Annotated in this window: 68 protein-coding genes; 49 read left to right on the forward strand and 19 right to left on the reverse strand. The window is 65.3% G+C overall.

Annotation, left to right across the window (positions count from 1 at the left end; genetic code table 11):
* From AC1DVA_RS19460 to rplQ, 29 genes are all read left to right on the forward strand, one after another.
* A partial coding sequence (locus tag AC1DVA_RS19460) for an EF-Tu C-terminal domain-related protein (RefSeq protein ID WP_476806958.1) occupies positions 1-286 on the forward strand: 286 nt, incomplete at its 5' end.
* 67 nt (positions 287-353) lie between these two features.
* A complete protein-coding gene (rpsJ, locus tag AC1DVA_RS19465) occupies positions 354-662 on the forward strand; it encodes a 30S ribosomal protein S10 (protein WP_043237115.1) in 309 nt (102 codons plus the stop codon).
* Between the two features lie 70 nt (positions 663-732).
* The gene (gene rplC / locus AC1DVA_RS19470; RefSeq protein WP_265053784.1) at positions 733-1461 is read left to right on the forward strand and encodes a 50S ribosomal protein L3; all 729 of its coding nucleotides are present in this window, start codon (positions 733-735) and stop codon (positions 1459-1461) included.
* Positions 1461-2081 (forward strand): 50S ribosomal protein L4, encoded by a 621-nt coding sequence (rplD, locus tag AC1DVA_RS19475; RefSeq protein WP_265053783.1) that lies wholly within the window; start codon positions 1461-1463, stop codon positions 2079-2081. Before rplC ends, rplD begins: the two co-directional genes overlap by 1 nt.
* Entirely contained in the window at positions 2078-2386 is a 309-nt protein-coding gene (locus tag AC1DVA_RS19480; protein WP_265053782.1) for a 50S ribosomal protein L23, read from the forward strand. Before rplD ends, AC1DVA_RS19480 begins: the two co-directional genes overlap by 4 nt.
* A gap of 16 nt (positions 2387-2402) precedes the next feature.
* Positions 2403-3245 carry a 50S ribosomal protein L2 gene (gene rplB / locus AC1DVA_RS19485; protein WP_265053781.1) on the forward strand — a complete coding sequence of 281 codons (843 nt, stop codon included), beginning with the start codon at positions 2403-2405 and terminating at the stop codon, positions 3243-3245.
* An 8-nt stretch (positions 3246-3253) separates the two neighbouring features.
* Positions 3254-3532: a 30S ribosomal protein S19 gene (gene rpsS / locus AC1DVA_RS19490; protein ID WP_055730182.1), complete on the forward strand. Its 279-nt coding sequence runs from the start codon at positions 3254-3256 to the stop codon at positions 3530-3532.
* 3 nt (positions 3533-3535) lie between these two features.
* The gene (rplV, locus tag AC1DVA_RS19495) at positions 3536-3916 is read left to right on the forward strand and encodes a 50S ribosomal protein L22 (RefSeq protein ID WP_265053780.1); all 381 of its coding nucleotides are present in this window, start codon (positions 3536-3538) and stop codon (positions 3914-3916) included.
* Between the two features lie 10 nt (positions 3917-3926).
* On the forward strand, positions 3927-4658 hold the full coding sequence (gene rpsC / locus AC1DVA_RS19500; protein ID WP_265053779.1) for a 30S ribosomal protein S3: 732 nt from the start codon (positions 3927-3929) through the stop codon (positions 4656-4658).
* 18 nt (positions 4659-4676) lie between these two features.
* The gene (gene rplP / locus AC1DVA_RS19505) at positions 4677-5090 is read left to right on the forward strand and encodes a 50S ribosomal protein L16 (protein ID WP_089175048.1); all 414 of its coding nucleotides are present in this window, start codon (positions 4677-4679) and stop codon (positions 5088-5090) included.
* Positions 5091-5101: 11 nt separating this feature from the next.
* Complete coding sequence (rpmC, locus tag AC1DVA_RS19510) at positions 5102-5314, forward strand: 50S ribosomal protein L29 (protein ID WP_265053778.1); 213 nt, start codon at positions 5102-5104, stop codon at positions 5312-5314.
* 10 nt (positions 5315-5324) lie between these two features.
* Entirely contained in the window at positions 5325-5567 is a 243-nt protein-coding gene (gene rpsQ / locus AC1DVA_RS19515) for a 30S ribosomal protein S17 (RefSeq protein ID WP_265053777.1), read from the forward strand.
* A 210-nt stretch (positions 5568-5777) separates the two neighbouring features.
* The gene (rplN, locus tag AC1DVA_RS19520) at positions 5778-6146 is read left to right on the forward strand and encodes a 50S ribosomal protein L14 (RefSeq protein ID WP_055730187.1); all 369 of its coding nucleotides are present in this window, start codon (positions 5778-5780) and stop codon (positions 6144-6146) included.
* Positions 6146-6463 carry a 50S ribosomal protein L24 gene (gene rplX / locus AC1DVA_RS19525; protein WP_149128657.1) on the forward strand — a complete coding sequence of 106 codons (318 nt, stop codon included), beginning with the start codon at positions 6146-6148 and terminating at the stop codon, positions 6461-6463. Before rplN ends, rplX begins: the two co-directional genes overlap by 1 nt.
* Entirely contained in the window at positions 6456-7022 is a 567-nt protein-coding gene (gene rplE / locus AC1DVA_RS19530) for a 50S ribosomal protein L5 (protein ID WP_476806959.1), read from the forward strand. The genes rplX and rplE overlap by 8 nt, the downstream gene beginning before the upstream one ends.
* Before the next feature lie 36 nt (positions 7023-7058).
* Positions 7059-7364 carry a 30S ribosomal protein S14 gene (gene rpsN / locus AC1DVA_RS19535; protein WP_199085556.1) on the forward strand — a complete coding sequence of 102 codons (306 nt, stop codon included), beginning with the start codon at positions 7059-7061 and terminating at the stop codon, positions 7362-7364.
* Positions 7365-7377: 13 nt separating this feature from the next.
* A complete protein-coding gene (gene rpsH, locus AC1DVA_RS19540) occupies positions 7378-7776 on the forward strand; it encodes a 30S ribosomal protein S8 (RefSeq protein ID WP_047582049.1) in 399 nt (132 codons plus the stop codon).
* Between the two features lie 37 nt (positions 7777-7813).
* A complete protein-coding gene (gene rplF, locus AC1DVA_RS19545) occupies positions 7814-8347 on the forward strand; it encodes a 50S ribosomal protein L6 (RefSeq protein WP_265053775.1) in 534 nt (177 codons plus the stop codon).
* Positions 8348-8358: 11 nt separating this feature from the next.
* Complete coding sequence (gene rplR / locus AC1DVA_RS19550) at positions 8359-8721, forward strand: 50S ribosomal protein L18 (protein WP_265053774.1); 363 nt, start codon at positions 8359-8361, stop codon at positions 8719-8721.
* A gap of 147 nt (positions 8722-8868) precedes the next feature.
* A complete protein-coding gene (gene rpsE / locus AC1DVA_RS19555) occupies positions 8869-9426 on the forward strand; it encodes a 30S ribosomal protein S5 (protein ID WP_038365418.1) in 558 nt (185 codons plus the stop codon).
* 10 nt (positions 9427-9436) lie between these two features.
* On the forward strand, positions 9437-9631 hold the full coding sequence (gene rpmD / locus AC1DVA_RS19560; protein ID WP_265053773.1) for a 50S ribosomal protein L30: 195 nt from the start codon (positions 9437-9439) through the stop codon (positions 9629-9631).
* A gap of 12 nt (positions 9632-9643) precedes the next feature.
* A complete protein-coding gene (rplO, locus tag AC1DVA_RS19565) occupies positions 9644-10120 on the forward strand; it encodes a 50S ribosomal protein L15 (RefSeq protein ID WP_265053772.1) in 477 nt (158 codons plus the stop codon).
* Between the two features lie 154 nt (positions 10121-10274).
* Positions 10275-11612, forward strand: a complete 1338-nt coding sequence (gene secY / locus AC1DVA_RS19570; RefSeq protein ID WP_265053771.1) for a preprotein translocase subunit SecY — start codon at positions 10275-10277, stop codon at positions 11610-11612.
* Positions 11613-12206 (forward strand): adenylate kinase, encoded by a 594-nt coding sequence (locus tag AC1DVA_RS19575; RefSeq protein WP_265053770.1) that lies wholly within the window; start codon positions 11613-11615, stop codon positions 12204-12206.
* Positions 12207-12450: 244 nt separating this feature from the next.
* Complete coding sequence (locus AC1DVA_RS19580) at positions 12451-13653, forward strand: ABC transporter substrate-binding protein (protein WP_265053769.1); 1203 nt, start codon at positions 12451-12453, stop codon at positions 13651-13653.
* Positions 13654-14067: 414 nt separating this feature from the next.
* Positions 14068-14436, forward strand: coding sequence for a 30S ribosomal protein S13 (rpsM, locus tag AC1DVA_RS19585; protein WP_265053768.1), 369 nt, complete (start codon positions 14068-14070; stop codon positions 14434-14436).
* A gap of 115 nt (positions 14437-14551) precedes the next feature.
* Entirely contained in the window at positions 14552-14941 is a 390-nt protein-coding gene (gene rpsK / locus AC1DVA_RS19590) for a 30S ribosomal protein S11 (RefSeq protein WP_043237079.1), read from the forward strand.
* Positions 14942-15032: 91 nt separating this feature from the next.
* Positions 15033-16049, forward strand: a complete 1017-nt coding sequence (locus AC1DVA_RS19595) for a DNA-directed RNA polymerase subunit alpha (RefSeq protein WP_265053767.1) — start codon at positions 15033-15035, stop codon at positions 16047-16049.
* A 114-nt stretch (positions 16050-16163) separates the two neighbouring features.
* Positions 16164-16580, forward strand: a complete 417-nt coding sequence (rplQ, locus tag AC1DVA_RS19600) for a 50S ribosomal protein L17 (protein ID WP_265053766.1) — start codon at positions 16164-16166, stop codon at positions 16578-16580.
* 87 nt (positions 16581-16667) lie between these two features.
* Here rplQ and AC1DVA_RS19605 read toward each other — a convergent pair whose 3' ends face one another.
* Positions 16668-17087 carry a BLUF domain-containing protein gene (locus tag AC1DVA_RS19605; RefSeq protein ID WP_265053765.1) on the reverse strand — a complete coding sequence of 140 codons (420 nt, stop codon included), beginning with the start codon at positions 17085-17087 and terminating at the stop codon, positions 16668-16670.
* Positions 17088-17239: 152 nt separating this feature from the next.
* Here AC1DVA_RS19605 and AC1DVA_RS19610 point away from each other — a divergent pair, with 152 nt between their 5' ends.
* Together AC1DVA_RS19610 and AC1DVA_RS19615 are read left to right on the forward strand one after the other, a co-directional pair.
* On the forward strand, positions 17240-18676 hold the full coding sequence (locus AC1DVA_RS19610; protein WP_265053764.1) for a DegQ family serine endoprotease: 1437 nt from the start codon (positions 17240-17242) through the stop codon (positions 18674-18676).
* A gap of 183 nt (positions 18677-18859) precedes the next feature.
* Positions 18860-20170: a replication-associated recombination protein A gene (locus AC1DVA_RS19615; RefSeq protein WP_476806960.1), complete on the forward strand. Its 1311-nt coding sequence runs from the start codon at positions 18860-18862 to the stop codon at positions 20168-20170.
* 102 nt (positions 20171-20272) lie between these two features.
* Here AC1DVA_RS19615 and AC1DVA_RS19620 read toward each other — a convergent pair whose 3' ends face one another.
* Entirely contained in the window at positions 20273-20587 is a 315-nt protein-coding gene (locus AC1DVA_RS19620) for a hypothetical protein (protein WP_265053762.1), read from the reverse strand.
* Positions 20588-20751: 164 nt separating this feature from the next.
* Between AC1DVA_RS19620 and crcB the strand changes: the two genes are divergently transcribed.
* From crcB to AC1DVA_RS19665, 9 genes are all read left to right on the forward strand, one after another.
* On the forward strand, positions 20752-21135 hold the full coding sequence (crcB, locus tag AC1DVA_RS19625; RefSeq protein WP_265053761.1) for a fluoride efflux transporter CrcB: 384 nt from the start codon (positions 20752-20754) through the stop codon (positions 21133-21135).
* A complete protein-coding gene (locus AC1DVA_RS19630) occupies positions 21132-22400 on the forward strand; it encodes an RluA family pseudouridine synthase (protein WP_265053760.1) in 1269 nt (422 codons plus the stop codon). The genes crcB and AC1DVA_RS19630 overlap by 4 nt, the downstream gene beginning before the upstream one ends.
* Positions 22401-22493: 93 nt before the next feature.
* Entirely contained in the window at positions 22494-22994 is a 501-nt protein-coding gene (locus AC1DVA_RS19635) for a hypothetical protein (RefSeq protein WP_476806961.1), read from the forward strand.
* A gap of 91 nt (positions 22995-23085) precedes the next feature.
* Entirely contained in the window at positions 23086-23763 is a 678-nt protein-coding gene (locus tag AC1DVA_RS19640; RefSeq protein WP_265053758.1) for an HAD-IA family hydrolase, read from the forward strand.
* Positions 23764-24291: 528 nt separating this feature from the next.
* Entirely contained in the window at positions 24292-24741 is a 450-nt protein-coding gene (locus AC1DVA_RS19645; protein WP_476806962.1) for a hypothetical protein, read from the forward strand.
* A 256-nt stretch (positions 24742-24997) separates the two neighbouring features.
* Complete coding sequence (locus AC1DVA_RS19650) at positions 24998-26998, forward strand: acetyl-CoA carboxylase biotin carboxylase subunit (RefSeq protein ID WP_265053756.1); 2001 nt, start codon at positions 24998-25000, stop codon at positions 26996-26998.
* A 19-nt stretch (positions 26999-27017) separates the two neighbouring features.
* Positions 27018-27638 carry a glutathione S-transferase family protein gene (locus AC1DVA_RS19655; protein WP_476806963.1) on the forward strand — a complete coding sequence of 207 codons (621 nt, stop codon included), beginning with the start codon at positions 27018-27020 and terminating at the stop codon, positions 27636-27638.
* A 50-nt stretch (positions 27639-27688) separates the two neighbouring features.
* On the forward strand, positions 27689-28192 hold the full coding sequence (locus AC1DVA_RS19660) for a lysozyme inhibitor LprI family protein (RefSeq protein ID WP_476806964.1): 504 nt from the start codon (positions 27689-27691) through the stop codon (positions 28190-28192).
* A 289-nt stretch (positions 28193-28481) separates the two neighbouring features.
* Positions 28482-29270, forward strand: coding sequence for a YdcF family protein (locus AC1DVA_RS19665; protein ID WP_476806965.1), 789 nt, complete (start codon positions 28482-28484; stop codon positions 29268-29270).
* Positions 29271-29272: 2 nt separating this feature from the next.
* On the opposite strand, the gene AC1DVA_RS19670 is transcribed toward AC1DVA_RS19665, so the two are convergent.
* Positions 29273-29542, reverse strand: a complete 270-nt coding sequence (locus AC1DVA_RS19670; RefSeq protein WP_265053752.1) for a DUF3253 domain-containing protein — start codon at positions 29540-29542, stop codon at positions 29273-29275.
* Positions 29539-30231 (reverse strand): DUF599 domain-containing protein, encoded by a 693-nt coding sequence (locus AC1DVA_RS19675; protein WP_265053751.1) that lies wholly within the window; start codon positions 30229-30231, stop codon positions 29539-29541. The genes AC1DVA_RS19670 and AC1DVA_RS19675 overlap by 4 nt, the downstream gene beginning before the upstream one ends.
* A gap of 131 nt (positions 30232-30362) precedes the next feature.
* Between AC1DVA_RS19675 and AC1DVA_RS19680 the strand changes: the two genes are divergently transcribed.
* From AC1DVA_RS19680 to AC1DVA_RS19690, 3 genes are all read left to right on the forward strand, one after another.
* Positions 30363-30776, forward strand: coding sequence for a rhodanese-like domain-containing protein (locus AC1DVA_RS19680; protein WP_476806966.1), 414 nt, complete (start codon positions 30363-30365; stop codon positions 30774-30776).
* A 9-nt stretch (positions 30777-30785) separates the two neighbouring features.
* Positions 30786-30959 carry a hypothetical protein gene (locus AC1DVA_RS19685; RefSeq protein WP_265053749.1) on the forward strand — a complete coding sequence of 58 codons (174 nt, stop codon included), beginning with the start codon at positions 30786-30788 and terminating at the stop codon, positions 30957-30959.
* Positions 30960-31279: 320 nt separating this feature from the next.
* Positions 31280-33073: an ABC transporter ATP-binding protein gene (locus AC1DVA_RS19690; protein WP_476806967.1), complete on the forward strand. Its 1794-nt coding sequence runs from the start codon at positions 31280-31282 to the stop codon at positions 33071-33073.
* A gap of 525 nt (positions 33074-33598) precedes the next feature.
* On the opposite strand, the gene AC1DVA_RS19695 is transcribed toward AC1DVA_RS19690, so the two are convergent.
* The 3 genes from AC1DVA_RS19695 to AC1DVA_RS19705 all read right to left on the reverse strand — a co-directional run bounded on the left by AC1DVA_RS19695 (position 33599) and on the right by AC1DVA_RS19705 (position 36419).
* Positions 33599-33778, reverse strand: coding sequence for a Myb-like DNA-binding domain-containing protein (locus AC1DVA_RS19695; protein ID WP_038362276.1), 180 nt, complete (start codon positions 33776-33778; stop codon positions 33599-33601).
* A gap of 227 nt (positions 33779-34005) precedes the next feature.
* Positions 34006-34767, reverse strand: coding sequence for a class I SAM-dependent methyltransferase (locus AC1DVA_RS19700; protein ID WP_476806968.1), 762 nt, complete (start codon positions 34765-34767; stop codon positions 34006-34008).
* 161 nt (positions 34768-34928) lie between these two features.
* Complete coding sequence (locus tag AC1DVA_RS19705) at positions 34929-36419, reverse strand: ABC transporter substrate-binding protein (RefSeq protein ID WP_476806969.1); 1491 nt, start codon at positions 36417-36419, stop codon at positions 34929-34931.
* A gap of 1222 nt (positions 36420-37641) precedes the next feature.
* Here AC1DVA_RS19705 and AC1DVA_RS19710 point away from each other — a divergent pair.
* From AC1DVA_RS19710 to AC1DVA_RS19735, 6 genes are all read left to right on the forward strand, one after another.
* Positions 37642-38742: an ABC transporter ATP-binding protein gene (locus tag AC1DVA_RS19710; protein WP_476806970.1), complete on the forward strand. Its 1101-nt coding sequence runs from the start codon at positions 37642-37644 to the stop codon at positions 38740-38742.
* An 11-nt stretch (positions 38743-38753) separates the two neighbouring features.
* Positions 38754-39833 carry an ABC transporter ATP-binding protein gene (locus tag AC1DVA_RS19715; protein ID WP_476806971.1) on the forward strand — a complete coding sequence of 360 codons (1080 nt, stop codon included), beginning with the start codon at positions 38754-38756 and terminating at the stop codon, positions 39831-39833.
* Positions 39833-40747: a carbohydrate ABC transporter permease gene (locus AC1DVA_RS19720; protein WP_476806972.1), complete on the forward strand. Its 915-nt coding sequence runs from the start codon at positions 39833-39835 to the stop codon at positions 40745-40747. Before AC1DVA_RS19715 ends, AC1DVA_RS19720 begins: the two co-directional genes overlap by 1 nt.
* The gene (locus AC1DVA_RS19725) at positions 40744-41619 is read left to right on the forward strand and encodes a carbohydrate ABC transporter permease (protein WP_265053743.1); all 876 of its coding nucleotides are present in this window, start codon (positions 40744-40746) and stop codon (positions 41617-41619) included. The genes AC1DVA_RS19720 and AC1DVA_RS19725 overlap by 4 nt, the downstream gene beginning before the upstream one ends.
* Positions 41619-41900 carry a DUF2160 domain-containing protein gene (locus AC1DVA_RS19730; protein ID WP_265053742.1) on the forward strand — a complete coding sequence of 94 codons (282 nt, stop codon included), beginning with the start codon at positions 41619-41621 and terminating at the stop codon, positions 41898-41900. Before AC1DVA_RS19725 ends, AC1DVA_RS19730 begins: the two co-directional genes overlap by 1 nt.
* Positions 41901-42003: 103 nt before the next feature.
* On the forward strand, positions 42004-43731 hold the full coding sequence (locus tag AC1DVA_RS19735) for an ABC transporter substrate-binding protein (protein ID WP_476806973.1): 1728 nt from the start codon (positions 42004-42006) through the stop codon (positions 43729-43731).
* A gap of 218 nt (positions 43732-43949) precedes the next feature.
* Here the strand turns inward: AC1DVA_RS19735 and dhaK are convergent, their stop codons facing one another.
* The 12 genes from dhaK to AC1DVA_RS19795 form a co-directional block, all read right to left on the reverse strand.
* Positions 43950-44936 carry a dihydroxyacetone kinase subunit DhaK gene (gene dhaK, locus AC1DVA_RS19740; RefSeq protein ID WP_476806974.1) on the reverse strand — a complete coding sequence of 329 codons (987 nt, stop codon included), beginning with the start codon at positions 44934-44936 and terminating at the stop codon, positions 43950-43952.
* Entirely contained in the window at positions 44933-45388 is a 456-nt protein-coding gene (locus AC1DVA_RS19745; RefSeq protein WP_265053739.1) for a hypothetical protein, read from the reverse strand. The genes dhaK and AC1DVA_RS19745 overlap by 4 nt, the downstream gene beginning before the upstream one ends.
* Positions 45385-46989, reverse strand: a complete 1605-nt coding sequence (locus AC1DVA_RS19750; RefSeq protein WP_476806975.1) for a phosphoenolpyruvate--protein phosphotransferase — start codon at positions 46987-46989, stop codon at positions 45385-45387. Before AC1DVA_RS19750 ends, AC1DVA_RS19745 begins: the two co-directional genes overlap by 4 nt.
* A gap of 6 nt (positions 46990-46995) precedes the next feature.
* Positions 46996-47274 carry an HPr family phosphocarrier protein gene (locus AC1DVA_RS19755; protein WP_265053737.1) on the reverse strand — a complete coding sequence of 93 codons (279 nt, stop codon included), beginning with the start codon at positions 47272-47274 and terminating at the stop codon, positions 46996-46998.
* 38 nt (positions 47275-47312) lie between these two features.
* Positions 47313-47711 (reverse strand): dihydroxyacetone kinase phosphoryl donor subunit DhaM, encoded by a 399-nt coding sequence (gene dhaM / locus AC1DVA_RS19760; RefSeq protein WP_476806976.1) that lies wholly within the window; start codon positions 47709-47711, stop codon positions 47313-47315.
* 4 nt (positions 47712-47715) lie between these two features.
* Positions 47716-48318 carry a dihydroxyacetone kinase subunit DhaL gene (gene dhaL, locus AC1DVA_RS19765; protein WP_476806977.1) on the reverse strand — a complete coding sequence of 201 codons (603 nt, stop codon included), beginning with the start codon at positions 48316-48318 and terminating at the stop codon, positions 47716-47718.
* 3 nt (positions 48319-48321) lie between these two features.
* Positions 48322-49335, reverse strand: coding sequence for an ABC transporter ATP-binding protein (locus AC1DVA_RS19770; RefSeq protein WP_476806978.1), 1014 nt, complete (start codon positions 49333-49335; stop codon positions 48322-48324).
* Positions 49328-50449 carry an ABC transporter ATP-binding protein gene (locus tag AC1DVA_RS19775; protein ID WP_476806979.1) on the reverse strand — a complete coding sequence of 374 codons (1122 nt, stop codon included), beginning with the start codon at positions 50447-50449 and terminating at the stop codon, positions 49328-49330. Before AC1DVA_RS19775 ends, AC1DVA_RS19770 begins: the two co-directional genes overlap by 8 nt.
* Before the next feature lie 3 nt (positions 50450-50452).
* Positions 50453-50677 (reverse strand): hypothetical protein, encoded by a 225-nt coding sequence (locus tag AC1DVA_RS19780; protein ID WP_476806980.1) that lies wholly within the window; start codon positions 50675-50677, stop codon positions 50453-50455.
* Complete coding sequence (locus tag AC1DVA_RS19785) at positions 50674-51642, reverse strand: carbohydrate ABC transporter permease (protein ID WP_113511717.1); 969 nt, start codon at positions 51640-51642, stop codon at positions 50674-50676. Before AC1DVA_RS19785 ends, AC1DVA_RS19780 begins: the two co-directional genes overlap by 4 nt.
* A complete protein-coding gene (locus tag AC1DVA_RS19790) occupies positions 51639-52559 on the reverse strand; it encodes a carbohydrate ABC transporter permease (protein WP_476806982.1) in 921 nt (306 codons plus the stop codon). Before AC1DVA_RS19790 ends, AC1DVA_RS19785 begins: the two co-directional genes overlap by 4 nt.
* Before the next feature lie 136 nt (positions 52560-52695).
* A partial coding sequence (locus AC1DVA_RS19795; RefSeq protein WP_476806981.1) for an extracellular solute-binding protein occupies positions 52696-53602 on the reverse strand: 907 nt, incomplete at its 5' end.

Raw genomic sequence — 53602 nt, forward strand, 5'->3', positions numbered from 1 at the left:
GCCGCACACGAAGTTCAAGGCCGAGGCCTACATCCTGACGAAGGAAGAGGGTGGCCGTCACACGCCGTTCTTCACCAACTACCGCCCGCAGTTCTACTTCCGCACGACGGACGTGACCGGCGTGGTGACGCTGCCCGAGGGCACGGAGATGGTGATGCCGGGCGACAACATCTCGATGGAGGTGACCCTGATCGCCCCGATCGCGATGGAAGAGAAGCTGCGCTTCGCCATCCGCGAAGGCGGACGTACCGTCGGCGCCGGCGTCGTCGCCAGCATCATCGCGTAACGCGTTTGCGTGAGGGCGAAGGCCCTGCAGGGGCTTTCGCCTTTTCACGTCACGGAGAAACAAGACCATGAACGGTCAGAACATTCGGATCCGCCTCAAGGCGTTCGACCACCGCATCCTCGACGCGTCCACGCGCGAGATCGTGTCGACCGCGAAGCGGACGGGCGCTCAGGTCCGCGGGCCCATTCCGCTGCCCACGCTCATCGAGAAGTTCACCGTCAACCGCTCGCCGCACATCGACAAGAAGTCGCGCGAGCAGTTTGAGATGCGGACCCATAAGCGGGTTCTCGACATCGTCGACCCGACCCCTCAGACGGTCGACGCCCTCATGAAGCTCGATCTCGCCGCCGGCGTCGACGTCGAAATCAAGCTCTGATCCGATTTGAACGGGTCCTCTGTTTCCGGTTCCGCCGGATGGACATGACCCCAAGGGAAGGTATGCACCGATGCGTTCCGGTGTGATTGCACAGAAAGTCGGGATGACCCGCATCTTCACCGATGCCGGCGAACATATCCCGGTCACCGTGCTGAAGCTCGACAGCTGCCAGGTTGTCGCGCATCGCACGAAAGAGAAGAACGGCTACGTGGCCGTGCAGCTGGGCTCCGGCACGGCGAAGGTGAAGAATGTCTCGAAGGCGGAGCGCGGTCATTTCGCGGTCGCCACGGTCGAGCCGAAGCGCAAGGTGGTCGAGTTCCGCGTCAGCGATGACGCGCTGATCCCCGTCGGCGCCGAGCTGACCGCGGACCACTTCGTCGTCGGCCAGTTCGTCGACGTCTCCGGCACCACCACCGGCAAGGGCTTCGCCGGCGGTATGAAGCGCTGGAACTTCGGCGGTCTGCGCGCCACGCACGGCGTCTCGGTCTCGCACCGTTCGATCGGTTCGACCGGTGGCCGCCAGGATCCGGGCAAGACCTTCAAGAACAAGAAGATGCCGGGCCATCTCGGCGCCGAGCGCGTCACCACGCAGAACCTGCGCGTCGTCCAGACGGATGCCGAGCGTGGCCTGATCCTCGTCGAGGGCGCCGTTCCCGGCGTCGCCGGCGGCTGGATCCATGTCCGCGACGCCATCAAGCGCGCCCTGCCGAAGGATGCGCCGCTGCCGGGCAAGTTCAAGGTTTCCGGCGAGGCCAAGGCGGACGAGGCTCCTGCGGCCCAGGCTGAGGAGAACGCGTGATGAAGTTCGATATCACCACTCTCGAGGGCAAGTCGGCCGGTTCGGTCGAGCTGTCGGATGAGGTGTTCGGCCTCGAGCCGCGCGCCGATCTGCTCGCCCGCATGGTCCGCTATCAGCTCGCCAAGCGTCGCGCCGGGACTCACAAGTCCAAGGGCCGCTCGGAAGTCGATCGCACCCGCAAGAAGATCTACAAGCAGAAGGGCACCGGCGGCGCTCGCCACGGCGCGGCTTCGGCTCCGCAGTTCCGCGGCGGCGGCAAGGCCTTCGGCCCCGTGCTGCGCGACCACACTCACGATCTTCCCAAGAAGGTCCGTGCGCTCGCCCTGCGCCATGCGCTCTCGGCCAAGGCCAAGGACGCCGGCATCATCGTTATCGACGACGTGAAGCTCGACGAGCCGAAGACCAAGGTGCTACTCGGCCATTTCGGCAAGCTTGACCTGTCGAGCGCGCTGATCGTCGGCGGCGCAGAGATCGATACCAACTTCGGCCTGGCTGCCCGCTCGATCCCGAATGTCGACGTGCTGCCGGTCCAGGGCATCAACGTCTATGACATCCTGCGTCGCGACAAGCTCGTCCTGACGCGCGCGGCTGTCGATGCGCTGGAGGCGCGCTTCAAATGAGCCAGTCCAAGAATCTGGACCCGCGCCACTACGATGTGATCGTGGCGCCGGTCATCACCGAGAAGGCGACGATGCTCTCCGAGCACAACAAGGTCGTCTTCAAGGTTGCGCGCACCGCGACCAAGCCGCAGATCAAGGCGGCGATCGAGAAGCTCTTCGACGTCAAGGTCAAGAGCGTCAACACGATCGTCACCGAAGGCAAGGTCAAGGTCTTCCGTGGCCGCCTCGGCCAGCGCTCGGACGTCAAGAAGGCCGTTGTGACCCTCGAAGAGGGCCACTCGATCGACGTGACCACGGGCCTCTGAGGGAAGGATCGCCATCATGGCTTTGAAACACTTCAAGCCGATCACGCCGAGCCTTCGCCAGCTCGTGATCGTCGACCGCAGCGAGCTCTACAAGGGCAAGCCGGTCAAGGTGCTGACCGAGGGCAAGAGCTCCTCGGGCGGCCGTAACAACCTCGGCCGCATCACCGTCCGCTTCCGCGGCGGTGGCCACAAGCGCACGCTTCGCCTCGTCGACTTCAAGCGTCGCGGCAAGGACGGCATCCCGGCGACCGTCGAGCGGCTCGAATACGACCCGAACCGCACGGCCTTCATCGCCCTGATCAAGTATCAGGACGGCGAGCAGGCCTACATCCTGGCGCCGCAGCGCCTGGCTGTCGGCGACACGGTCATCTCGGGTGAGTCGGTCGACGTGAAGCCCGGCAACGCGGCCCCGATGGGTTCGCTGCCGATCGGCACGATCGTCCACAACGTCGAGCTTAAGATCGGCAAGGGTGGCGCTCTGGCCCGTTCGGCCGGCAACTACGCCCAGATCGTCGGTCGCGACCAGGGCTACGTCATCGTTCGCCTGAACTCCGGCGAGCAGCGCCTGATCTCGGGCCAGTGCTACGCCACGGTCGGCGCCGTCTCGAACCCGGATCACATGAACCGGAACGACGGCAAGGCCGGTCGCTCTCGCTGGCTCGGCCGCCGTCCGCATAACCGCGGCGTCTCGATGAACCCGGTCGACCATCCGCACGGTGGTGGTGAAGGCCGGACCTCGGGCGGCCGTCACCCGGTTACGCCCTGGGGTCTGCCGACCAAGGGCAAGAAGACCCGCTCGAACAAGCGGACCGATACGTTCATCGTGTCGAGCCGTCACGCCCGCAAGAAGAAGAACTGAGGTCCGTCATGGCGCGTTCGCTTTGGAAAGGTCCGTTCGTCGACGGATACCTCCTGAAGAAGGCCGAGGTCGCCAGGACCTCGGGCCGCAATGAAGTTATCAAGATCTGGAGCCGACGCTCCACGATCCTGCCGCAGTTCGTCGGTTTGACGTTCGGCGTTTACAACGGCCAGAAGCATGTGCCGGTGTCCGTGTCCGAGGAGATGGTGGGCCACAAGTTCGGCGAGTTCTCGCCGACGCGCACCTTCCACGGCCACGCTGCCGACAAGAAGGCGAAGAGGAAGTAAGCCATGGGTAAAGCATCAGCCCCCCGTGCGCTGCCGGACAACGAAGCGATTGCGATTGCCCGCAACCTTCGCGTCTCGCCGCAGAAGCTGAACCTCGTCGCTCAGCTGATCCGTGGCAAGAAGGTCGCGACGGCTCTCGCCGATCTCGAGTTCTCGCGCAAGCGCATCGCGAACGACGTTCGCAAGTGCCTGCAGAGCGCGATCGCCAACGCCGAGAACAATCATGATCTCGACGTCGACGATCTCGTCGTTGCCCAGGCCTTCGTCGGCAAGGCGCTCGTGATGAAGCGCTTCCACGCCCGCGCCCGCGGCCGTGGCGCCCGTATCATGAAGCCGTTCTCGAACATCACGATCGTGGTGCGCGAGCAGGCTGCGCAGGCCTGAGGAGAGAACGATGGGTCAGAAAATCAATCCGATCGGCCTTCGCCTCGGCATCAATCGCACCTGGGATTCGCGCTGGTTCGCGAGCAAGGGCGAGTACGGCAAGCTGCTGCATGAGGACATGGCCATCCGCGCCGCCCTCATGAAGCTGCTGAAGCAGGCCGCCGTCTCGAAGATCATCATCGAGCGTCCGCACAAGAAGTGCCGCGTCACCATCCACTCGGCGCGTCCGGGCGTGGTGATCGGCAAGAAGGGTGCAGACATCGAGAAGCTCCGCAAGGAAGTCTCGAAGCTCACCAAGGCCGATGTCACGATCAACATCGTCGAGGTGCGCAAGCCCGAGATCGACGCCACGCTGGTTGCCGACTCGATCGCGCAGCAGCTCGAGCGCCGCGTCGCCTTCCGTCGCGCCATGAAGCGCGCCGTGCAGTCGGCGATGCGTCTGGGCGCCGAGGGCATCCGCATCAACTGCTCGGGCCGTCTCGGCGGCGCCGAGATCGCCCGCCTCGAATGGTACCGTGAGGGCCGCGTGCCGCTGCATACGCTGCGCGCCGACGTCGACTACGGCGTCGCCACCGCTTTCACGACCTACGGGACGTGCGGCATCAAGGTCTGGATCTTCAAGGGCGAGATCCTGGAACACGACCCGATGGCCCAGGACAAGCGCCTCTCCGACGAGGGCGGCCGTTCCGGCGGCCGTGACCGCGATCACCGCGATCGCGATCGTCGCGAGCAGGCTGCGTAAGGCTGATCGAGAAGAGCCATGCTGCAACCAAAACGCACCAAGTTCCGCAAGCAGTTCAAGGGACGCATCCACGGCGTCGCCAAGGGCGGCACGGACCTCAACTTCGGCCAGTTCGGCCTGAAGGCCCAGGAGCCCGAGCGCGTCACCGCCCGGCAGATCGAGGCGGCCCGCCGCGCGATCACCCGTGCCATGAAGCGCGTCGGCCGTGTCTGGATCCGCGTCTTCCCGGACGTGCCGGTTTCCAAGAAGCCGACCGAAGTCCGCATGGGTAAGGGCAAGGGTTCGCCCGAGTTCTGGGCGGCCAAGGTCAAGCCGGGCCGGATCATGTTCGAGCTCGACGGCGTGTCCGAGGAGATCGCCCGCGAGGCGCTCCGTCTCGGCGCCGCCAAGCTGCCGATCAAGACCCGCTTCATCCAGCGCATCGCCGAGTAAGGGAGGGCGACATGAAAAGCACACAGCGTCTTTCCGACCTGAAGTCGATGAGCACGGATCAGCTCCATGACGAGCTGCTCAAGCTGAAGAAGGAGCAGTTCAACCTGCGCTTCCAGAAGGCTACGGGCCAGCTCGAGAACTCCGCGCGCGTCACCGAGCTGCGCAAGGACATCGCCCGCATCAAGACGCTGCAACGGTCGAAGGCCGTTGCGGCCAGCGCGTGAGGAGAGAATAATGCCTAAGCGCGTACTGCAGGGCGTCGTCGTCAGCGACAAGCAGAACAAAACTGTTGTCGTGAAGGTCGAGCGGCGTTATACGCACCCGCTCCTCAAGAAGACGGTTCGCCGCACGAAGAACTATCACGCCCACAACGAGGCGGGTTCGTTCAAGATCGGCGACACGGTGTGGATCGAGGAGTCCAAGCCGATTTCCAAGCTGAAAAGCTGGGTTGTGCTCGACAGCGCCCCCAAGGCGTGAGGCGAGACCGCTTTGCCCGGCCCCGAATCAGGGGCGGGCAGGGCGCCCGTAGGAAGCCGGACATGTTTCTCCGCAAAGGTGGAAACCACTTTTGCGGATCATGTTTTGTTTTGAGGCCAGGGGGCGATCGACCCCCGTCAGTCGTAGTCCCGGGCAGCGCTGAGGCGGTCCGGGAAACCGCCTGATACACAGATTGGAAGGATCAAGGCCATGATCCAGGTGCAGACGAATCTCGACGTCGCCGACAATTCCGGCGCGCGTCGTGTGATGTGCATCAAGGTTCTGGGCGGATCGAAGCGCAAGTACGCCGGTGTCGGCGACATCATCGTCGTTTCGATCAAGGAAGCCATTCCGCGCGGTCGCGTGAAGAAGGGCGACGTCATGAAGGCGGTCGTCGTTCGCACCGCCAAGGACGTCAAGCGCGCAGACGGTTCGGTGATCCGCTTCGACCGCAATGCGGCCGTGCTGATCAACAACCAGAAGGAGCCGGTCGGCACGCGTATCTTCGGACCGGTTCCGCGCGAGCTGCGCGCCAAGAACCACATGAAGATCATCTCGCTGGCGCCGGAGGTGCTGTGATGGCTGCGAAGATCAAGAAGGGCGACAAGGTCGTCGTGCTCGCAGGCCGCGACAAGGGCAAGTCGGGCGAAGTGCTGCAGGTCCTGCCGAAGGATGCCCGCGCCGTCGTGCGTGGTGTCAACCTCGTCAAGCGCCACACCAAGCAGTCGCAGACGTCCGAGGGTGGCATCATCTCGAAAGAGGCCACCATCGACCTGTCGAACATCGCCGTGGCCGATCCGAAGGACGGCAAGCCGACCCGCGTTGGTTTCAAGGTGCTCGATGACGGCCGCAAGGTTCGTTTCGCCAAGCGTTCGGGGGATCTGATCGATGGCTGAGGCTCAGCAGGCGGCTCTCTCGCCGCGCATGAAGAAGCATTACGAGGACGTCGTTCGTCCCGCGATGATCGCCGAATTCGGCTACAAGAACGTCATGGAAGTGCCGACGATCGAGAAGATCGTCATCAACATGGGCGTTGGCGAAGCGACGGCCGACCGCAAGAAGGTCGACAACGCCGCCGGCGATCTCGCCATGATTGCCGGCCAGAGGCCGGTCATCACGAAGTCCCGCCTCGCCATCGCCGGCTTCAAGCTGCGCGAGAACATGGCGGTGGGCTGCAAGGTCACGCTGCGCAAGACCAAGATGTTCGAGTTCCTCGACCGGCTCGTCACCATCGCCTTGCCGCGCGTGCGCGACTTCCGGGGCCTGAACCCGAAGTCGTTCGACGGGCGCGGCAACTTCGCGCTCGGGATCAAGGAGCACATCGTGTTTCCGGAGATCAACTACGACAAGGTCGACCAGGTCTGGGGCATGGACGTGATCGTCTGCACGACTGCGAAGTCGGACGACGAGGCGCGCGCCTTGCTCAAGCACTTCAACTTCCCGTTCCGGCAGTGAACCTAAGCGTTCATACGCGGAAACCAGGAGAGATCGATGGCTAAGAAAAGCTCCGTCGAGAACAACGAGCGCCGCAGGAAGCTGGTGAAGAAATTCGCCGGCCGCCGGGCCCGTTTGCTCGCAATTGCCAATGACGACAACCAGCCCATGGACGAGCGCTTCCTCGCTCGCCTCAAGCTGGCTGAACTGCCGCGCAACTCGGCCAAGATCCGCATCCGCAATCGTTGCGAGGTGACGGGTCGTCCGCGCGCTTTTTATCGCAAGCTCAAGATGTCGCGTGTCGCGCTGCGTGAGCTCGGTAACAAGGGGCTGGTTCCCGGCCTCGTGAAATCGAGCTGGTGAGGAGTACTGGACAATGGCAATCATTGATCCGCTCGGCGATATGCTGACCCGCATCCGCAATGCGCAGATGCGTCGCAAGTCCCGCGTTTCCACCCCTGGCTCGAAGCTGCGCGCCCGCGTGCTCGACGTGCTGCAGTCCGAGGGCTATATCCGCGGCTACAGCCAGACCGAGTTCGGCAACGGCCGGACGGAGTTCGACATCGAGCTGAAGTATCACGAGGGCCAGCCGGTCATCCGGTCGATCTCGCGTGTTTCGAAGCCCGGCCGTCGCGTTTACTCGTCGGTCGAGACAATGCCGCGCGTGGCCGATGGCCTCGGCGTGACGATCGTCTCGACCCCGCGTGGCGTTATGGCCGATCATGTGGCCCGCGAGCAGAACGTGGGCGGCGAAGTGCTCTGCAAGGTCTTCTGACCTTTCAGGCGCCCCGCTCATCTTCAGGAGAGATCCAATGTCTCGTATCGGTAAGAAGCCGGTCTCGGTTCCCGCAGGCGTCACCGCCACGGTCACCGGCCAGCTGGTCAAGGTCAAGGGCTCGAAGGGCGAGCTCTCCTTCGAGGTGCCCGAGGACGTCTCGGTCGCCATGGAGGACGGTGCGATCGCGGTTCAGCCGCGTTCGCAGTCGAAGCGCGCCCGTGCGCTCTGGGGCACCTCGCGTGCCCGCATCAACAACCTCGTTGTCGGCACCACCGCCGGCTTCGAGAAGCGCCTCGAGATCAACGGCGTCGGCTACAAGGCCGCCGTCGCTGGCAAGGTGCTGAAGCTGTCGCTCGGCTACAGCCACGATATCGACTATGAGATCCCGGCCGGTGTCGCGATCACGACGCCGAAGCCGACGGAGATCGTCGTCGTCGGCATCGACAAGCAGGTCGTCGGCCAGACCGCCGCGGAGATCCGCGACTATCGTGGCCCCGAGCCCTACAAGGGCAAGGGCGTCAAGTACGCCGGCGAGTTCATCTTCCGCAAGGAAGGCAAGAAGAAGTAAGGACGCCAGCCATGAGCAAGCAGAACGATGTGACTGCGCGCCGCAAGGCCCGCGTCCGCCGCGCGATCAAGGCGGTTGCCAACGGCCGCCCGCGCCTTTCGGTGCACCGCACCGGCAAGCAGATCTATGCGCAGGTCATCGACGACGTGAAGGGGGTCACCCTGGCCTCGGCCTCGTCGCTCGACAAGGATCTGCGCGGCGATATCAAGTCCGGCGCCAACGTCGAGTCGGCCGCCATCATCGGCAAGATCGTCGCCGAGCGCGCGGTCAAGGCCGGCGTGACGGACGTGGTCTTCGACCGTGGCCCGTACATGTACCACGGCCGCGTCAAGGCGCTGGCCGAGGCAGCCCGCGAGGGCGGCCTGAGCTTCTGAGGCTACCGGGTTTCGCCCGGCCCGGCGTTCGCGCGCCGGCCGGGCGGCATCCGTTTTCAGGCTGCCCCCAGGCAATGAGGCCGAAGGGGATTTGCTCGAGCGAGCGGCGGAGCCTCAGGCTCTCGTCGCGCAAGTAAGAGGACAGAGATGGCTAGAGAGCCGCGTGAGCGTCGGGATAGCGAAGATTCCGAATTCGTGGATAAGCTCGTCCACATCAACCGTGTCGCCAAGGTGGTGAAGGGTGGTCGTCGCTTCGGCTTCGCCGCGCTCGTCGTCGTCGGCGACCAGAAGGGCCGCGTCGGCTTCGGCCACGGCAAGGCCCGTGAAGTTCCCGAGGCGATCCGCAAGGCGACGGAAGCCGCCAAGCGCGGCCTCGTCCGCATCCCGTTGCGCGAGGGCCGCACCCTCCATCACGACGTGCAGGGCCGCCATGGCGCCGGCAAGGTCGTGCTGCGCGCGGCTCCGGCCGGTACCGGCATCATCGCCGGCGGCCCGATGCGCGCCGTCTTCGAGGCGGTCGGCATGCAGGACGTCGTGTCCAAGTCGCTCGGCTCCTCGAACCCCTACAACCTCGTGCGCGCCACTTTCGACGCGCTGAAGAACGAGGACAGCCCGCGCTCCGTCGCGGCCCGTCGCTCGCTCAAGGTTTCGGCCCTGCAGACCCGTCGCCGCGATGCCGGCACGGATGCGGCTGCGGAAGCGTGAGGAGGGATTCATGGCAAAGGCTGAGAAGACCCTGACCGTCGAGCAGATCGGCTCCCCGATCCGCCGCGACGCCACCCAGCGCCAGACCCTGATCGGTCTCGGCCTGAACAAGATCCGCCGCCGCTCGACCCTCCAGGACACCCCCGCGGTGCGTGGCATGGTCGAGAAGGTCAAGCACCTCGTGCGCGTCGTCGACGCGAATTGAGGAGGGCGACACATGAAACTCAACGAGATTCGTGACAACGAAGGCGCTCTCAAGGAGCGCATCCGCGTCGGCCGTGGTATCGGCTCGGGCAAGGGCAAGACCGGTGGCCGCGGCGTGAAGGGTCAGACCTCGCGCGCCGGTGTCGCCATCAAGGGCTTCGAAGGCGGCCAGATGCCGCTGTATCGTCGCCTGCCCAAGCGCGGCTTCAACAACCTGTTCAGCAAGGATCTGAACGAGGTGAACCTCGGCCGCATCCAGCAGGCCGTCGAAGCCGGTAAGCTCGATGCCAAGGGTGCTGTCACCATCGAGGCGCTCGTCGCCGCCGGTGTCATCACCCGTCAGGCCAAGGATGGCGTCAAGATCCTCGGCGTCGGCGAGCTCAAGACCAAGCTCGCTTTCGAGGTGGCCGGCGCGTCCAAGTCGGCCGTCGCGGCGATCGAGAAGGCGGGCGGCACGGTCAAGATTCTGGCTGCCGCTTCACAGGCGTGATCCTAACGCCTACATGACGTTTGCGAACGGCGGCCGGGCCAGCGCCCAGGCCGCCGTTCGACTGTTTGACGCAAGGCACGCGACCCGAAAACGCACCGCGAGCGCGGCGGGGGATGTGCTTCAATGACTGACTTGAGACCCAAGGACCGGACGCATGGCATCGGCGGCTGAACAGCTTGCGGCAAACCTCAACTTCGGGGCCTTCGCCAAGGCGGACGAACTGAAGAAGCGGATCTGGTTCACGCTGGGGGCGCTCGTCGTCTACCGGCTCGGCACCTATATACCGCTGCCCGGCATGAACCCCGACGCGGTGGCGGACCTGTTCCGCCAGTCGCAGAGCGGCGTGCTCGGCATGTTCAACATGTTCTCGGGCGGCGCCGTCGGCCGTCTCGCCATCTTCGCGCTGGCTATCATGCCGTACATCTCGGCCTCGATCATCGTCCAGCTGCTGTCCAGCGTCATCCCGACCTTCGAGGCGCTGAAGAAGGAAGGCGAGCAGGGCCGCAAGACCCTCAACCAGTACACGCGCTACCTGACGCTGGTGCTGGCCGTATTCCAGGCCTATGCGATCGGCGTCGGCCTGCAGGGCTCGGGCAATCTGGTGCTGGAGCCGGGGCCGTTCTTCCTGCTCTCGACGACGCTCACGCTCGTCGGCGGCACGATGTTCCTGCTCTGGCTCGGCGAACAGATCACCAGCCGCGGCATCGGCAACGGCACCTCGATGATCATCTTCGCGGGCATCATCGCCGAATTCCCGTCGCAGCTCGCCCAGACCCTCGAACTCGGCCGGCAGGGCGCGATCTCGACCGGGCTGCTGCTCGGCGTGCTGGTCATGGCGGTCTGCGTCATCGCCTTCTGCGTGTTCATGGAGCGTGCTCAGCGCCGCCTGCTGATCAACTACCCGAAGCGCCAGGTCGGCAACCGCATGTATGAGGGCCAGACCTCGTTCCTGCCGCTGAAGCTCAACACCTCCGGCGTCATCCCGCCGATCTTCGCCTCGTCGCTGCTGCTCCTGCCGACGACGATCGCGAGCTTCTCGCAGGCTTCGGGCGGGACGGGCTTCCTCTCCATCATCGCGACCTATCTCGCGCATGGCCGGCCGCTGTTCATGATCCTCTACGCGGCGCTGATCATCTTCTTCTGCTTCTTCTACACCGCGATCGTGTTCAACCCGGTCGAGACGGCGGACAACCTCAAGAAGCATGGCGGCTTCATGCCGGGCATCCGCCCCGGCGAGCGCACGGCCGAGCATATCGACCGTATCCTCACCCGCATCACCGTGCTCGGCGCCGGCTATCTGACGATCGTCTGCCTTATCCCCGAGTTCATGATCACCTATGCTCAGATCCCGATCATCCTGCTGGGCGGCACTTCGCTGCTCATCGTGGTGACGACGACGATGGACACCGTGGCTCAAGTTCACGGACATCTGCTGGCCCATCAGTACGAAGGGCTGGTCAAGAAGGCCAAATTGCGAGGAGCGAGGCGCTAAATGCGGTTGATTTTCCTGGGGCCGCCGGGGGCGGGCAAAGGCACTCAGGCGGCGCGCATCGTCGCGAAGCATGGCATTCCGCAACTCTCGACCGGTGACATGCTGCGCGCGGCTGTCAGCGCCGGCACGCCGATCGGCCAGAAGGCCAAGGCCGTGATGGATGCGGGCGGGCTCGTCTCCGACGAGATCGTCATCGGCATCGTCGCCGACCGCATCGAAGAGGCGGATGCCAAGAAGGGCTTCATCCTCGACGGCTTCCCGCGGACGCTGGCGCAGGCCGAGGCGCTCGACCGGATGCTGGAGAGCAAGGGCGTGAAGCTCGACGCCGTGCTGGAACTCAAGGTCGACCAGAGCAAGCTCGTCGACCGTATCGTCCGCCGCGCCGAAGAGGCGAAAGCCGCCGGCCAGCCGGTGCGCAAGGATGATGATCCGGAAGTCTTCAAGACCCGGCTCGAGGCCTATAACCGCGATACGGCGGTGGTTGCGCCCTATTATGAGAAGCGCGGTCAGCTGACCCCGATCGACGGCATGCAGCCGATCGACAGCGTCTCCGAAGTGATCGCGAACGCATTGTCCGTGGCGGCGCAGGGCTGATCCGCCGGCGGCCACAAACTCGAAGCAGATACCGAACCCGGACAGGCCGAACGGCCTCTCCGGGTTTTTTCGTTCGGCGGTGCGCTTTTGCGTGCCGGCCTTTGTCTTTTCTCGGCCTGCCCGTGCGTTGACAGGCACAGGCCCGCCGGATGTGCTGACTGCAAGCCGCGAAAAGCGGTGTGAAGCGCCCGTCGACCGGGAGCGAAGCGGTTTTCCGGTCCGGCGCAGGACAGGGAGCAGGCGCATGACGACGAGATGGGGTGCATTGCTGGTCGCCAGCACGCTGGCGCTGATGCCGGCTGCGGCGCGGGCGCAGGATGCGGTCAAGATCGGCATCCTCAACGACCAGTCGGGCAACTATGCCGAATTCGGCGGGCTTGGCTCGGTCGAGGCGGCGAAGCTGGCGATCGAGGATTTCGGCGGTTCGGTGCTTGGCAAGCCAATCGAGATCGTCGCGGCCGACCACCAGAACAAGCCCGACGTCGCCGCCGGACTGGCGCGGCGCTGGTACGATGTCGACGGCGTCACCGCCATCGCCGACCTAACGAACTCGGCGGTCGCGCTGGCCGTAGGCGGGATCGCCAAGGAACGCCAGAAGGTCGCGCTCTACAATGGGCCGGCGACGACCCGGCTGTTCAACGAGGATTGCTCGGCGACCGGCTTCATGTGGACCTTCGACACCGCGACCTCGGCCAAGGGCACGGCGCTGTCGGTGCTGCGCGAGGGCGGCGACAGCTGGTACATCATTGCCGCCGACTATGCCTTCGGCCATCAGCTTACCGCGGATATCGAGGCCATCGTCGCGGCCAATGGCGGCAAGACGCTCGGCACGGTGCGGGCGCCGCTCTCCACGCCGGACTTCTCCTCCTTCCTGCTGCAGGCGCAGGCCTCGAAGGCGAAGATCGTCGCCTTCGCCAATGCCGGCACAGACACGATCAACTCGGTCAAGCAAGCCGGCGAGTTCGGCCTCGTCGATGGCGGGCAGAAGCTCGCCGCGATGGTCGTGGTGCTGAGCGACGTGCACGGCCTCGGCCTCGACAAGGCCAAGGGGCTGATCACCACCACCGCTTATTATCACGATGCCGACAAGCCGAGCCGCGACTGGGCGGACCGCTATATGGCGCGAACGAAGAAGATGCCGGGCATGATCCAGGCCAGCGTCTATTCCTCGGTGCTGCACTATCTCAAGGCGGTGAAGGCGGCGGGCACTGCCGCGGGTCCTGCGGTTGCCGCAAAGATGCGGGAGATGCCGGTCGAGGATTTCTATGCGCCCGGTGCCAAGGTCCGCGAAGACGGGCGGCTGATGAACGACATGCTGCTGGTCGAGGTTAAGGCGCCGGCGGCCTCGAAGGCTCCATGGGACTACTTCAAGGTCGTCCGCAGGATCCCGGCATCCGAGATCATCGCGCCGCTTTCGGAGAGCAAGTGCAGCTTGGTGAAGAAGTAAGCGGTCGCACTCAGGCGCGTCATTCCGGGCGGAGCAAAGCGGAGACCCGGAATCCATCGTAAAGCACGGTACTCTTCGATGGATTCCGGATCGGCGCGGCTTCGCCGCTTGTCCGGAATGACGGAGCCCCGTATGGCAGCGTTGGCTACGGCCTTGACCTGACAGTGCTTCGGCCGCTTTGCCGGCCTTGGCATGTTTCTTGGGTGCGAGGGTTGACTCGTGTCGCCCGACCGGTTAACGACCCGCCATCCGGTTCCAATGGGAGCGATGCCGTTACCCTCGCGAGAGGGGGCGACGTCGCGTTACTGCGTGGAGCCGTTCAACGTCCTGCATGAGCCGGCCTCCACCGGACGCAGGATTTTTTCCCACCGCCGGAGTGCCATCGGGCATGCCGGCCGACATGGAGATGAGACCATGGCTCGTATCGCGGGCGTTAACATTCCGACCGGCAAGCGCGTCGTCATCGGCCTTCAGTACATCCACGGCATTGGTTCGGCCAAGGCTCAGGAGATCTGCGAGAAGGTCGGCATCGCCGCCGAGCGCCGCGTCAACCAGCTGACCGACGCCGAAGTGCTTCAGATCCGTGAGGCGATCGACCGCGACTATCTCGTCGAGGGCGATCTGCGCCGTGAAGTCTCGATGAACATCAAGCGCCTGATGGACCTTGGCTGCTATCGCGGCCTGCGCCATCGCCGCTCGCTGCCGGTCCGCGGCCAGCGCACGCACACCAACGCCCGCACCCGCAAGGGTAAGGCGAAGCCGATCGCCGGCAAGAAGAAGTGAGTTTCGGCGGGCCGGCTAACCGGCCCGCTGTATTTACGCCGGCTGACCCGTATCGGGCGGCCGGCATCCCCAGCGCCTGGCATGACGGGCGCGCCTGAAGGATGGAAGAAGAGATATGGCTAAGGAAGCCCAGCGCGTCCGTCGTCGCGAACGCAAGAACATCGTCTCCGGCGTCGCGCATGTGAACGCCTCGTTCAACAACACCATGATCACCATCACCGACGCGCAGGGCAACACGATCTCGTGGTCCTCGGCCGGCACGATGGGCTTCAAGGGTTCGCGCAAGTCGACCCCTTATGCCGCGCAGGTCGCCGCCGAAGACGCCGCCCGCAAGGCTGCCGAGCACGGCATGCGCACCCTCGAGGTCGAGGTGACGGGTCCGGGTTCGGGCCGCGAATCGGCGCTGCGCGCACTGCAGGCCGCGGGTTTCACCGTGACCTCGATCCGCGACGTCACGCCGATCCCGCACAATGGTTGCCGTCCGCGCAAGCGCCGTCGCGTCTGACGTCTGACCATTGCACGAGGCGCCCGCAGGGGCGGGCGCCTGTCCGGGGCGGCGGTGGCCGCCAGATGAATTCAGCACCAGGAGTGCGGTCGTGATCAGCAAGAACTGGCAGGATCTTTCCAAGCCGAACAAGCTCGAAGTCAAGGTCGGAGACGACCCGAAACGTCAGGCCACCGTGATCGCGCGTCCGCTCGAGCGCGGCTTCGGCATGACGCTCGGCAATGCGCTCCGTCGCGTGCTGCTGTCCTCGCTCCAGGGCGCGGCCGTCACCGCCGTCCAGATCGACGGCGTGCTGCACGAGTTCTCCTCGATTCCGGGTGTCCGCGAGGACGTCACCGACATCGTCCTCAACATCAAGGCCGTCGCGGTCAAGATGCAGGGCGAGGGACCGAAGCGCATGACCCTGCGCAAGTCGGGCCCGGGCACCGTCACCGCCGGCGACATCAACACCATCGGCGACGTCTCGATCCTCAACCCCGACCTCGTGCTCTGCACGCTGGACGATGGGGCCGAGATCCGGATGGAGTTTACGGTCAACACCGGCAAGGGCTACGTCCCGGCCGAGCAGAACCGTCCCGAGGACGCGCCGATCGGCCTGATCCCGGTCGACAGCCTGTACTCGCCGGTCAAGAAGGTTTCCTACCGCGTCGAGAACACCCGCGAGGGCCAGAACCTCGACAAGGATTCGTTGACCCTCCAGATCGAGACCAACGGCTCGGTCACCCCCGAGGACGCGCTGGCGCTCGCCGCCCGCATCCTGCAGGACCAGCTCGCCGTCTTCATCACCTTCGAGGAGCCGCGCAAGGAAGAGGCCGTCTCGACCGCGCCGCAGCTGCCTTTCAACCCGGCGCTGCTCAAGAAGGTCGACGAACTCGAGCTCTCTGTGCGTTCGGCGAACTGCCTGAAGAACGACAACATCGTCTATATCGGCGACCTCATCCAGAAGTCCGAGGGCGAGATGCTGCGCACCCCGAACTTCGGCCGCAAGTCGCTGAACGAGATCAAGGAAGTGCTGGCGACCATGGGCCTGCATCTGGGCATGGACGTCCAGGGCTGGCCGCCGGAGAACATCGAAGAGCTCGCCAAGCGCTTCGAGGAGCACTACTGAGCCTCAACCGGCGCGGGAGGCATCCCGCGCCATCCCGCCCGGCTCATGCGAGCCGGAGCATAAGGAACGGCCGTTCCGTGGCACGGCGGCCGTAAGCAACGAAGGAGCCAAACAATGCGTCACGGATTCCGCGGCCGCCGTTTCAACCGCACGGCCGAGCATCGCCAGGCGATGTTCGCGAACATGGCCCAGGCCCTGATCAAGCACGAGCAGATCACCACCACGCTGCCGAAGGCGAAGGACCTGCGTCCGGTCGTCGAGAAGCTCATCACGCTCGGCAAGCGCGGCGACCTGCACGCCCGCCGCCAGGCGATCTCGCAGATCAAGGATGTCGCCCTCGTCGCCAAGCTCTTCGCCGTGCTCGGGCCGCGCTACAAGGAGCGCAACGGCGGCTATCTCCGCATCATGAAGGCGGGCTTCCGCTTCGGCGACAACGCTCCGATGGCGATCATCGAGTTCGTCGACCGCGACGTCGACGCCAAGGGCAAGGACTCCGGTCCGGTGTTCACGGCGGAAGACGAAGCGGCCTGATCGGCCTCTGTTCGGTTCGATTTCGGAAAGGGCGGTCTTCGGGCCGCCCTTTCTTTTTGGCTGTGTGGCGCGTCGGCGTGAAATCTCTCAGGCAGGCCGGCGGGCGAGTTCTCCGGCGAGGTCGAGGAGCGCATCGACGGGCTGCGTCGGAAGGTCGTTGTCGGGTGTCACGCCGTAGAGCCCGAAGATGAAATGCGTGGTCTCGTCATGCTCGGCGACGCCCATCGCCCAGCCCGAGAAGAGCCGCTCCACAATCGGCCTTTCTTCCAATATGCGCAGATCGGTATGGCGCGGATCCGCCATGATGCGGCCGTAGGTTTCCCGCACATGGGAAATCTCGCCCTCCAGCACCTGCGCAAACGCATTTCGCGTGACGAGCAGGAACCCGGTGACCCGGTTTTCCTGGTTGGAGCGACGGGCGCTCGCCAGCATTCTGTCGAGTTCCGCGCGTCGGCCGGAGTCGTCGAGGAGGCTGTGGCTGGCGTAGACAAGCCGGGTCAGGCTCATGAGATATGTCCCTGGCGGCTTGCGAAGCCCGCGGAGTTGCACGACATGTCGGTTCGGAACCGCGGCGCGTCGAGATGGGTATATGAAGGACGCTGCACGTCGGTTCATTTCCAACGTGTGCCGGCGGCTTTTTGTTTCACGATGAGGACAGCATGACCGAACGCTTCGCAGGAAACCGCAGGAAGCTGGCAGCCGCCGCGTTCGCATGCGCGCTGGGGGCGGCAGTCGCCCCCTGGCCGGCGCTCGGTCAGGCCCGGCAGGTCCCCGAGACGCGCGAGCAGGTGACGCTGTCCTTCGCGCCGCTGGTGAAGCGCACGGCTTCCTCGGTGGTGAACGTCTACGGGGCGCGCGTCGAGAAGCGGCCGCAGAACCCGTTCATGGACGATCCCTTCTTCCGGCGCTTCTTCGGAGATGGCGGCTTCGGCGTGCCGCGCGAGCGGGTGCAGCGCTCGCTGGGCTCCGGCGTGGTGGTCGACGCGGGCGCGGGCCTCGTGGTGACCAACAACCACGTCATCGAGAACATGAGCGAGGTGAAGGTCGCCTTCGCCGACAAGCGCGAGGTCGAGGCCACGATCCTGCTGCGCGACCCGCGCACCGATCTCGCCGTGCTGAAGCTCGCCGACACCAAGAACCTGTCCGCGATCGAGCTCGCCGATACCGACGAACTCCAGGTCGGCGACATCGTGCTCGCCATGGGCAATCCCTTCGGCGTCGGCCAGACGGTGACGCAGGGCATCGTATCGGCGCTCGCCCGCACGCAGATCGGCGTGGGCGATGCGCAGTCCTTCATCCAGACCGATGCGGCGATCAATCCCGGCAATTCGGGCGGCGCGCTGGTCGACATGAAGGGGCGTGTCGTCGGCATCAACACCGCGATCTATTCGCGCTCGGGCGGCAGCGTAGGCATCGGCTTCGCGATTCCCTCGGCGATGGTGCGTCTTGTCGTCGACAGCGCCAAGGCCGGCGTCAAGACCGTGCGGCGGCCGTGGCTCGGCGCGCGTCTGCAGAGCCTGACCGCCGATGTCGCGGACGGACTCGGGCTCGACCGGCCGGCCGGATCGGTCGTCGCCAGCGTCGTCGAGAAGGGGCCGGCCGATCAGGCAGGCCTGCGCCGGTCCGACGTGGTCCTTTCGGTCGACGGCGCCGCGGTCGATGATCCGGAAGCTTTCGGCTATCGCTTCGCCACAAGGCCGATCGGCGGCACGACCGCGCTCACCGTGCTGCGCGGCGGCAAGAAGATCGACATTGCGATCAAGCTCGTCGCCGCGCCCGAGACGCGGCCGCGCGACGCGGTGAAACTGACCAGCCGTTCCCCGCTCGCGGGCCTGACGGTGGCGAATCTCTCGCCGGCGCTGGCCGAGGAGCTTTCGATCGACACCGGCAATGAAGGTGTCGTCGTCAGCGAGATCGAGGACGGCAGCACCGGCGCCAATATAGGCTTCCAGAAGGGCGACCTGATCATGGCGCTCAACGGCGAGCGGATGGCCAATTCGCGCGAGGTCGAGACCGCCCTGAAGGATCGCAAGCGAGCCTGGGAGGTGACCATCTCCCGCAACGGCCAGACCATCACCTCGGTCTTCCCGGGGTGAGATTCGCGGTTGATCCATGCCGTCATTCCGGGGCCTCGCGGAGCGAGGAGCCCGGAATCCATGAACACCGGACGATTGTGGAAATGGCGGGACGGTGGGGACTTCGATGAACAAGAGCCGTGTTCATGGGTTCCGGGCTCGCTGCTCCGCAGCGCCCCGGAATGACGGTTGTGGTTCCCAGCCATGAGCGATCTCTTCTCCGCCTCGGGGCTCGACAAGTCGGGTCCCCGCCCGCTTGCCGACCGCCTACGGCCAACGACGCTCGCCGAGGTCGCCGGGCAGGAGCATCTGACCGGGCCGGACGGCGCGCTGACGCGGCTCGTCGCCTCCGGCTCTGTCGGCAGCCTGATCTTCTGGGGCCCGCCCGGCACCGGCAAGACCACGGTGGCGCGACTTCTCGCCGGCCTCGTCGATCTCGGCTTCGAGCAGATCAGCGCGATCTTCTCCGGCGTCGCCGATCTCAAGCGGGTGTTCGAAGCGGCGCGTGGGCGCCGGCTGGGCGGCAAGGGCACGCTGCTCTTCGTCGACGAGATCCATCGCTTCAACCGGGCTCAGCTCGACGCCTTCCTGCCCGTCATGGAGGACGGCACGATCACGCTGATCGGCGCGACGACTGAGAACCCGTCCTTCGCGCTCAATGCGGCGCTGCTGTCGCGGGCGCGCGTCCTGACCTTCAAATCGCTGGACGAGGGCTCGCTGCTCTTTCTGCTCGGCCGCGCGGAGGTGCTGGAGAACAGGGAGCTGCCGCTGACGCCGGAAGCGCGGCTGGCGCTCGCGCGCTTCGCCGATGGCGACGGGCGCGCGGTGCTGACGCTGGCAGAGGAGATCTGGCGTGCGGCCAAGCCCGGCGAGATCCTCGACGAAGCCGGCTTGTCGGAGGTTATACAGCGCCGGGCGCCGATCTACGACAAGGCGCAGGACGGCCACTACAATCTGATCTCGGCCCTGCACAAGACGATCCGCGGCTCCGATCCCGATGCCGCGCTCTATTATTTCGCGCGCATGCTCGATGCCGGCGAAGACCCGCGTTTCCTGGCGCGGCGGCTGGTCCGGATGGCGGTGGAGGATATCGGGCTCGCCGATCCCCAGGCCCTGCTGCATGCGCGGGCGGCCGCACAGACCTATGAGCAGCTCGGCACGCCGGAGGGCGAGCTCGCTTTGGCCAATTGCGTGATCTATCTGGCGACGGCGCCGAAATCGAACGCTGCTTATTCCGCCTACAAGGCGGCAGTGCGGATCGCGAAGGACCGCGGTTCGCTCATGCCGCCCAAGACCATCCTCAACGCGCCGACGAAGCTGATGCGCGAGGAGGGCTATGGGGCCGAGTACGCTTATGACCACGACCAGCCGGACGCCTTTTCCGGGCAGAACTACTGGCCGGACGCGCTGGGCCGGCAGCGCTTCTACGATCCGCCGGAGCGCGGCTACGAGCGCGAGATCCGCAAGCGGCTGGAATATTGGGAGCGGCTGCGCCAGGAGCGTGGCGAGGGGTAACGCTCGTCATGGCCGGGCCTGTTCCGACCATTCCTCATTCCGGGATTCCCGTTTCTCCGCCGAGCTTCGACCGGGAACGGCGGCGTTGACGCCGCCTGGACCTCACTTCCGGCAGTTGAACGGCAGGAAGGTACCGGACATGCCGCTGTTCATCGCCATCAGCACGAGCCTGTTGGCGAGGTCGAGTTCTTCCTTGCTGCGGGCGCAGACCTCGGCGCGGGCCTGGCAGTTCGAGGCGAGGAAGGCCTCGTGGCTGGCCAGGAAGTCGGGGCTCAGGCCCTGCTTGCCTTGCCGATTCAAGGACTGCTCGTAAGCCTTTTTGTAGCGGTTGCATTTCTCGGTCGGCCAGTCCGAGGCGCTACCCTGTTGGGCTATCGCGACTGCGCTGCCGGAGACGCAGAAGGCCAGAAGAGCCATCCCTCGCAGAAGCCGCCGGGACGCGCCGGTGATCGCAAAACTCCGTACATCCATATCCGCCGCCTCTGCCGCCCCGCCGTATCGATGCAAGGCCGGCGGAGAAGTGCAGCCAATTGCGGCGGATTTCGTTTGTGCGTGGCGGCAGCCCGCTCTATTCCACAAGGATGATTTCCACTTCACTCGTTTTTCTGGGCGCCGGCATCGGCGGCGTGCTGCGCCACGGCGTCAACGTCTTTACACCGCGCTGGCTCGGCATGGGCTTTCCCTATGGCACCATGGCCATCAACATCCTCGGCTCCGGCCTGATGGGGCTGGTCGCCGGCTGGTTCGCCTTCAGGGCCGGGGAGGGCGCGCCGCAGGATCTGCGCCTGTTCCTCGCCACCGGCATCCTGGGCGGCTTCACAACCTTCTCGGCGTTCTCGCTCGATGCCGTGCTGCTCTGGGAGCGCGGCGACGCGATGCTGGCGGCCATCTATGTGATCGGTTCGGTCGTGGTGTCGCTAGCGGCGCTGGCCGGCGGGTTGGCTGTCGTGCGGGGGCTGTCATGAGGGCTGGCGGCAAAGGCACGGGCGGCAAAGGCCCGGGCGGCAAAGGCCCGGGCAGCAAGGGCACCGGAGGCTCCGCGCGCGGGGGCAAGCCGCCATCCGCGGGCGCGCCCCGCGGCAAGCGGCCGAGCCATGATGCGCGGCGGCGGGCGGCGGCACGACCGGCGGCGGGCGAGGAGCGTGCGCAGCGGGCACCAAGCGTGCGGCGCACGGAGGAGCCCCCCAAGCCGACACGGGCGCAGGTCAAGGCCGAAACGGCGCAGGTGCTCTCCACCGGCGTGCAGCAGCTGGTGGTGACGGCGGACGAGAACGAGATGCGGATCGACCGCTTCCTCGAGTCGCGCTTCCCGCAGCTTTCGTTCAGCCATATCCAGCGTATCGTCCGGAAGGGCGAGCTGCGCGTCGACGGCAAGCGCGCCGACAGCAAGGACCGGCTCAGCGAGGGGCAGACCATCCGCATCCCGCCGCTGAAGCTGGAGCAGCAGTCGGAGCGCCCGCGCTCGGCCAAGGGCGACGCCGATACGATCGGCTTCCTGCGCTCGATCACGCTCTATGAAGACGACGACGTTATGGTCCTCAACAAGCCGGCCGGGCTCGCTGTGCAGGGCGGCTCGGGCACGACGCGCCATGTCGATCAGATGCTCGAAGCGCTGACGGCTAAGGACGGGCAGAAGCCGCGCCTCGTCCACCGGCTCGACAAGGACACGGCCGGCTGCCTCGTCATCGCCAAGTCGCGCTTCGCGGCGGCGACGCTCGCCAAGACCTTCCGCTCGCGCTCGGCCCGCAAGGTCTACTGGGCGCTGGTCGTCGGCGTGCCGCGCGTGAAGCAGGGCCGAATCTCGACCTATCTCGCGCGCGAGGAGGCCTATGACGGCGACCAGCGCATGGCCGTCGCCCAGCATGGCGAGGACGGCGCTATGCATGCCGTGACCTACTACGCCGTGGTCGAGACTGCGGCGCAGAAACTCGCCTGGCTGTCGCTGAAGCCGGTGACGGGGCGCACGCACCAGCTGCGCGCGCACACCACCCATATCGGCCACCCGATCGTCGGCGACCCCAAATACTTCAACATCCAGAACTGGGAACTGCCCGGCGGCATCCAGAACAAGCTGCACCTGCTGGCGCGGCGGATCGTGCTGCCGCATCCGCGCGGCAAGGGCACGATCGACGTCAGCGCGCCGCTGCCGCCGCATATGCGCCAGAGCTGGAACCTGCTCGGCTTCGAGGACGAGCATTACGACCCGATCGTGAACGCCCCGGACGAATGATCCGCGGACCGAGCTGACGAAACGTAAGAGAACAGTTGCGGAACAAAGCGCTTTCTGTTCTAACTATGTTCTCGTCATTTCAGGGGGCTGACCATGCGTTCGGTGTTGATCGTTTCCGCTTTCCTTCTCGGTTTTGCCGCGACCGCACAGGCGCAGACCGCCGCGCCGGCGAAACCCACCTCGGCCACGGCCGTTGCGGCGACTTCGGACGAGCCAATACCGCGGACCGAGCGCGCGAAGGCGCGGCAGGATTGCGTGTCCGAGAATGTCGCGCTGTCGGGCGACGATCTGCGCGCCGCCATGCGCCTGTGCATGCAGGCGAAGTTTCCGGGCGTGCGGCTTTATGCGCAGGACGGCGTCACGCGCGACGGCAAGCCGACGGCGGTGGCGGCGCGGACCGCCTGCAAGGATGAAGTCGATGCGCGCAAGCTGGAGGGACCGGAGCGGGTTGCGGCCCTGACGGCCTGCTTCAACGCCAAGCGCCCCGATCTCGCTCAGCGCTCCGAATGTCGCAAGGATGCGCGCGCCAAGGGGCTGGACGGCGCCGATCTGCGCAAGGCCGTGGACGCTTGCGCCCGCGAGGCCAAAGGCTGACGGCCGGGCGACGGACTGCCTCGCGGCGATGGGACGATGCCATGACGGGGCTGCAATGGCTTGGGCGGGCTATCTGCGCTAAAGCGCCGTCATGGATCTCATCATCTTCGATCTCGACGGCACGCTGATCAATTCCGAGGCGATCATCCTCGGCGCGCAGTACGAAACCTTCAAACGTTGCGGCCGGCCGCATCCGGGGCGCGAGGCCGGACTCGGTATCGTCGGGCTGACGCTGGACATCGCGATGGCGCGGCTGGCCGGGCTCGAAGAGCCCGACGATCTGCTGACCGACACCTACCGGCAGGTCTTCGGCGCGATGCGCCTGCAGGCCCAGACCGATGCCTCGCTCGACGAGCCGCTGTTTCCCGGCGTCGCCGAGACCTTGGCGCAATTAAAGCGGCACAGCGGGCTGAAGCTCGGCATCGCCACGGGAAAGTCCCGCAAGGGCGCGGAGTTCATCGTCGAGCGACATGGCTGGCAGGATCTGTTCGACACCGTGCAGTCGGCTGACGATGCGCCGTCCAAGCCGCATCCCGGTATGATCCAGCGCGCCATGGCCGAGACGGGGGCTGCGCCGGAGCGCACGGCGATGGTCGGCGACAGCTCCTTCGACATTGAGATGGCAGTTGCGGCCGGCGTGGTGCCCGTCGCCGTGTCCTGGGGCTTCCAGCCGGTCGACAGCCTCGTCGCACTCGGCGCCCGCCATGCGCTGCGGGAGTTCGGCGAATTGCCGGGCGTGCTGGGATTGGCCGAGCCTGTGCCGGCCTAGGGCACGCTGATTTTGCACGGAACCATGGCGTCATCCCGGGCTTGACCCGGGAGCCATGGCGGAGCGCATCCGCTCAAGGTTCGGGCATGGTTTCGGATCCGCGCTTCGCTCGGTCGGGGATGGCTCGCATTTCCGCGAAAACAAGCAGACTCTGCAGCAGGGAACCGAATGCCGTATGCGGCTGATGCCGTAGGGCTTTGATCTGGCGCGGGCTTTCCGAAAGCCACATTCCGCTTCTCGGGCCGATGCTCAAGGGCGCCGTAGCGGCATCGTATGCGACTTTCACGATAGCTTTTCGACCTGGCGAAACGCGCGTCGATGCGAGGCGAGTTTCGCGCGATGCGCACCCGCTTTCGATGGTGGCACCGAGGCGTGAGTAAGATCCTCGCAACCAAGACGACTCAGCTCTGTTTAACCTGAATATCCGTTCAGATTTGCGCGTTAACCACCTGCTGCCGAGGCGGGGTGCATGGTGTTCCCACAGCAGGAACGTACCGGCACAAAACAACGCCGGACAGGGGTTCGAACATGATGGATCATGAGCTTCGTGAATTCGTCGATCGCGTGATGGATCGTCGCGCGATCGACGAAGAAGACGTCAAGATGCTTCAACGTGACATCTTGATCGACATCGTCACGACACGCGACATCATCGATGTGCTCATCGCACTCGATCGTGCCGTGCCGCAAAGCTGCAAGGCTTACGGCGATTACCTGGTGGCGCTGGTGGTCGATTTCGCCGTCTGGGAGAACCGCCCGACCGGCGTGATCGACCGCGACAAGGCGCATTGGCTGGTGACGACGCTCTCGGCCGGCGAAGGGCCGACCGCGACGGCGCAACGCATCGCCTTCGAGATCGCCCGTGAAGCCGAGCATTGCGACGAAGCGCTGCTCGCCTTCGCCTTCGCCAAGGGGGCGGCGAAGGATGTGGCGCGGGCCGCCAGCGGCGGCGCGCAGCGGGTCCTGCTCGCGAGCTGAGCCGGGCGTCATTCTCGGGCTTGCCCCGAGAATCTCCGGCCGGAAGAGGGAGGCCCTTCCTGCGCGAGATGCCCGGGTCAGGCCCGGGCATGACGGTGCCGGGTAGGCACTCCCTCTGATAGGGCCCGGCGCCCTGGCCTGTGCATCCTTGCACAACGGCTTGGCCTGTAGCCGACTTTCGCATTGGTGGACGGCAGTTGCGGCATCCCATAGACCCCGGCTATTGCAGTTCGTCTGAAGCCGGGAGATGCCGCGGATGTTCTCGAAGATTCTGATCGCGAACCGTGGCGAGATCGCCTGCCGGGTCATCAAGACGGCGCGACGCATGGGCATCAAGACCGTGGCGGTCTATTCGGATGCCGATCGCGATGCGCTGCATGTCGAGATGGCCGATGAAGCCGTCCATATCGGCGAGGCGCCTGCCGCCCAATCCTATCTCCAGATCGACAAGATCGTCGCGGCCTGCAAGCAGACCGGCGCCGAGGCGGTGCATCCGGGTTATGGCTTCCTCTCCGAGCGCGAGGCCTTCGCTAGGGCGCTCAAGGATAACGGCATCGTCTTCATCGGCCCCAATCCCGGCGCCATCGCCGCGATGGGCGACAAGATCGAATCGAAGAAGGCGGCGGCCGCGGCCAATGTCTCCACCGTTCCGGGCTTCCTCGGCATCATCGAGAACCCCGAGCATGCGGTCACGATCGCAGACGAGATCGGCTATCCCGTGATGATCAAGGCCTCGGCCGGCGGTGGCGGCAAGGGCATGCGCATCGCCCATTCCTCGGCCGAGGTGGCTGAGGGCTTCGCCCGCGCCAAGTCCGAAGCCGCATCCTCCTTCGGCGACGACCGCGTCTTCGTCGAGAAGTTCATCGTCGACCCCCGCCATATCGAGATCCAGGTGCTGGGCGACAAGCACGGCAACGTCATCTATCTCGGCGAGCGCGAGTGCTCGATCCAGCGCCGCAACCAGAAGGTCGTCGAGGAGGCGCCGTCGCCGCTGCTCGACGAGGCGACGCGCCGCAAGATGGGAGAGCAGGCGGTCGCGCTGGCCAAGGCCGTGAACTACGACTCCGCCGGCACGGTGGAGTTCGTCGCCGGGCAGGACAAGTCCTTTTATTTTCTCGAGATGAACACGCGGCTGCAGGTCGAGCATCCGGTGACGGAGATGGTCACCGGCATCGATCTCGTCGAGCAGATGATCCGCGTCGCCTATGGCGAGAAGCTCGCGATCTCGCAGGCGGATGTGAAGCTCGATGGCTGGGCGGTCGAATCCCGCGTCTATGCGGAGGATCCGACGCGCAATTTCCTGCCCTCGACAGGACGGCTGGTCACCTATCGGCCGCCGGCGGAGGGGCCGGATGGCGAGGCGACGGTGCGCAACGACACCGGCGTCTTCGAGGGCGGCGAGATCTCGATCTACTACGACCCGATGATCGCCAAGCTGGTGACGCATGCGCCGACGCGCGAGGCGGCGATCAAGGCGCAGGGCCGCGCGCTCGACGCCTTCGCCATCGAGGGCATCCGCCACAACATCCCCTTCGTCTCGGCCCTGATGCAGCACCCGCGCTGGATCGCGGGCAATCTCTCGACCGGCTTCATCGCCGAGGAGTTCCCGGAGGGGTTCTCCCTGCCGGCGCCGAGGGCCGAGACGGCTCTGCGCATGGCGGCGATCGCGATCGCCTGCGACCACCGTATGAACCAGCGCAAGCGCAACGTTTCCGAGCAGATGGAGGGCTGGCGCCGGGTTTCCTTCGACCGGCTGCGCATCGTCCAGCTCGGGGCTGAAAGCTTCGAGGGCGAGGTGACGGAGCAGGGCGGGGCGGTCGTCATCGCCTTCCCGGGCCGCAGCGTCAGCGTCGTCAGCGGCTGGGTGCCCGGCGAGCCGGTCTGGCACGGCACGCTCGACGGGGTAAAGGTCGCGGCGCAGGTGCGCTCGATCCTCAACGGCGTCGCGCTCGGCCATGCCGGCGCCTATGCCAACGCCAATGTCTACACGCAGCGCGAGGCCGAGCTGGCGGCGTTGATGCCGGAGAAGGTCGCGGCCGATACCGGCAAGTTCCTGCTCTGCCCGATGCCGGGGCTGGTCAAGTCGATCGCGGTCACGCTCGGGCAGGAGGTCAAGGTGGGCGAGCCGCTGGCCATGGTCGAGGCGATGAAGATGGAGAACGTCCTGCGCGCCGAGAAGGACGTCACCATCGCCAAGATCCTGGCGAAGGAAGGCGATTCGCTCGCCGTCGACGCCGTCATCATGGAATTCGCGTGAGCGAAGGCAGGATCTGGTCATGCTGAAGATCTGGGGGCGGTTGAGCTCCGTCAATGTCCAGAAGGTCGTATGGGCGGCTGGCGAGGTCGGGCAGGCGTTCGAGCGCATCGATGTCGGCGGGCCGTTCGGCGGGCTCGATACGGCGGAATTCCGCGCGATGAATCCCAATGGGCAGATTCCGGTGATCGAGGACGGCGCTTTCAAGCTGTGGGAGTCGAACACCATCGTGCGCTATCTGGCGGTCCGCCACGGCGCCGCGACGATAGCGGAGGAAGATCCAGCGCGGCGAGCCGAGGCCGAGCGCTGGATGGATTGGATGCTGTCCGAGCTTCAGCCGGCCCTGGCGCCCGTGCTTTGGGGCGTGGTGCGCAAGGTGCCGGGCCATACCGATCCAGAGGTGATCGCGAAGGGCGTGAAGCGGGCCGAGGAGCTGATGGCAATCCTCGAGGCGCAACTGGCCGACCGGCCGTTCCTGTCCGGCGAGCGTTTCGGCGTTGCCGACATCACGGTCGGCTGCGGTGCGCATCGCTGGCTCAACATGCCGGTCGAGCGAATCGAGCGGCCGGCGGTACAGCGTTGGTACCAAACGCTGTTTGCCCGTCCGGCAGCGCAGGCGGCATTGCCGTTGCCGATCACGTGAGGTCTCGCCGCGGCGCTTGATCCGGGCGGCGGCGCTGTCATGATGAGCGCATGAACGCTTTTCGCGCGGTCCTGCTCGTATGCTCTCTCGTTGCCGCCACTTCCGTGGCGGCCCAGGACGCGCCGACCCTGCGCACCGACCTGTCGTCGCTCGCGGGTTGCCTGCGCGACAATGGCGCATCGCCTTCGGCCTGCATCGGCACGGTGGCCGTTTCCTGTGTCCGTGCGGCCAGCAGCGATCCGCGCGGCGCGGAGGCGGGCTGCGCCCGGCGCGAGGAGGCCGCCTGGCGTGAGCGTCTCACGCTTGCCCTGCAGGCGACTGGACGCTCGCTCGATGCCAGCCAGCGTAGCCGGCTGGCTGCCGTGCAACTGGCCTGGGAAAGCTATGTCGCGCAGAAATGCGCCTTCTACGGTGCTACGCAGAGCGCAACCCTGCAGGCTGGACGCCAGGCCGGCTGCGAGCTTCGCGAGGCCGCCGAGCGCGCCATCGAGCTCGCCAAAGCGCTCCCTCAGACGGCGCGCCGGCCGCAATCGCCACCGCAAATCATCCGTTAGGGCGTGCCGATTCTGCACGGAACCACGCCGTCATCCCGGGCGTGACCCGGGATCCATGCCAGAGCGGGGTCCGAGGGAACGTCCGGCATGGGTCCCGGATCTGCGCTTTGCTCCGTCCGGGATGACACGCCTTTTCCACGAAACCGCAGCGATCGAGGGATGCGCCTGGCGCTTTCGTGAGCGCGGGGCCGATGGCCTGGCTTGGAAAATGCTGGAGCGCCGCTTCAGCCTGCGGCTATACGGGCGAGGGCGGTGATGTCCCGTCAATCCCCGGTCCTGCGAGCCCCTGATGTTCTTCGTCCTGTCCAAGCTCGTCTGGTTCGTGTTCTCGCCGGTCAACTTCGTCATCCTCCTCGCGGGGCTGTCCGCGCTGCTTGCCTTCACGCGCTTTGCCCGTGCCGCGCGCTGGCTCGGCCTGCTGTCGGTGCTTGCGCTCGGGTTGATGGCGTTCAGCCCGCTGCCACGCGCGATCATCCGGCCGCTGGAGGATCGCTTCCCGCAGCAGGATGCGGCGAAGGGGCCGGTCACGGGTATTGTCGTGCTGGGCGGAGCGGTCGGCGTCGCGCGAGGCGATGTCGTGCTGAACTCAGCGGCATCGCGCATGACCAAGGCGGTGGAGCTCGCGCGGCTGCATCCCGAAGCGAAGCTGGTCTTCACGGGCGGAGCCGCCAATCTGATCTCGGAGGCGACGGAGACCGAGGCCGACGGCGCCAAGCTGCTGTTCGAAGGGCTCGGGCTCGATCCCAAGCGGCTGGTTCTCGAAGACAAGTCACGCAACACGCGCGAGAACGCGACCTTCACCCGCCGCCTCGTCGATCCGAAGCCGGGCGAGCGCTGGCTTCTGGTGACTTCGGCCTGGCATATGCCGCGCTCGATCGGCGTGTTCCGGAAGGCGGGGTTTCCGGTCGAGGCCTTTCCCGTCGACTACTGGTCCAAAGGCGAGCCCGACGATTTCATTCGGCCCTATAGCCGGGCGCACAGGGCGCTCGAGATCGCCGATAACGGCTTCAAGGAATGGGTCGGGCTGCTCGCCTATCGTTTGGCGGGCTATAGTGACGAGCTCTTCCCGGGGCCGTGACGTCAGGCGGCGTCAGCAGGCAGGGACAGCCTGTAGACGCCGCGAAAATCGTCGGGATCGACCGGCCGGCCCTTGCGGGTGATCTGCAGCCGGCCTTCCTTCATCAGCTTCACCGCCGCGCGACGAACCGGCTGCATCAGCGGGCCCCAGTCGTCGGGATGATCGCTGCCGAGCGTGCGGGCGACATCCATCGGCGCCACAGTGCGGCCCGGACCCTGTTGCTCCAGCAGTGCGAGGATCGTGCTCTCGATCGCTTCGGGGTCGATGCTCATGACTGGCCCGGATAGTTGAAGACGCGTGCGGCGTCTGAGGCGAACTGGCGCCGATACATCGCGACCAGCACCGCGCCGGTGAAGGCCAGGAAGGTGACCGGCCCGAGGAACCAGCCGAGATAGGCGAGCGCGAAGAAGAAGGCGCGCTGGCCACGATTGAAGTGGCGGCCGGCGGCGATGTTCATCTCGATCGTCTCATGCACGGCATGGGCCGCCGCGATCTCGTTGCGCCCCGATGCAGGCGGCAGGGCGCCGAGCAGGATGACGCAATAATTGAACAGGCGGTAACTCCAGGCGAATTTGAAGAAGGCATAGCCGAAGACACCGGCGAGGCCGATCACCTTCATTTCCCAGACCGCGCGCTGCGTCACCGGGACGAAGGGCAGGTCGGAGAAGATGGCGACGACGCGGTCGGTCGATTGCAGCAGGGCGAGCGTGCCGCCGATGGCGATCAGCGAGGTCGAAGCAAAGAAGGCGGTGCCGTTCTGCAGGCCGTTCATCACCTGGGTGTCGACGATGCGGTTCTCCCGCTTCATCGATTCGTTGATCCAGCTGGCGCGGCGCAGGTTCATCCGCATGTTGAGCGTCTTGGCCGCATGAGGGCCGAGTTCGACGGCATAGTGATAGCCGATCCAGGAGGCGGCGAAGAACGCCAGGGCGATCACGTCCAGATTACTGAAACCGAGCATGCCGTCGCTGTGCCACTTCACCCGCCGGAGAAGCAAGCAGCTTGTGCCGAGGCCGCGCCAGCGGCAAGCGCCATGGCATTGACGCTGCGGCGGCGAGCCGCCACGGTGCGCGCGGATTCGGGAGGGCGACCGTGCCGCAAACCATCACGAAGGGCTACAAGGCCCTGGTCGCGGAAGCCGAGAGCCGGATCGAGACGCTGTCGGTCGAGGAAGCGCGGGCGCTCCATGGCCGCGACGACGTCGTCTTCGTCGACCTGCGCGATCCGCGCGAGCTGGAGCGGGAAGGGCGCATGCCCGGCGCCTTCCATTGCCCGCGCGGGATGCTCGAATTCTGGATCGACCCGGAAAGCCCCTACGCCAAGCCGGTTTTCGCCGAGGACAAGCGCTTCGTGTTCTTCTGCGGTGGCGGCTGGCGCTCGGCGCTCGCGGCGCAGACGGCGCAGGAGATGGGGCTGAAACCCGTCGCCCATGTCGCCGGCGGCTTCGGCGCCTGGAAGAAGGCCGGCGCGCCGGTCGAGCCCGCTGCCACAGACAAGAAGGGCTGAGGCCGAGCCTTGTCTCATATCGTCATCGTTCTCCTTGTCGCGGCCTTCATCTTCCGCAAGCCTCTGGGCAAGCTGCTGTCCAGGCAATTCCCCAACCGCGCCAAGCGCCAACAGGTTCTGGCCACGATCATCGCCGCTTTCGCGCTGGTGATCGCGGCCCGGCTCGTCGCGCTGTTCTGGTGATCCTGCCGGCTTCGTCCTGAAACCAGCGAAGGCGCCCCGTGCAGCGGTCGCATGGCGGGCAGGGTTGCGCTCTGCCTAACAATCAGGCATCTTCCGCAATCTGGCTCCAACTCAAGAAAGGGAGGGCTGAATGGTAATCGTCACCACCGCTGTCACTCCCATGCGACCACACCGGCACTAGGTCGGTCTCGCACGAGGCCCGCCTGCCGGCGGTCTCCTGAGCCTTTTCCAAACGATTATTGTCCATTGCTGGAGTCGGCGCTGTGTCGTCGCCTCCGCCTGATCCGGAGTCGGCTGCCGTTTCGGCGCCGAATGATGCTATGTCTCTCGATACTCAAACCGGGCGGCGCGAGCCGTTTCGAGCCGTCCTCGGCTTTACTTTCAGACACTGGGCGCGCCAGCCCAGGCAGGTCGCCTGGGTTGCCGGCGTCACTGCCGTCGCGACCCTGGCCGAGCTGTTCACGCCGGTCTATGCCGGCCGCCTCGTCGATGCGGTCGCGACCGGGGTCGGCGGTGCCGATGCGGCGCTGTGGGCGCTCAGTGGAATGATGGCGCTCGCCGTCGTCACCGTGCTGGGGCGGCACTTCGCCTTCATCGGGCTGACGACCATGACGCTGCGCACGATGAGCGATGTGGCGCAGGAGGCGTTCGCGCGCCTGCAACGCTTCTCGACCGACTGGCACGCCAACAACTTCGCCGGCTCGACGGTGCGCAAGATTACGCGCGGCATGTGGGCGCTCGACCTGCTGACCGACACGATCCTGATCGCGCTGCTGCCCTCGCTCGTCATCCTGCTGGGCATGACGGCGCTGCTCGCCTGGCACTGGCCGGTGATGGGGCTCGTGGTGGCGGTGGGAGCACTGGCCTATATCGGGCTGACGCTTGTGCTTTCGCTGCGCTTCGTCGCGCCGGCGGCGCGGCTGGGCAATGCCTGGGATACCCGCCTCGGCGGCTCGCTGGCGGACGCCATCACCTGCAACCCCGTGGTGAAGGCCTATGGCGCGGAGGCGCGCGAGGATCTGCGCCTCGCGACCGTGATGGCGAAGTGGAGCCTCAGGACGCGGCGCGCCTGGCTGCGTGGCACCTGGTCGGGCACCGGCCAGCTGATGGTGCTGCTGCTGCTGCGCGCCGCGGTGATCGGCCTCGTCATCTGGCTCTGGCTGAAAGGACGGGCGAGCGCGGGCGATGTCGCCTTCGTGCTGACGGCCTATGCGGTGGTGCATGGCTATCTGCGCGATGTCGGCCAGCACGTCCACAACCTGCAGCGCTCGGTCAACGACATGGAGGAGCTCGTCTGGATGCACGATCTTCCCTATGGCGTGCCGGACCGGAAGGGCGCCGTGGAGATGGGCGTGACGGCGGGCGAGATCGCCTTCGAGGACGTGACCTTCCATTACGGCGGCCATGTCGACCCGCTCTACCGCGACTTCTCGCTGACCATCCGTGGCGGCGAGAAGGTCGGCCTCGTCGGCCGCTCCGGCTCCGGCAAGACGACCTTCGTCAAGCTGGTGCAGCGGCTCTACGACGTCACCTCGGGCCGGATCGCGATCGACGGGCAGGATATCGCCGATGTCACGCAGGAGAGCCTGCGCCGGCAGATCGCGATCGTGCAGCAGGAGCCGGTGCTGTTCCACCGCTCGCTGGCCGAGAACATCGCCTATGGCCGGCCGGGTGCCAGCCAGGCGCAGATCGAGCAGGCGGCGAAGCTCGCCAACGCGCATGAGTTCATCATGCGCCTGCCCAAGGGCTACGGCACGCTCGTCGGCGAGCGCGGCATCAAGCTCTCTGGCGGCGAGCGCCAGCGCGTCGCGCTGGCCCGCGCCTTCCTGGCCGATGCGCCGATCCTGATCCTGGACGAGGCGACCTCCAGCCTCGATTCGGAATCGGAGGCGCTGATCCAGCAGGCGATCGAGCGCCTGATGGAGGGGCGCACCACGGTCGTGATCGCGCATCGTCTCTCCACGGTGCGGGCCATGGACCGCATCCTGGTCTTCGATCGCGGCAGCGTGGTCGAGGAAGGCCCGCACGACGCCCTGCTGACCCGCGAGGGCGGCGCCTATCGCGCGCTGTTCGAGAAGCAGGTCAGCGAAATGGCAAAGGGGTTGGCGGCGTAGTCACCTTCTTCCCTCTGGGGGAGAAGGTGTCCGCGGAGCAGACGGATGAGGGAAGGGCCGCTTAGGCGGCCCTTTTCTTGTTTGGAACGAGGTTCTGCCCTCATCCGTCACGGCTCCGCCGTGCCACCTTCTCCCCCGATGGGAGAAGGAAAGGCTCACTTCGGTGCCAGCGACCGAGGTCGCACGCCCTTCACGGGCCGGGCGGAAGCGGCTCGCTCGCATCCTGATTCAATGGCTTCAGATCCAGCGTCGGCTTGGTCAATCCGGCAGCAATCACCGGGCTCGACCGGTCAGGGTTCAAGGTGTTGCGCTTCGAGCCGGCCTTGCATTTTCGCAAACACCTTGTCTTTCCGCCAGGGCGCCCGCGACCGCAGCTTGTCCGCGACTTCTTAGGCGTGCTGGCCGAGGTGAGGAACGGATTTGTACTCCAACTCGACAACGCATGAGAACCGCCAAGAAAGGACGTTGCGCCATCGTCCCGCAGCGGACGTCGCTTTGCGTCGCAAGCCGCAGTCTGAGCACGGCCTAACGGAGCTTGGCGATCCCGATACCATCGAGTTTCGCGCGATCTTTGATGGATTCTTCGCTGCGGGTCATCGCTTTCGAAATCGCCTTCAGTGCCATGCCCTTCTTGGCGAGCAACTTTAGCTTCTCGAGTTCCTCATGTGTCCAGGGTTGGCGATGCCGTTCAAATCGCTCGGTCACAATCTACTCCTGCTCTGCCGGGACATGTCCGGCAATCGCGCCATCTATAGCAGTCCCCGCGCCGAATTTGGCCACACGTATGGATGCGTGCCGAGTCCATCCGCTGCTCGCGCCATAAGCGGAAGTTGACGCTTTGCCCGACAGCGGACACTCTTCAACCTAGGCGAAGGGACGCCCTGGATCGAGCGGCGTGCCGTAGAGCGGGCGTTCAGGCTCCGTTGCGGGCGTCACCGGATCTCTGCGAGCCGGGTGTCCTGCGATAGCACCAGGCACCAGTGCGGCTCGAAATCGGCGCCCATCGGCCAGATCCAGCTTTCGAAGATCGTCAGCATCGGCGCCTGGTAGCGCTCGAACCATTGGCGCTGGCACAGCACGAACTTGGTCGCGGCCACGACGCTTTCGCGATCGATGAGGCATAGCGGCACGATGTCGGGATGGGCGTCGAGAAAATGCTGCACGGCGACCATGAGTGTCGGGTAGCCAGGGTGCAGCATGTCGTCGAGCACGATCAGTCCGCCCTCGACCAGGCAGGCGGTGGCGAGCGCGAGATCCTTCGCCAGGGCAGCGCGCGAGTGTTCGCCATCGATATGGATGAGCCGCAGGCGCTCGCCCCGCGCGTGCGCGATGAGATCCGCCGGCGTCATCGTGCCGCTGTCGGCTTTCACGCTGACGCGGCGCTCGGGTCCGATACCATGGCGGGCCGCGTTCGCCTCAAATCGCTCTTGCACGCCGGCATCCGGCCACTCGAAAAGATCGACCGCCAGTGCGACCTCGCCTGGTTCCAGCGCATGAGCGAGCGCGATCAGGAAGCGGCCCTCGAAGGCGCCGATCTCTGCGATCGGTCCGCTCACGCCCTGTTCGGTCTGAAGCCGCAGCAGCCGGGCACATATCGCAGCGGCGAAGCGCGAGGACATGCCGGGAACTCGGTCGTATCCGTCCTCGAGATAAGCCGAGACGGCGGGATGGGCCGGACTAGGATCGGCGGTCATCGAAATCCTCATCCGCATACCATTCGGCGCCACAACCAGACATTGAGCCTATACGCGGAAGCGGACTTCGTGGCTCTATAGCGACGGCGGGCCGTTTCACACCTTGCTCGGCCGATGACTCAGCCGGCTGCTGGCTACGCCGGGTTTGCATCGCGACGCGTTCAGTCAGTCCAGCGGATCCGGTTCAGGAACAAGCTCTCGTTCGGTGTCGGCGTGAACTGCACAGGCTTGGCTGCGCCATATCCGGCGACCGTTTGGTAGAGCGGGACGACTGGAAGCGAGGCAGCGATGATCTCGTGAACTTTGCGATAGTCGGCCAGCCGCGCGGCCGGGTCGAGGGCCGAGCGAGCGCGATCGAGAAGACCGTCGACCTCCTTATTCTCGACGATCGTCCAACCGCTGCCGGCGTGGAAGAGCTCGTACAGCGCACCGTCCGCATCCTGACAGGCGCATGACGAACGGCTGATGGCCAGCACGGGCGCTTCGACGGGGCCGCGCTGGGTGCGCTGCAGGAAGCTGGGCGTATCGATCAGCTCGATCGACACGTCGAGCCCGGCATCGCGCAGTTGCTGTTGGATCGCCTGAACGACGCGCTGGTCGAAGAATGGCGCGGTCGTGAGCGGAATCGGAATTTTTCCGGCCGCACCCGCCTCGGCAACCAGGGCCTTCGCGCGGGCAGGATCGTAGGCCAGCCCCCCGATGCCATCTGCCCAGCCGAAATGTGCGGGCGTGAGCATCTGTGCGATCGGCTTCTCCTGTCCGCCCAGAATGCCGTCGATGATCCCCTGCTTGTCGACGGCTCGCGCAATCGCCTCACGGATCTTGGGATCGTCGAAAGGCGGGCGATTAGGATTCAGACGTAGATAGGCGAGGCGCTCCGTCAGAGTGGTCAAAGGCTTGGCGCGCTGTGAGCCCTTGAGCTGGGCGAGCTGGTCACTGTCGAGTCCGACCACAAGATCGGAGGCACCGGCCTGCAGGTTGGCGAGACGCGTGGCACTATCCGGAACCGCACGGAAAAGCGCGACCGGAAACGGCCCTTTCGTTCCCCAATAAGCATCATTGCGGCTCAGGGTCACGGCGACCCCGCGCTGCCAAGCTTCGAACTTATACGGCCCGCTCCCGACTGGCTTCAGGTTGAAGGCATCCTTGCCCATCGCCTCGACGACCTTCTTGGGCACGATGGAGAGCTTGACGAGCTGAGCAAGCAGCGCGGGATAGGGCCCGTCTGTGACGAGCTTGATTTCTGTCGGGGAAAGCGGCGCCGCCTGCACGATCTTGTTGAATTGACCACGCTGAGGGCTGGCGAAGCTCTTGTCGGTGACTCGCTCGATGCTGAAGGCCACATCCTCGGCCGTGAGCCTCGAGCCGTCATGGAACGTCACGTCCGGCCGGAGCGTGAAGATGACCTCGGTGTCGGACACGTTGCGCCACGCCGTGGCGATCTGCGGAGCAATCTCGCCTTTGTCGTCGCGCGTGACGAGATTGTCGAATATGTTGCGGTAAACGTAATAGCTGTCGGGATTCCATTGGAGCTGGGGGTCGAGCGTTGAGGGCTCGGCCGCGAGATCGACGACGAAACGGTCTGCGCCGGCAATGGCGGGCGTCGCCAGGGCGAGAGTGGCGGCGACGAACCAGGCGAACGACTTGTGCATCACGTTTCTCTCATTCCGCGGCCGGGAAAGGCGCCATTAGTCTTGGCGCCAGCCGCTCAGCAGAGCCAGCGTCGCGCTCGCAGATCCCTGCCGCCAAAGCATCCAGTTAAACATGGCCGCATGTTAGGCCATACCTGACATCTCTCAATTCTCTTTTGAAATCTCAGAAGAGAGAATTCGTCTTCCAGGCCAAGCCCTGTGATCGGTCGTTCGATGAGCGGTCCACCTTGAATATTCAACGGTGCCAGGCGCTCCCCGATGCTGCCGACCAGCACGTTGCTGGTGTTATAGACAATCGGGACAATCGCAGGCGGAATAGCGCTCGGCACAGCGATCAAGGTGAAACCCCTAACCCGCTCGCGGCGTATCCGACTGGAGCGAGAATGGGCCACTTCCGGCGGCGTGAGTGACTTGGTAATGAGGCGTGGTCTGCCTTTCGGAAGACGACGCAGCCGGCGATCAACGACCCCCGTGTTCGGGGAAGTGAGACTTGAGGCCGCGTCGCGCCACTTCCGGACATTCGGTGGATGCCCCGTAAGCGGACTCGGCTTTTTATCATGCCAACCGGATGGCCCGATCTCCCGCCGCTTCCCAAACCTGATCAGGATCTTCGCTGCCAGCGGCGCCTTATCTTGCGGAAGGAAGCGGCTGTAGTGGTTCTGCATCATTTCCTGCGGAAGGGGGATCGCCCTCAGAGTACAAGAGGCTGCGGGCGGACCCTTCTGCCGAAGCTGAACTGACACATTCAGTTGCGAACGGCCTCACTCGCTAGCGTCGTCCACCGATCAGCACCGATCCGGTCGGATGCAGGGGGATACGATCCTGAAGGGTCGGCATAACGGACGTCGACGCGCCCTTCGCTCCCTCGATCGGAATTATGTCAGGATGTTTTTGCGGCAACCGACCTCGAAGCCCTCGTGAACAGGACCGATTGGCGCTATTCTTGGCTTGCGCAACCGCCATCTGACTACTGCGCACCTGTGATACGAGGGCTCCTGACATGCTGGCTGGTGTTGAGAGAAAATCGAATCCGGGCCAGCGTTCGGCACCGGCTCCGTGCACCCGAGCTAGGCACCTCCCGGCAAATGGGGCAGCGGGTGGACCACGAGCGCTGGACGAATTCGGATATGGGCCGGTCGGACGAACCGCGGGAAATGCTCGACGCACCGATGAATGAGATCGTTCACACTCCGGTAACCCGGAGGGCTTGAAGGAGGCTGGAGTGGGTCTTGTTCTCGACAAGGTGCGTCGCGACGTCGGAGCGCTGACGCACATTCACGAGACGACGCTGCGGCTTCCACCGGGAACGATGACCGTGTTGCTCGGCGCGACGCTGGCGGGAAAGACCTCTCTGATGCGGCTGATGGCCGGCCTCGACAGGCCGACATCGGGGCGCATCCTGGTCGACGAGGGCGACCGAGAGAGGGATGTAACCGGCCTAGCCGTACGCGAGCGCTCGGTCGCGATGGTCTACCAGCAATTCATCAACTACCCCAACCTCAACGTCTTCGAGAACATCGCCTCGCCCCTCAGGGTCAAAGGGCTGCCCAAAGCGGAAATCGAGAGCAAGGTGCGAGCAATGGCGCGCCTGATGCAACTCGATCCATTCCTTGAGCGGATGCCGCTCAACCTCTCCGGCGGACAGCAGCAGCGTACCGCCATGGCTCGCGCGCTGATCAAGGGCGCCGATCTCGTCCTGCTCGACGAGCCATTGGCCAACCTTGATTACAAGTTGCGCGAGGAACTGCGCGAGGAACTTCCCAAGATCGTTCGCATGTCGAATGCGACAGTCGTCTATGCCACGACCGAACCGCAGGAAGCGCTGCTGCTGGGCGACCATACCGCCACGCTCTGGCAGGGCCGGGTGACGCAACATGGGCCGAGCGCGGCGGTCTATCGCCGGCCGCAGGATCTGATCACGGCGCGCATCTTCTCCGATCCGCCGCTCAACATTTTGCCTGTTACCAAAAATGGCGCGGAAATCGTCCTCCCCGACGGTGTGAGCGCTCCCGCGACTGGAGCGCTCACCGGGCTAGCCGACGGGGATTATCAGGTCGGATTTCGGGCCCATCATCTTCATTTACGAGTTCCCGCCGGGCCTAGCCTGCGCTTCGACGGCAGGGTGATCGTGGCTGAGATCGCCGGCTCCGAAAGTTTCGTCCATGTCGAATGCGCGGGTGCGCGCTGGGTGGCGCTTGCGCCGGGCGTGCACGATTTGGAGCCCGGCGCCACCATCTCAGTGCATGTCGACCCGACGACTGTCTTCGTCTTTGATTCCAACGGGCGGCTCGCTCACGCCCCAGCCTTCCTCTCGGCTGCTTGAGGAGACGCTCAATGGCGCGCATCGAGCTTTCCGATCTCGCGCATTCCTATAAGCGAGGCGCTTCGGCACCGGGCGATTTCGCTCTGAAGCCGATGACGCTGACCTGGCGCCAGGGAGGCGCCTACGCCTTGCTCGGCCCCTCCGGCTGCGGCAAGACGACGTTGCTCAACATCATCTCGGGTCTTGTCATCCCATCACATGGCCGCGTGCTGTTCGACGGTCGAGATGTCGCGCACCTACCGACGGAAGAGCGCAACATCGCCCAGGTGTTTCAATTCCCGGTCGTTTACGACACGATGACCGTCTACGAGAATCTCGCCTTCCCGCTGCGCAATCGCGGCATGGAGGCCAGAGCCGTCGATGGCCGTGTGCGCGAGATCGCGACGCTTCTGGAACTGACCGGCGAGCTCAACCACAAGGCGAGAGGACTCACGGCTGACGCCAAGCAGAAGATCTCGCTCGGTCGCGGCCTCGTCCGCCCTGATGTTGCAGCCATCCTCTTCGACGAGCCTTTGACCGTCATCGACCCGCAACTGAAGTGGGAGTTGCGTTCCAAGCTCAAGGCGCTTCACAGAGCGCTCGACGTCACCATGATCTATGTSACSCAYGACCAGACCGAGGCGCTGACCTTCGCCGACACCGTGGTCGTGATGCATGATGGAAGGGTCGTGCAGACCGGGCGGCCGGACGAATTGTTCGAGAAGCCGGCCCATACCTTCGTCGGCTATTTTATCGGCTCCCCGGGCATGAACGTGATTCCGGCCTCTGTCGCGGGCAACTGCGCCCATGTCGCGGGAGCGACGATCGAGTTGCCACGGAGCTACGACATTCCGTCCGGCAAACGGATCGAGATCGGGATCAGGCCCGAATTCGCAACACTCGCCCGCCCCGGCGAGGGGGTACCCGTCACGGTCGAGCGCATCGACGATCTCGGCCGCTCCCGGCTGGCGCGCCTGCGATTGCGCGAATACGCGGTTGCCGCCGGTGTGCCCGACGGGCTCAGCGACATCGGCGAGAGCGCGGGGCTCATCCTTCAGCCCGATCACATCCATGTCTATGCCGATGGCGAACGGCTGGAGGGCAGGGCGTGATGGACAAGCCCTATGACAACCGCGCCTGGTTCCTTGTTCTGCCGGTCCTCGCCATCGTTGCCTTCTCGGCGGTGATCCCGCTGATGACGGTGGTGAACTATTCGGTGCAGGATACGTTCGGCAACAACCAGTTCTTCTGGAACGGCACCGGCTGGTTCAAGGAACTGCTCGACCCGTCGAGCGACCTGGGCGGCCGCGTGCGCGACTCGTTTTGGCGCAACCTCCTGTTCTCCGCGATCATCCTGACGATCCAGGTGCCGCTGGGCATCACGGTCGCGCTCGCCATGCCGCGCGAGGGCTGGAAGGTGGCGGCGACGCTGGTGCTGATGGCGATGCCGCTGCTCGTGCCGTGGAACGTGGTCGGCACGATCTGGCAGGTGTTCGCGCGCGGCGATATCGGGCTGCTCGGCTACACAGTCAACCGGCTCGGCATCGACTACAACTATGTCGCCGATCCGCTTGCGGCTTGGATCACCATCATCGTGATGGACGTCTGGCACTGGACCTCGCTGGTGGCGCTGCTCTGCTATGCCGGCTTGAAATCCATCCCGGACGCCTTTTACCAGGCCGCACGTATCGACGGCGCCAGCCGCTGGGCGGTGTTCCGTTTCATCCAGCTGCCGAAGATGCGGCGCGTGCTGATCATAGCCGTTCTGCTGCGCTTCATGGATTCGTTCATGATCTATACCGAGCCCTTCGTCGTCACCGGCGGCGGACCAGGCAATTCGACGACCTTCCTCTCGATCGAGCTGGTGAAGCTCGCGCTCGGCCAGTTCGATCTCGGCAAGGCCGCGGCGATGTCGATCGTCTACAACCTGATCATCCTCGCCGTGTGCTGGGTCTTCTACACGGTGATGACCAATCTCGATGTCGAGCGTCGGCGCCCGCCGGCGGATGCTGAGGGCGGCCGATGACGACGGGCAGCCTCAGCTCGACCGCGGCACTTTCCGCAGCCGAAGCGGCACCGAAGGCGCGCTCCGCCCTTCGCTTCAACGGCAGCGCGCTGACGCTCGGCCTCTATCTGATTTTCCTGATCCTGCCGATTTACTGGCTCGTCGTGATGAGCCTGAAGACCAATGCCGAGATCAATTCCGGCATGACGCTCTGGCCGCGCGAGATCACATTCGAGAACTACCGGACGATCTTCACCGACCCGTCCTGGTACTCCGGCTACATCAACTCGCTGACCTATGTGGTCATGAATACGGTGATCTCGATCACGCTGGCGCTTCCAGCCGCCTATGCCTTCTCGCGCTACCGCTTCCTCGGCGACAAGCACCTGTTCTTCTGGCTCCTCTCGAACCGGATGGCGCCCCCCGCGATCTTCGCACTGCCCTTCTTCAACCTCTATTCGGCGATCGGGCTCTTCGACACGCCGCTCGCGGTGGCGCTGGCTCATTGCCTGTTCAATGTGCCGCTCGCGGTCTGGATCCTCGAAGGCTTCATGTCCGGCGTGCCGCGCGAAATCGACGAGACAGCCTATCTCGACGGCTATTCCTTCCCGCGCTTCTTCGTGAAGATCTTCACCCCGATCATCGCCAACGGCATCGGCGTCACCGCCTTCTTCTGTTTCATGTTCTCCTGGGTCGAGCTCTTGCTGGCGCGGACCCTGACGACGGTCAACGCCAAGCCGATCGCCGCCACGATGACGCGCACGGTCTCGGCCGCAGGCATGGACTGGGGACTGCTCGCGGCCGCCGGCGTGCTGACGTTGATCCCCGGTGCGCTCGTGATCTGGTTCGTCCGAAACTACATCGCCAAGGGCTTTGCCCTGGGGAGGGTCTGATGCCCGATCTGGCATGGATGGCGTGGACACCGCAGACCGGGCTGTTCTTTGCCGGTCTCTTCGGCCTGCTCGGCGTGATGACGGCGCTGGCGATCTGGCGGCCCGAACTCGAGCGCGTCGGCGTGCTCGGCATCCCGACGACACGCGGCGACCGACTCTTCCTGAGCCTGCTTGGATCGGCCTTCATCCACCTCGCCTGGCTCGGCCTCACCGCCGCCGATCTCTGGTGGGCGACCGGCCTTTCGTTTCTCTACGCCACCACGGTTTTTCGCTTCGTCTAACCCTAACCACGGAGGCTGCTCTCGCACGAACATTGCCTGCGCAAAGGGAGCCAACAAGGCTCGCAAGAACAATCAACTAGTGGAGGAAACGATGAGAAAGCAGATGCTAGCCGCTACCGCGCTCAGCTCCTTGCTCAGCGCCGTGCCCGCCCTCGCCGACATGGATGCGGCGCGACGCTGGGTCGACAGCGAATTCCAGCCTTCCACACTGGCCAAGGATGCGCAGCTCAAGGAAATGGAGTGGTTCGTCAATGCCGCGAAACCCTTCGCCGGCATGGAGGTCAATATCGTCTCAGAGACCATCACCACCCATGAATACGAAGCCCGTACGCTGGCCAGGGCCTTCAGCGAGATCACCGGCATCAAGCTGAAGCACGACCTGATCCAGGAAGGCGACGTGGTCGAGAAGCTGCAGACACAGATGCAGTCCGGCCGGAACGTCTATGACGGCTGGATCAACGACTCCGACCTGATCGGCACGCATTTTCGCTACAAGCAGACCACGAACCTGACGGACTGGATGGCGGGGCCGGGCAAGGACGTCACCAACCCGATGCTCGACGTCGACGACTTCATCGGTAAATCCTTCGGCACCGCACCGGACGGAAAGCTCTACCAGCTGCCGGACCAGCAATTCGCGAACCTTTACTGGTTCCGCTACGACTGGTTCACCCGCCCGGACTTCAAGGAGAAATTCAAGACCAAGTACGGCTACGAGCTCGGCGTACCCGTCAACTGGTCGGCCTATGAAGACATTGCCGAGTTCTTCTCGAACGATATCAAGGAGGTCGACGGCGTCCGGGTCTTTGGCCATATGGACTACGGCAAGAAGGACCCCTCGCTCGGCTGGCGCTTCACCGATGCCTGGCTCTCGATGGCCGGCAATGGCGACAAGGGCATCCCGAACGGCAAGCCGGTCGACGAATGGGGCATCCGCATGGAGGGCTGCCGCCCGGTCGGCTCCTCGGTGGATCGCGGCGGCGACACCAACGGCCCGGCTTCGGTCTATGCCGTCCAGAAATATGTCGACTGGCTCAACAAATACGCGCCGCCTCAGGCACGCGGCATGACCTTCTCGGAATCGGGGCCTGTACCGGCGCAGGGCACGATCGCGCAGCAGATCTTTTGGTACACCGCCTTCACGGCCGACATGGTCAAGCCCGGCCTGCCGGTGGTGAATGCCGACGGCACCCCGAAATGGCGCATGGCCCCCTCGCCCAAGGGCTCCTACTGGAAGGAAGGCATGAAGCTTGGCTACCAGGATGCCGGCTCATTGACCCTGCTTGAATCGACCCCGCTGGAGAAGCGCAAGGCGGCCTGGCTCTACCTCCAGTTCATCGTCTCCAAATCGGTCAGCCTGAAGAAGAGCCATGTCGGCCTGACCTTCATCCGCGAGAGCGACATCTGGGACAAGAGCTTCACAGAGCGGGCGCCGAAACTCGGCGGGCTGATCGAGTTCTACCGATCGCCGGCGCGCGTGCAGTGGACGCCGACCGGCAACAACGTTCCCGACTACCCGCGTCTCGCACAGCTCTGGTGGCAGAACATCGGCGATGCCTCCTCGGGTGCCAAGACCGCGCAGGCGGCGATGGATTCACTCGCGGCGGCGCAGGACTCGGTGTTGGAGCGGCTCGAACGCTCCGGCGTCCAGGGCGATTGCGGCCCGAAGCTGAACCCGAAGCAGACGGCGGATGCCTGGTTCGCCAAGTCCAAGGCGGACGGCAACATCGCGCCGCAGCCCAAGCTCGCCAATGAGAAGCCGAAGGGCGAGACGATCGACTACGACACGCTGATCAAGTCCTGGCCGGCGACTCCGCCCAAAAAGAACTGAGACAAACGCCCCGGGGGTGCGGGCGGACAGTGCGAGCCGCCCGCACCCCATTCGGCAGTCGCAAGGAATGGCGCACCTACCACGAGCAGGATCCCTTATTGGCTTTATCTCATGCGCAGCCCGAGGGATCGTTGCCCCCACACAGTGGTGAGCGCGGCATCGCCGGCTCAACGGCGAAGGCAAATTCCAGGCAAGATCCGCCCCAACGCTTGCGGTGCTTACCCCCAACGCAGCGCAGCCGTATGGACCGGCGAGTCCCAGAGTTGGATCATGCTGTCGTCCAGCGCCGTCACGGTTAGCGAACAACCAGCCATGTCCAGAGAGGTGACGTAAGACCCAACCAGGCCACGTGCGATGGCGAGACCGCGTCCCGCCAGGACGCGCCTTGCAGCATTGGCCATCAGATAGAGCTCCATGGCGGGCGTCCCGCCGAAGCCATTGACGAGCAGCAGGCAGGGCGCGCCGCTCTTCAGGGAAAGATCGCCGAGGATCGCCCCCATCATCTCGTCGGCGATAGCGTCCGCCGTTGCCAGCTTCACGCGCCGCCGGCCCGGTTCGCCGTGGATGCCGACGCCCATCTCTATCTCGTCCTCACCGAGGGTGAAGGTCGGCTTGCCGGCTGCAGGCACGGTGCAGGAAGTGAGGGCCACGCCCATCGAGCGGGTGCGCCGGTTGACCTCCTCGCCGAGGGACTTCAGCGTATCGAGCTCGCGGCCCTGCTCGGCGGCGGCGCCGACCATCTTCTCGACGATCAGCGTGCCTGCGACGCCACGCCTGCCGGTGGACCAGGTCGAGGCCGGGACCGCGACGTCGTCATCGGTGATGACGGTCGCGACTGGGCTCTCGGCCATCTCGGCCGCCATCTCGAAATTCATCACGTCGCCTTCATAGTTCTTGACGATGAAGAGCGAGCCCGCCGCCGTGCCGACGGCGTTCACCGCCGCCAGCATCTGGTCCGGCGTCGGCGAGGTGAAGACCTGCCCCGGACAGGCGGCATCGAGCATGCCGGTGCCGACGAAGCCGGCATGCAAGGGTTCATGGCCAGAGCCCCCACCCGAGATCAGCGCGACCTTGCCGGGCTTCAGCACCTTGCGTCGAACGAACTTTTCCTCTTCGCCGAGCATGAGGATATCGCCATGAATGGCGGCGAGTCCCTGGAGGCTCTCCGACAGAATGCTGTCGACCGCGTTGATCAGTTTCTTCATAGGCTCTCCCCCTGCGCATCGGCTTCTTCGTCGGCGGCGGCCGGGATCAGGGACACCAGGCCGCGCGCGACCCCCAGCACGATATGGTCGACCCGGGCATTCAGGTCGGCGCTGCCGAAATCCGGCAACTCGACCACCAGCCGGCGCATCGGCCGCCCGGCATCGACCACCTCCAGGCGCCCCGGATGCGCGGCGCGATAGGCGTTCAGGAAGGCCTGCCGCTCCCGCGGCGCGAAATGGCAGACATGGAAGATCGTCTCCAGATGCTGCACCGGCACTGGCGTGGCATAGGCGGGGCTGATGATCTGCGAAATGAAGCTGCGGTTCTTGCCGATGGCTTCCGCCAGCCGCTGCCGGGTGCCGGAGGGGCGGTTCTCGATGATCGCGCGCAGGATCGCCTTGTACGCGGCCAATGGCGAAGGGTCGGTCGGGAGGGTTTCGGGGCTGGTCATGCGTCCGTCACTGGCTGCGAGAGATCGACCGCCCGGATCGCTTCCTTCGCCATCGCCAACAGCCCGGGAGAGACCGACACGGCCCGGACGCCGGCCCGCAGCAATGCGGCGATGGCGCGCGGATCGCCTCCCGCATCGCCGCAGAGACTGACTTCTCGACCAAGGTCGGCGCCATGGCGCGCGACATGGGCTATCATGGCGAGCACGCCGGGATGCAGGACGTCGGCATAGGCCGCGACCTCCGATCCATCGCGCGCGGCGGCGGTCGCGTATTGCGTCAGATCGTTGGAGCCGATCGAGAAAAAGGCGGCGTCGAAGCTCGCGACCGCCATGGCGGCGGCCGGAACCTCGACCATGATGCCGAGCGCAGGCGCTGCATGCGGCAATCCTTCCGCCGCGAGTTCCGCCAGAACGCCGTCCAGCAGCACTCTCGTTTGTTCCAGTTCCTGCGCTGCGGTGACCATAGGCAGCATGACCTTGAGCGGGCCCAGGCTCGCCGCCCGGGCCAACGCCCGCAATTGGACGCGGAAGACGTCGGCATGGCGCAGGGACAGCCTGATGCCACGCAGGCCAAGAAAGGGATTGGTCTCGCCATCGATCGTGTAGCCGGCGATGGGCTTGTCTCCGCCGGCATCGAGCGTGCGGATCGTTACCGGCCGACCGCCAGCCCAGTGCAGCAACGCGGCATAGGCCTCGAACTGGCGCGCCTCATCCTGCAAGGCCTGCTCGACGAGGAATTCCGTGCGGGTCAGGCCGATGCCGTCGCAAGCCTCGGCCGGGAAGCCCGCGACATCGGCGCTCCCCGCGACATTGACCATCACGGCGATCGGGGTCCCGTCGCGGGTCAGCGCAGGCTCGCGCTTGCGGGTTTCCGCCTTGCTCCGCACGTGGCCGAGTTCGTCTGCCCGCCGTCGCGCCTCGTCGATGCTCGCGCGTGACGGGCCGGTCAGGACGAGGCCTGCCATGCCATCGACGACGACCGTCCCGGAGACCGCCTCCCAGTCGGAGCCGATGCCGACCACCATCGGCACGCCACGACCGCGCGCTAGCATGGCGACATGGCTGGTCGGGCTGCCGGCCCCGAGCACGATGCCGCCGCCTTGCGACCAATCGATGCCAAGGAAGGTGGAGGGCGGCAGATCCTGCGCCAGAATGACGGCGCCGGGCGGCGCATTCGTCAGTTCGGGCAAGCCGAAAAGCTGGCGAAGAACCCGGTCCCGGATATCAGACAAATCTGTGGCGCGGGCGCGGAAATAGGCGTCGTCGGACGCCTCATATCCCGCGATCTCCTCCGCCAGCGCCTGTCGCCAGGCCGCGTCGGCAGGCACGCCGCGCTCGATTGCTGCATAGGCGCCCTCGGTCAAGACGTCGTCTTCGAGCAGCGCCACCTGAAAGCCCACGATATCGGCAGCGTCGCCGTGAAGACCGGCCGCCAAGGCCGTGACGGCCTGGAGGGAAGCGGCAACGGCGTCCGCCAGAGCCTGTCGCTCACTTGCGACCGGACCCTTCACGCGCCGCATCTCGCCGACTGCGCGAAATGCCACCGCCGGACCGAAGGCGAGCCCGGTCGATGCGGCGAGGCCGGAAAGGCGGCGTTCCATCACGCCTCACTCCTCATCGAACTTGCGTGCGACGATATCGACGAGCGCAGCGAGCGCGGCGGAAGCATCTTCGCCGCTGGCCTTGAAATGCAGCACTTCGCCCTGGGCCGCCTTGACGCGCATGATCTTCACCGGGCTCTTGGCATCGGTCCACGGGCCGGCCGCGCTGGTCGCGACCTCTATACGGGAGCCGAAGCGCTTGGCGGTCTGGGTAAGCTTCACCGAGGGCCGGGCATGAAGCCCGATCTTGTTGGTGAGCAGGGCGCTGGCCGTCACCTCCTGCATCCTTGCATTCCTCTCGCTACCTTTTGCCGACATGTCATTCATGCCGACATGAGTTCCTCGGCGGTCGCCTGCACGACGGCCAGCGGCGAGCCGCCGGACGCTTCGGTGGCGGCCATCACGGCGCCTTCCACAATCGGTGCATTACAGATGACGATGCGCTCGCGCCGCTCCTCCGGCATCATTTCCACCGCCATCTCGCTATTGGTCTCGGCCCCGCCGAGATCGACCAGGATGGCGACGCCCGCTTCCGACCACGCCTTGTCGATCGCCGCCATGATGGCGGCGACATCGGTGCCTAGGCCGCCTTCGGCATTGCCCCCGGCCGCGGCAAGTGGGACATTGTCGCCGACCATCTGGCGAACCATGTCGACGGCGCCTTCGGCGACCTTGGCCGAGTGCGACACGATGACGATGCCGACATTCTTGCTGGCTTGCATGCTTTCAGGCTCCGATGGCGTGGCAGATTGCGGTGGCGAGCAGCGCCGATGAGCGTGCCCCGGGATCCATATGGCCGATCGAACGCTCTCCCAGAAACGAGGCGCGTCCGCGAATGGCCTTGAGCGGCACCGTTGCCTCAGCCGCGATCCTGGCGACCTCGGGAAGGCGCTTCGTGAGGTCGGCGCCGCCATGAGCGAGTGCGGCCTGGAGCGGCGCCAGCACGTCGAGCATGGTCTTCTGGCCGAGATCGGACTTGCCTCGCGCCTTCACGGCCTCGATCGCCGCGGCCAGTGCCTGCGCCATCTCCGTAATCGTCGGCTCCGGCGGCAGTTCCTTACCCAGCGTCATGAATAGCGTGCCGTAGAGCGGCCCTGAGGCGCCGCCGACTTTCATCACCAATGTCGTGCCGATTGCCTTCAGGGCGTCGGGCAAGGGCTTTGCCGTGATCGGATCCATGTCCGCCAGCACGGCCTCGAAACCGCGCTTCATGTTCAGGCCGTGGTCGCCGTCGCCAATGGCCTGGTCGAGGGCCGTCAATTCATCGGTATGGGTCACGATTGCCGCGGCCATGGCCTCGATCAGCTTCTTCTTCAACGCGCCGTCCATGGTTCACCTCACCCGCTGGCCGTCGGCGTCGAAGAACAGCGGCTTGAGCAGGCTCACGCTCACCTCGTCGCTGACATCCAGGCCTTCATCCGGATCGACCAGGCTGACGATCTGATGCTGGTTCACTGCGATATGCAGGTGGTTCTGATCGCCGAGCCGCTCGATCCAGTTGACCTTGCCCGTCACCGCGCCATTCCCCGCCTTGGCGATGGCGAGATGCTCGGTGCGCACGCCGATCGTCGTCGTGCTGGCCGGCGCCCCCAGACCGGGGAAGAGGGCGCGCGGCAGCAGGTTGATGCCGGGGCTGCCGAGGCGGGTGGCGACATAGATGTCGGTCGGGTCCTCATAGATGCTGCGCGGCGTTCCGATCTGCACGAGGCGGCCCTGGTTGATCACGCCGATGCGCGAGGCCAGCGTCATCGCTTCGGTCTGGTCATGTGTGACGTAGAGGACGGTCGCGCCCAGATCCTGCTGGATATGCTTCAGCTCGATGCGCAATTCCGCGCGCAGCTTGGCATCGAGCGAGGAGAGCGGCTCATCCATCAGATAGATCGACGGGCTGCGCACCAAGGCACGGCCGATCGCGACACGCTGCATCTGGCCGCCGGAGAGCTGCGTCGCGCGGTTCTGCAGCTTGTCCTCGATCTTGAGGAGCTTTGCGACATGGCCGACCGCGCGCCGGATCTCGTCCTCGGGCGTACGCCGTGTCGGCGACCGCAAGGGGAAGGCGAGATTGTCGAATACGCTCAGATGCGGATAGAGCGAGTATTGCTGGAACACGAAGGCGACGTCGCGCGCCGCCGGCGGCAGCGCCGTGACATCGACGCCGCCGATGAAGATGCGGCCGTCATCCGGGGTCTCCAGCCCGGCAATGAGGCGCAAGGCTGTCGTCTTGCCCGCGCCCGTCGGCCCCAGCAGCACGACGAACTCGCCATCGGCGATGGTGAGCGACAGATCGCTCGCGGCCTGCACCGAACCGAACCGCTTCGAGACCTGCGTCAGCGTGACCTCAGCCATGGGTGCGCCTCGTCGTGCTGGCCTCATGCAAGGCGGAGCGGATCGCCTTCCCCGTCGCCGCATCGAACAGCGATAGCCGCTCCGGCCTGAATGACAGACTGACGCGGTCGCCGGCGGCCACCGGCAGATGGGCAGGCAAGCGCGCCTTGAGCTTGCCGCGCGGGGTGGCGACCGTCACGATCTGGGTCGTGCCGAGATATTCGGCGCCAAAAATCTCGCCCGGAAGGGCGCTGCCCTGCCGGCCGGGATCGCCGATGACGATCTGCTCGGGCCGCACCCCAAGCGCCAGCGGTCCGGGTGCGTGGCTCTCGCGCAGTTCCGGCAGGGTCACGCAGGCGGCATCGATGCTGACCGAGGTCGAGCCCGCAATGGCCGTGCCGTCGAAACGGATGAAATTCATCGCGGGCGAACCGATGAAATCCCCGACGAACATCGAATTCGGGCGGTCATAGATCTCCTGCGGCGAGCCGAGTTGCTCGATCACGCCGTCATTCATCACCGCGATCTTGTCGGCCATCGACATCGCTTCGAGCTGGTCATGGGTGACATAGACCGTCGTCGCCTTCAGCCGATCGTGCAGCGCGCGCAGCTCGCCGCACATCAGATGGCGGAACTCGGCGTCAAGCGCGCCCAGCGGCTCGTCCATCATGAAGGCCTTCGGTTCGCGCACGATGGCGCGTCCGAGTGCGACCCGCTGCCGGTCGCCGCCGGAAAGACCGGAGATCGATTTGTCGAGCAGATGCTCGATGCGCAGCACGCGTGCCGCTTCCTCGACGCGCCGTCTCGTCTCGTCCCTGGGCACCCCCATCGAGACCAAGGGAAAGCTGATGTTCTTGCGCACGTTCATATGCGGGTAGAGCGCAAAGAGCTGGAACACCATGGCGATGTCGCGTTCGCGCGCCCGCTTGAAGGTGACGTCCTCACCATCGAGCTGGATACTGCCGGAGGATGGCAGCTCCAGCCCCGCAACCATCCGCAATGTCGTCGTCTTGCCGCAGCCGGAGGGGCCCAGCAGGCAGAAGAAATCGCCGTCCTCGACCGTGAAACTGGTATCGCGCACCGCCATGAAGGCGCCGAACCGTTTCACCAGATTATCGACCCGGATCTCGGCCATGGCTCACTCCGGGAATTTGGTGACGAAGGTGAACATGATGACGCCGATCAGCGTCGTGACGAAGGAATAGCCGTAGAGCGTCAGCGAGAAGGACTGCAGCAGCATCAGCACGCCGGCCGCGATCAGCACCGTCGCCAGCGTCTCCATCGGTCCGCGCCGCAGCGCCCTGGGCCAGCGCGATCGAGGCGCGCCGTCCGGTTGCCGGGAATGGCTGGCATGCCGGTTCATTTGCGCACCGCCCCGAAAGTGATACCGCGCAGGAGGTGCTTGCGCAGCAGCACGGTGAAAACCAGGATCGGGATCAGGAACAGCGTCGTTCCGGCCGCGACCGCCGGCCAATCTTGCCCGCCCTCGCCGATGATGATGGGGATGAAGGGCGGCGCGGTCTGCGCCGTGCCCGAGGTGAGCAGCACGGCGAAGGCATATTCGTTCCAGGCGAAGATAAGGCAGAAGATCGCGGTCGCGACGATTCCGGTCGTGGCCTGCGGCAGCACGACCTTGCGGAAGGCCTGCAGCCGCGTGTAGCCGTCGATCATCGCCGCCTCCTCGTATTCGCGTGGGATCTCGTCGATGAAGCCCTTGAGCAGCCAGACGGCCAGCGAGACGTTGACCGAGGTGTAGAGCAGGATCATGCCGAGCCGCGTGTCGGAGAGGCCGAGCTCGCGATACATCAGGAAGATCGGGATCGCGACGGCGATCGGCGGCATCATCCGTGTCGACAGGATGAAGAACAGCAGGTCGTCCTTCAGCGGCACCTTGAAGCGCGAGAAGGCATAGGCCGCGCAGGTGCCCAGCCCCACCGAGAGCAGCGTCGAGCCGAATGCGATGATCAGCGAATTGACGAAGCGCGGCACATAATTCGACGGGCCGACGACCACCATGCTGCGCGAGCGCGTGATCTCTTCGCAGGCGGAATTCGCAGGCGGGAGCGAGGCGAGATAATCCGCCGTCTGGCGCGATCGGGTGTTGAACAGGTTGCAATAGCCTTCGATCGAAGGCTCGAAATGCAGGAAGGGCACGACCTTGGGCGGGTAGGAGATCGAGTCCGGCGGCGTCTTGATGCTGGTCAGGCCGATCCAGAGCAGCGGCACGATGGCCACCAGCGCGTAGAGAACGACGATGGTACCGGCCAGCAGCTTGACGCGTCCGCTCGGCGCGACGACGGAGTGGGCCGTAGAGAGCGCGCCGCTCATCGTGCCTTCACCTTGTTCAGCGCCTTCACATAGATGTTCGCCAGCCCAAACACGGCGACGAACAGGATGATCGCGAAGGCGGAGGAATAGCCGGTGCGCCAGGCCTCGAAGGCGGCGCGCTTCAGCGTGATCGAGGCGAGTTCGGTCGTCGAGCCCGGCCCGCCCGAGGTCAGGAGGTTGACCATGTCGAACATCTTGAAGTTCTCGATGCCGCGGAAGAGCACGGCCAGCATGATGAAGGGCAGGCACATCGGCAGCGTGATCGAGATGAATTGCCGCCAGTTGCTGGCGCGGTCGACCTCGGCTGCCYCGTAGATGTAGTCCGGGATCGAGCGCAGGCCGGCCAGGCAGATCAGCATCACATAGGGCGTCCACATCCAGGTATCGACGATGATGATCGCCCAGGGGCTCAAGGTGACGTCGCCCAGCATCTGGAAGGAGGACGGCGCAAGCCCCGTGAAGAACGAGACGACGTAATTGAACAGGCCGATCTGCGGCTGGTAGAGGAAGGTCCAGAAATTGCCGACCACGGCCGGCGACAGCATCATCGGGATCAGGATCAGCGTGGTCCAGAAGCCATGGCCGCGGAATTTGCGGTCGATCAGGTAGGCCAGCGCAAAGCCGATGACAGTCTGCAGCAGGATGGTCCAGAATACGAAATGCGCGGTGGCCTGCATGCGCTGCCAGATCTCCGGATCCGACAGGATGGTCTGGTAGTGATCGAGCCCGACATTGCGCAGCGGTGCGTTGGGCCGGTTGGCGCGGTAGTTCGTGAAGGAGAGCTGGATCGTCCAGATCAGCGGGAACAGGTTGATCGCGAGCAGGAGGATCATCGTCGGCGCGATGAAGATCCAGGCGATGGCTTTGTCGCTAAGACCCCGGACCCGCTGGGCGATTGGGGGATAGGCTGCGCGCATCGCTGCCGCGCTCCTGATGCCGGTGACGTCGCTCGCATTCATGACTCAGCACCGTTCAAAGGCAAGGTCGGGGACTGGCTGCGCCACCTGCGATGAGGCGCAGCCCCGGTTCGGCTGGGGCGAAGGCCCGCTTGCGTCAGAACTTGCCGTCTTCCTTGAAGACCTTGGTCCAATCCTGGATCAGCAGGTCGAGCGCCTGTTTGGCGGTGCCCTTCTCCGCCACGACATAGTCGTGGATGCGCGCCTGCTCCGCCTGCATCAGCTGCGCGTAGGACGGCTCGGCCCAGAAATCGACGACCTGGCCCATGGCGACGAGGAAGTCGGCCGCGAAGGGCGCGGATTTGGCGAAACCGGGATCGTTCAGCACGCCCTTGTGGCAAGTATAGCCGCCGAGTTCCCACCACTTCTTCTGCACGTCGAGCGAGGCGAACCATTTGACGTAGGACAGCGCCTCGGCCTGGTTCGGCGAATAGGCGACGACCGAGAGGCCCTGTCCGCCGAGCTGCGAGCCCTTCTGCTTCTCGGGCGGATTGACGAAGAAGCCGATCCTGTCGCCGCCAACATTGGGATCCTTGTACAGGCCGGGAAAGAAGGCGAACCAGTTCATCTGCAGGGCCGCCTGTCCGGATTTGAAAGCGTCCAGGCCCTCTTGCATATAGGCGTTGGAGTAGCCCGGCGGGGTGCAGCACTTGTACAGGGACTTGTAGAACTCCAGGCCCTTCACGGCATCGTCGGAGTTGACGAAACCAGCCATGGCGTAGGGCTTCTTCGGGTCCTCATATTTGAAGCCGAAAGGATAGAGTGCGTTGGCGACGCCCATCGTGATGCCTTCCGAGCCACGCTCGGTGAAGATCGCCGCGCCATAGACCTTCTTGCCGTCGATATCGCGGCCCTGGAAGAACTCGGCGATCTGCTTCAGCTCGGTTTGCGACTTCGGCGCGGCGAGCTCGCGGTTGTACTTGGCCTTGAATTCGGCCTGCAGCTCAGGTCTGGAGAACCAGTCCTTGCGGTAGGTCCAGCCGAGCGCATCCCCCATGGCCGGC

The organism is Allobosea sp. P4_C6 (assembly GCF_056402015.1).

Bases quoted from the DNA above. Each gene is read 5' to 3' on its own strand.
- AC1DVA_RS19575 (WP_265053770.1), top strand. From the start codon at position 11,613: ATGCGGTTGATTTTCCTGGGGCCGCCGGGGGCGGGCAAAGGCACTCAG.
- rplV (WP_265053780.1), top strand. From the start codon at position 3,536: ATGGGTAAAGCATCAGCCCCCCGTGCGCTGCCGGACAACGAAGCGATT.
- dhaL (WP_476806977.1), bottom strand. From the start codon at position 48,318: ATGGACGGCGCGTTGAAGAAGAAGCTGATCGAGGCCATGGCCGCGGCA.
- AC1DVA_RS19670 (WP_265053752.1), bottom strand. From the start codon at position 29,542: ATGAGCATCGACCCCGAAGCGATCGAGAGCACGATCCTCGCACTGCTG.
- rplP (WP_089175048.1), top strand. From the start codon at position 4,677: ATGCTGCAACCAAAACGCACCAAGTTCCGCAAGCAGTTCAAGGGACGC.
- AC1DVA_RS19705 (WP_476806969.1), bottom strand. From the start codon at position 36,419: ATGCACAAGTCGTTCGCCTGGTTCGTCGCCGCCACTCTCGCCCTGGCG.
- AC1DVA_RS19605 (WP_265053765.1), bottom strand. From the start codon at position 17,087: ATGAGCCTGACCCGGCTTGTCTACGCCAGCCACAGCCTCCTCGACGAC.
- AC1DVA_RS19630 (WP_265053760.1), top strand. From the start codon at position 21,132: ATGAGGGCTGGCGGCAAAGGCACGGGCGGCAAAGGCCCGGGCGGCAAA.
- AC1DVA_RS19750 (WP_476806975.1), bottom strand. From the start codon at position 46,989: ATGGAACGCCGCCTTTCCGGCCTCGCCGCATCGACCGGGCTCGCCTTC.
- rpsC (WP_265053779.1), top strand. From the start codon at position 3,927: ATGGGTCAGAAAATCAATCCGATCGGCCTTCGCCTCGGCATCAATCGC.
- AC1DVA_RS19745 (WP_265053739.1), bottom strand. From the start codon at position 45,388: ATGACCAGCCCCGAAACCCTCCCGACCGACCCTTCGCCATTGGCCGCG.
- dhaK (WP_476806974.1), bottom strand. From the start codon at position 44,936: ATGAAGAAACTGATCAACGCGGTCGACAGCATTCTGTCGGAGAGCCTC.
- AC1DVA_RS19730 (WP_265053742.1), top strand. From the start codon at position 41,619: ATGCCCGATCTGGCATGGATGGCGTGGACACCGCAGACCGGGCTGTTC.
- AC1DVA_RS19700 (WP_476806968.1), bottom strand. From the start codon at position 34,767: ATGACCGCCGATCCTAGTCCGGCCCATCCCGCCGTCTCGGCTTATCTC.
- AC1DVA_RS19640 (WP_265053758.1), top strand. From the start codon at position 23,086: ATGGATCTCATCATCTTCGATCTCGACGGCACGCTGATCAATTCCGAG.
- AC1DVA_RS19690 (WP_476806967.1), top strand. From the start codon at position 31,280: ATGTCTCTCGATACTCAAACCGGGCGGCGCGAGCCGTTTCGAGCCGTC.
- rpsS (WP_055730182.1), top strand. From the start codon at position 3,254: ATGGCGCGTTCGCTTTGGAAAGGTCCGTTCGTCGACGGATACCTCCTG.
- rpmD (WP_265053773.1), top strand. From the start codon at position 9,437: ATGGCAAAGGCTGAGAAGACCCTGACCGTCGAGCAGATCGGCTCCCCG.
- rpsM (WP_265053768.1), top strand. From the start codon at position 14,068: ATGGCTCGTATCGCGGGCGTTAACATTCCGACCGGCAAGCGCGTCGTC.
- AC1DVA_RS19770 (WP_476806978.1), bottom strand. From the start codon at position 49,335: ATGGCTGAGGTCACGCTGACGCAGGTCTCGAAGCGGTTCGGTTCGGTG.
- AC1DVA_RS19620 (WP_265053762.1), bottom strand. From the start codon at position 20,587: ATGGCTCTTCTGGCCTTCTGCGTCTCCGGCAGCGCAGTCGCGATAGCC.
- secY (WP_265053771.1), top strand. From the start codon at position 10,275: ATGGCATCGGCGGCTGAACAGCTTGCGGCAAACCTCAACTTCGGGGCC.
- rpsQ (WP_265053777.1), top strand. From the start codon at position 5,325: ATGCCTAAGCGCGTACTGCAGGGCGTCGTCGTCAGCGACAAGCAGAAC.
- rplR (WP_265053774.1), top strand. From the start codon at position 8,359: ATGAGCAAGCAGAACGATGTGACTGCGCGCCGCAAGGCCCGCGTCCGC.
- rpmC (WP_265053778.1), top strand. From the start codon at position 5,102: ATGAAAAGCACACAGCGTCTTTCCGACCTGAAGTCGATGAGCACGGAT.
- AC1DVA_RS19610 (WP_265053764.1), top strand. From the start codon at position 17,240: ATGACCGAACGCTTCGCAGGAAACCGCAGGAAGCTGGCAGCCGCCGCG.
- rplE (WP_476806959.1), top strand. From the start codon at position 6,456: ATGGCTGAGGCTCAGCAGGCGGCTCTCTCGCCGCGCATGAAGAAGCAT.
- AC1DVA_RS19650 (WP_265053756.1), top strand. From the start codon at position 24,998: ATGTTCTCGAAGATTCTGATCGCGAACCGTGGCGAGATCGCCTGCCGG.
- AC1DVA_RS19725 (WP_265053743.1), top strand. From the start codon at position 40,744: ATGACGACGGGCAGCCTCAGCTCGACCGCGGCACTTTCCGCAGCCGAA.
- rplQ (WP_265053766.1), top strand. From the start codon at position 16,164: ATGCGTCACGGATTCCGCGGCCGCCGTTTCAACCGCACGGCCGAGCAT.
- rplB (WP_265053781.1), top strand. From the start codon at position 2,403: ATGGCTTTGAAACACTTCAAGCCGATCACGCCGAGCCTTCGCCAGCTC.
- AC1DVA_RS19655 (WP_476806963.1), top strand. From the start codon at position 27,018: ATGCTGAAGATCTGGGGGCGGTTGAGCTCCGTCAATGTCCAGAAGGTC.
- AC1DVA_RS19780 (WP_476806980.1), bottom strand. From the start codon at position 50,677: ATGAACCGGCATGCCAGCCATTCCCGGCAACCGGACGGCGCGCCTCGA.
- AC1DVA_RS19660 (WP_476806964.1), top strand. From the start codon at position 27,689: ATGAACGCTTTTCGCGCGGTCCTGCTCGTATGCTCTCTCGTTGCCGCC.
- AC1DVA_RS19755 (WP_265053737.1), bottom strand. From the start codon at position 47,274: ATGCAGGAGGTGACGGCCAGCGCCCTGCTCACCAACAAGATCGGGCTT.
- rpsN (WP_199085556.1), top strand. From the start codon at position 7,059: ATGGCTAAGAAAAGCTCCGTCGAGAACAACGAGCGCCGCAGGAAGCTG.
- rplD (WP_265053783.1), top strand. From the start codon at position 1,461: ATGAAGTTCGATATCACCACTCTCGAGGGCAAGTCGGCCGGTTCGGTC.
- rpsH (WP_047582049.1), top strand. From the start codon at position 7,378: ATGGCAATCATTGATCCGCTCGGCGATATGCTGACCCGCATCCGCAAT.
- AC1DVA_RS19615 (WP_476806960.1), top strand. From the start codon at position 18,860: ATGAGCGATCTCTTCTCCGCCTCGGGGCTCGACAAGTCGGGTCCCCGC.
- AC1DVA_RS19635 (WP_476806961.1), top strand. From the start codon at position 22,494: ATGCGTTCGGTGTTGATCGTTTCCGCTTTCCTTCTCGGTTTTGCCGCG.
- AC1DVA_RS19785 (WP_113511717.1), bottom strand. From the start codon at position 51,642: ATGAGCGGCGCGCTCTCTACGGCCCACTCCGTCGTCGCGCCGAGCGGA.
- rpsJ (WP_043237115.1), top strand. From the start codon at position 354: ATGAACGGTCAGAACATTCGGATCCGCCTCAAGGCGTTCGACCACCGC.
- AC1DVA_RS19775 (WP_476806979.1), bottom strand. From the start codon at position 50,449: ATGGCCGAGATCCGGGTCGATAATCTGGTGAAACGGTTCGGCGCCTTC.
- AC1DVA_RS19675 (WP_265053751.1), bottom strand. From the start codon at position 30,231: ATGCTCGGTTTCAGTAATCTGGACGTGATCGCCCTGGCGTTCTTCGCC.
- AC1DVA_RS19580 (WP_265053769.1), top strand. From the start codon at position 12,451: ATGACGACGAGATGGGGTGCATTGCTGGTCGCCAGCACGCTGGCGCTG.
- AC1DVA_RS19720 (WP_476806972.1), top strand. From the start codon at position 39,833: ATGGACAAGCCCTATGACAACCGCGCCTGGTTCCTTGTTCTGCCGGTC.
- crcB (WP_265053761.1), top strand. From the start codon at position 20,752: ATGATTTCCACTTCACTCGTTTTTCTGGGCGCCGGCATCGGCGGCGTG.
- AC1DVA_RS19735 (WP_476806973.1), top strand. From the start codon at position 42,004: ATGCTAGCCGCTACCGCGCTCAGCTCCTTGCTCAGCGCCGTGCCCGCC.
- AC1DVA_RS19480 (WP_265053782.1), top strand. From the start codon at position 2,078: ATGAGCCAGTCCAAGAATCTGGACCCGCGCCACTACGATGTGATCGTG.
- rplO (WP_265053772.1), top strand. From the start codon at position 9,644: ATGAAACTCAACGAGATTCGTGACAACGAAGGCGCTCTCAAGGAGCGC.
- dhaM (WP_476806976.1), bottom strand. From the start codon at position 47,711: ATGCAAGCCAGCAAGAATGTCGGCATCGTCATCGTGTCGCACTCGGCC.
- rplN (WP_055730187.1), top strand. From the start codon at position 5,778: ATGATCCAGGTGCAGACGAATCTCGACGTCGCCGACAATTCCGGCGCG.
- AC1DVA_RS19645 (WP_476806962.1), top strand. From the start codon at position 24,292: ATGATGGATCATGAGCTTCGTGAATTCGTCGATCGCGTGATGGATCGT.
- rplF (WP_265053775.1), top strand. From the start codon at position 7,814: ATGTCTCGTATCGGTAAGAAGCCGGTCTCGGTTCCCGCAGGCGTCACC.
- rplC (WP_265053784.1), top strand. From the start codon at position 733: ATGCGTTCCGGTGTGATTGCACAGAAAGTCGGGATGACCCGCATCTTC.
- rpsK (WP_043237079.1), top strand. From the start codon at position 14,552: ATGGCTAAGGAAGCCCAGCGCGTCCGTCGTCGCGAACGCAAGAACATC.
- rplX (WP_149128657.1), top strand. From the start codon at position 6,146: ATGGCTGCGAAGATCAAGAAGGGCGACAAGGTCGTCGTGCTCGCAGGC.
- rpsE (WP_038365418.1), top strand. From the start codon at position 8,869: ATGGCTAGAGAGCCGCGTGAGCGTCGGGATAGCGAAGATTCCGAATTC.
- AC1DVA_RS19665 (WP_476806965.1), top strand. From the start codon at position 28,482: ATGTTCTTCGTCCTGTCCAAGCTCGTCTGGTTCGTGTTCTCGCCGGTC.